This is a genomic window from Thauera sp. WB-2, from assembly GCF_027594845.1.
Lineage (GTDB): Bacteria > Pseudomonadota > Gammaproteobacteria > Burkholderiales > Rhodocyclaceae > Thauera > Thauera mechernichensis.
In genome coordinates this window covers 3528241-3585076 of the sequence record NZ_CP088935.1, presented here as the reverse complement: position 1 = coordinate 3585076, position 56836 = coordinate 3528241, and the positions used below count along the sequence as shown (strand labels likewise).

General features: G+C 67.2%; 48 protein-coding genes and 1 riboswitch (2 of these 49 running past the window's edge). Of the genes, 35 read left to right on the top strand and 13 right to left on the bottom strand.

The window, feature by feature from the left end; genetic code table 11:
- The 4 genes from LQF09_RS16390 to LQF09_RS16375 all read left to right on the top strand — a co-directional run.
- On the top strand, nt 1-259 hold the 3' portion of the coding sequence (locus LQF09_RS16390; RefSeq protein ID WP_270068462.1) for a hypothetical protein. It extends 152 nt beyond the left edge of the window; the window shows 259 of its 411 coding nt (coding positions 153-411); the start codon falls outside the window, past its left edge; its stop codon occupies nt 257-259.
- A gap of 63 nt (nt 260-322) precedes the next feature.
- Nucleotides 323-1057, top strand: a complete 735-nt coding sequence (locus LQF09_RS16385; RefSeq protein ID WP_270068461.1) for a HupE/UreJ family protein — start codon at nt 323-325, stop codon at nt 1055-1057.
- A 20-nt stretch (nt 1058-1077) separates the two neighbouring features.
- Nucleotides 1078-1776: a transmembrane anchor protein gene (locus tag LQF09_RS16380; RefSeq protein ID WP_270068460.1), complete on the top strand. Its 699-nt coding sequence runs from the start codon at nt 1078-1080 to the stop codon at nt 1774-1776.
- Between the two features lie 86 nt (nt 1777-1862).
- A complete protein-coding gene (locus LQF09_RS16375; RefSeq protein WP_270068459.1) occupies nt 1863-2906 on the top strand; it encodes a DMT family transporter in 1044 nt (347 codons plus the stop codon).
- A gap of 164 nt (nt 2907-3070) precedes the next feature.
- On the opposite strand, the gene LQF09_RS16370 is transcribed toward LQF09_RS16375, so the two are convergent.
- Nucleotides 3071-4108, bottom strand: a complete 1038-nt coding sequence (locus tag LQF09_RS16370; RefSeq protein WP_041105710.1) for an IS5 family transposase — start codon at nt 4106-4108, stop codon at nt 3071-3073.
- A gap of 276 nt (nt 4109-4384) precedes the next feature.
- On the opposite strand from LQF09_RS16370, the gene LQF09_RS16365 reads away from it, so the two are divergent.
- From LQF09_RS16365 to LQF09_RS16345, 5 genes are all read left to right on the top strand, one after another.
- The gene (locus tag LQF09_RS16365; RefSeq protein WP_270068458.1) at nt 4385-5014 is read left to right on the top strand and encodes a tyrosine-type recombinase/integrase; all 630 of its coding nucleotides are present in this window, start codon (nt 4385-4387) and stop codon (nt 5012-5014) included.
- Between the two features lie 1091 nt (nt 5015-6105).
- Nucleotides 6106-11253 carry a RecQ family ATP-dependent DNA helicase gene (locus LQF09_RS16360; RefSeq protein WP_270068457.1) on the top strand — a complete coding sequence of 1716 codons (5148 nt, stop codon included), beginning with the start codon at nt 6106-6108 and terminating at the stop codon, nt 11251-11253.
- A gap of 241 nt (nt 11254-11494) precedes the next feature.
- Nucleotides 11495-11920 (top strand): disulfide bond formation protein B, encoded by a 426-nt coding sequence (locus tag LQF09_RS16355; RefSeq protein WP_037984184.1) that lies wholly within the window; start codon nt 11495-11497, stop codon nt 11918-11920.
- The gene (locus LQF09_RS16350; RefSeq protein WP_270068456.1) at nt 11917-12573 is read left to right on the top strand and encodes a DsbA family protein; all 657 of its coding nucleotides are present in this window, start codon (nt 11917-11919) and stop codon (nt 12571-12573) included. Before LQF09_RS16355 ends, LQF09_RS16350 begins: the two co-directional genes overlap by 4 nt.
- A gap of 146 nt (nt 12574-12719) precedes the next feature.
- A complete protein-coding gene (locus tag LQF09_RS16345; protein WP_270068455.1) occupies nt 12720-14000 on the top strand; it encodes a GGDEF domain-containing protein in 1281 nt (426 codons plus the stop codon).
- Nucleotides 14001-14030: 30 nt separating this feature from the next.
- Here the strand turns inward: LQF09_RS16345 and cadR are convergent, their stop codons facing one another.
- Nucleotides 14031-14465 (bottom strand): Cd(II)/Pb(II)-responsive transcriptional regulator, encoded by a 435-nt coding sequence (cadR, locus tag LQF09_RS16340; protein ID WP_002936377.1) that lies wholly within the window; start codon nt 14463-14465, stop codon nt 14031-14033.
- A gap of 99 nt (nt 14466-14564) precedes the next feature.
- Here cadR and LQF09_RS16335 point away from each other — a divergent pair, with 99 nt between their 5' ends.
- The gene (locus tag LQF09_RS16335; RefSeq protein WP_037984186.1) at nt 14565-15200 is read left to right on the top strand and encodes a cation transporter; all 636 of its coding nucleotides are present in this window, start codon (nt 14565-14567) and stop codon (nt 15198-15200) included.
- 13 nt (nt 15201-15213) lie between these two features.
- On the opposite strand, the gene chrA is transcribed toward LQF09_RS16335, so the two are convergent.
- Nucleotides 15214-16419, bottom strand: coding sequence for a chromate efflux transporter (gene chrA, locus LQF09_RS16330; RefSeq protein WP_270068454.1), 1206 nt, complete (start codon nt 16417-16419; stop codon nt 15214-15216).
- A gap of 172 nt (nt 16420-16591) precedes the next feature.
- On the opposite strand from chrA, the gene LQF09_RS16325 reads away from it, so the two are divergent.
- Together LQF09_RS16325 and petA are read left to right on the top strand one after the other, a co-directional pair.
- Complete coding sequence (locus tag LQF09_RS16325) at nt 16592-17764, top strand: NnrS family protein (protein ID WP_270068453.1); 1173 nt, start codon at nt 16592-16594, stop codon at nt 17762-17764.
- Between the two features lie 315 nt (nt 17765-18079).
- Nucleotides 18080-18667, top strand: coding sequence for a ubiquinol-cytochrome c reductase iron-sulfur subunit (gene petA, locus LQF09_RS16320; protein ID WP_270068452.1), 588 nt, complete (start codon nt 18080-18082; stop codon nt 18665-18667).
- 106 nt (nt 18668-18773) lie between these two features.
- Here the strand turns inward: petA and LQF09_RS16315 are convergent, their stop codons facing one another.
- From LQF09_RS16315 to LQF09_RS16305, 3 genes are all read right to left on the bottom strand, one after another.
- Nucleotides 18774-19190: a hypothetical protein gene (locus LQF09_RS16315; protein WP_270068451.1), complete on the bottom strand. Its 417-nt coding sequence runs from the start codon at nt 19188-19190 to the stop codon at nt 18774-18776.
- A gap of 214 nt (nt 19191-19404) precedes the next feature.
- Nucleotides 19405-20817 carry a PepSY domain-containing protein gene (locus tag LQF09_RS16310; RefSeq protein ID WP_270068450.1) on the bottom strand — a complete coding sequence of 471 codons (1413 nt, stop codon included), beginning with the start codon at nt 20815-20817 and terminating at the stop codon, nt 19405-19407.
- 1 nt (nt 20818) lies between these two features.
- The gene (locus LQF09_RS16305; protein WP_270068449.1) at nt 20819-22915 is read right to left on the bottom strand and encodes a TonB-dependent receptor; all 2097 of its coding nucleotides are present in this window, start codon (nt 22913-22915) and stop codon (nt 20819-20821) included.
- A gap of 157 nt (nt 22916-23072) precedes the next feature.
- A riboswitch (cobalamin riboswitch) is annotated at nt 23073-23280 on the bottom strand.
- 203 nt (nt 23281-23483) lie between these two features.
- Here LQF09_RS16305 and LQF09_RS16300 point away from each other — a divergent pair.
- The 6 genes from LQF09_RS16300 to LQF09_RS16275 all read left to right on the top strand — a co-directional run bounded on the left by LQF09_RS16300 (nt 23484) and on the right by LQF09_RS16275 (nt 30099).
- A complete protein-coding gene (locus LQF09_RS16300) occupies nt 23484-24752 on the top strand; it encodes a TonB-dependent receptor (RefSeq protein WP_270068448.1) in 1269 nt (422 codons plus the stop codon).
- Nucleotides 24753-24769: 17 nt separating this feature from the next.
- Nucleotides 24770-25663 (top strand): metal ABC transporter substrate-binding protein, encoded by an 894-nt coding sequence (locus tag LQF09_RS16295; protein WP_270068447.1) that lies wholly within the window; start codon nt 24770-24772, stop codon nt 25661-25663.
- Nucleotides 25660-26241, top strand: a complete 582-nt coding sequence (locus LQF09_RS16290) for an ABC transporter ATP-binding protein (protein WP_270068446.1) — start codon at nt 25660-25662, stop codon at nt 26239-26241. Before LQF09_RS16295 ends, LQF09_RS16290 begins: the two co-directional genes overlap by 4 nt.
- Nucleotides 26234-27025: an ABC transporter gene (locus tag LQF09_RS16285; protein WP_270068445.1), complete on the top strand. Its 792-nt coding sequence runs from the start codon at nt 26234-26236 to the stop codon at nt 27023-27025. The genes LQF09_RS16290 and LQF09_RS16285 overlap by 8 nt, the downstream gene beginning before the upstream one ends.
- Before the next feature lie 190 nt (nt 27026-27215).
- Nucleotides 27216-27890 carry a histidine phosphatase family protein gene (locus LQF09_RS16280; protein ID WP_232433222.1) on the top strand — a complete coding sequence of 225 codons (675 nt, stop codon included), beginning with the start codon at nt 27216-27218 and terminating at the stop codon, nt 27888-27890.
- A gap of 73 nt (nt 27891-27963) precedes the next feature.
- The gene (locus tag LQF09_RS16275) at nt 27964-30099 is read left to right on the top strand and encodes a putative bifunctional diguanylate cyclase/phosphodiesterase (protein WP_270068444.1); all 2136 of its coding nucleotides are present in this window, start codon (nt 27964-27966) and stop codon (nt 30097-30099) included.
- A 64-nt stretch (nt 30100-30163) separates the two neighbouring features.
- Here the strand turns inward: LQF09_RS16275 and prpF are convergent, their stop codons facing one another.
- From prpF to LQF09_RS16260, 3 genes are read right to left on the bottom strand one after another with little or no spacing between them, the layout of a single operon-like run.
- A complete protein-coding gene (prpF, locus tag LQF09_RS16270) occupies nt 30164-31360 on the bottom strand; it encodes a 2-methylaconitate cis-trans isomerase PrpF (RefSeq protein WP_270068443.1) in 1197 nt (398 codons plus the stop codon).
- 41 nt (nt 31361-31401) lie between these two features.
- Nucleotides 31402-32619 (bottom strand): MFS transporter, encoded by a 1218-nt coding sequence (locus LQF09_RS16265; protein ID WP_002925926.1) that lies wholly within the window; start codon nt 32617-32619, stop codon nt 31402-31404.
- Between the two features lie 30 nt (nt 32620-32649).
- Nucleotides 32650-33483: a class I SAM-dependent methyltransferase gene (locus LQF09_RS16260; protein ID WP_270068442.1), complete on the bottom strand. Its 834-nt coding sequence runs from the start codon at nt 33481-33483 to the stop codon at nt 32650-32652.
- A 442-nt stretch (nt 33484-33925) separates the two neighbouring features.
- Here LQF09_RS16260 and LQF09_RS16255 point away from each other — a divergent pair, with 442 nt between their 5' ends.
- Both LQF09_RS16255 and LQF09_RS16250 read left to right on the top strand, forming a co-directional pair.
- Nucleotides 33926-34603 (top strand): hypothetical protein, encoded by a 678-nt coding sequence (locus LQF09_RS16255; protein ID WP_232433223.1) that lies wholly within the window; start codon nt 33926-33928, stop codon nt 34601-34603.
- A gap of 16 nt (nt 34604-34619) precedes the next feature.
- Nucleotides 34620-35546 carry a toll/interleukin-1 receptor domain-containing protein gene (locus LQF09_RS16250; RefSeq protein ID WP_002925930.1) on the top strand — a complete coding sequence of 309 codons (927 nt, stop codon included), beginning with the start codon at nt 34620-34622 and terminating at the stop codon, nt 35544-35546.
- Here LQF09_RS16250 and LQF09_RS16245 read toward each other — a convergent pair.
- The gene (locus tag LQF09_RS16245; protein ID WP_002925931.1) at nt 35489-36544 is read right to left on the bottom strand and encodes an AraC family transcriptional regulator; all 1056 of its coding nucleotides are present in this window, start codon (nt 36542-36544) and stop codon (nt 35489-35491) included. The two genes, LQF09_RS16250 and LQF09_RS16245, sit on opposite strands and share 58 nt — an antisense overlap.
- 222 nt (nt 36545-36766) lie before the next feature.
- Here LQF09_RS16245 and LQF09_RS16240 point away from each other — a divergent pair, with 222 nt between their 5' ends.
- The 14 genes from LQF09_RS16240 to LQF09_RS16175 all read left to right on the top strand — a co-directional run bounded on the left by LQF09_RS16240 (nt 36767) and on the right by LQF09_RS16175 (nt 51727).
- Nucleotides 36767-37600, top strand: coding sequence for an ABC transporter ATP-binding protein (locus LQF09_RS16240; protein WP_002925932.1), 834 nt, complete (start codon nt 36767-36769; stop codon nt 37598-37600).
- 1 nt (nt 37601) lies between these two features.
- A complete protein-coding gene (locus LQF09_RS16235) occupies nt 37602-38486 on the top strand; it encodes a branched-chain amino acid ABC transporter permease (RefSeq protein ID WP_002936443.1) in 885 nt (294 codons plus the stop codon).
- On the top strand, nt 38486-39526 hold the full coding sequence (locus LQF09_RS16230) for a branched-chain amino acid ABC transporter permease (protein WP_002925934.1): 1041 nt from the start codon (nt 38486-38488) through the stop codon (nt 39524-39526). Before LQF09_RS16235 ends, LQF09_RS16230 begins: the two co-directional genes overlap by 1 nt.
- Before the next feature lie 49 nt (nt 39527-39575).
- Nucleotides 39576-40745 (top strand): ABC transporter substrate-binding protein, encoded by a 1170-nt coding sequence (locus LQF09_RS16225; RefSeq protein WP_270068441.1) that lies wholly within the window; start codon nt 39576-39578, stop codon nt 40743-40745.
- 3 nt (nt 40746-40748) lie between these two features.
- Nucleotides 40749-41561, top strand: a complete 813-nt coding sequence (locus LQF09_RS16220; RefSeq protein WP_002925937.1) for an ABC transporter ATP-binding protein — start codon at nt 40749-40751, stop codon at nt 41559-41561.
- Nucleotides 41562-41575: 14 nt separating this feature from the next.
- Nucleotides 41576-43405 carry an AMP-dependent synthetase/ligase gene (locus tag LQF09_RS16215; RefSeq protein ID WP_270068440.1) on the top strand — a complete coding sequence of 610 codons (1830 nt, stop codon included), beginning with the start codon at nt 41576-41578 and terminating at the stop codon, nt 43403-43405.
- A complete protein-coding gene (locus tag LQF09_RS16210; protein WP_270068439.1) occupies nt 43398-44264 on the top strand; it encodes an enoyl-CoA hydratase/isomerase family protein in 867 nt (288 codons plus the stop codon). Before LQF09_RS16215 ends, LQF09_RS16210 begins: the two co-directional genes overlap by 8 nt.
- Nucleotides 44265-44423: 159 nt before the next feature.
- Entirely contained in the window at nt 44424-45560 is a 1137-nt protein-coding gene (locus LQF09_RS16205) for an acyl-CoA dehydrogenase family protein (RefSeq protein WP_270068438.1), read from the top strand.
- Nucleotides 45561-45576: 16 nt separating this feature from the next.
- Complete coding sequence (locus LQF09_RS16200) at nt 45577-46776, top strand: thiolase family protein (protein WP_270068437.1); 1200 nt, start codon at nt 45577-45579, stop codon at nt 46774-46776.
- 19 nt (nt 46777-46795) lie between these two features.
- Nucleotides 46796-47563, top strand: a complete 768-nt coding sequence (locus LQF09_RS16195; RefSeq protein ID WP_270068436.1) for a 3-hydroxyacyl-CoA dehydrogenase — start codon at nt 46796-46798, stop codon at nt 47561-47563.
- 61 nt (nt 47564-47624) lie between these two features.
- Nucleotides 47625-49223, top strand: coding sequence for an acyl-CoA synthetase (locus LQF09_RS16190; RefSeq protein ID WP_270068435.1), 1599 nt, complete (start codon nt 47625-47627; stop codon nt 49221-49223).
- Nucleotides 49220-49918, top strand: a complete 699-nt coding sequence (locus LQF09_RS16185; RefSeq protein ID WP_270068434.1) for an SDR family NAD(P)-dependent oxidoreductase — start codon at nt 49220-49222, stop codon at nt 49916-49918. Before LQF09_RS16190 ends, LQF09_RS16185 begins: the two co-directional genes overlap by 4 nt.
- Nucleotides 49919-49943: 25 nt before the next feature.
- Nucleotides 49944-50684 carry an SDR family oxidoreductase gene (locus LQF09_RS16180; protein WP_270068433.1) on the top strand — a complete coding sequence of 247 codons (741 nt, stop codon included), beginning with the start codon at nt 49944-49946 and terminating at the stop codon, nt 50682-50684.
- Between the two features lie 29 nt (nt 50685-50713).
- Nucleotides 50714-51727: a DUF5924 family protein gene (locus tag LQF09_RS16175; protein WP_270068432.1), complete on the top strand. Its 1014-nt coding sequence runs from the start codon at nt 50714-50716 to the stop codon at nt 51725-51727.
- A gap of 9 nt (nt 51728-51736) precedes the next feature.
- Here LQF09_RS16175 and LQF09_RS16170 read toward each other — a convergent pair whose 3' ends face one another.
- On the bottom strand, nt 51737-52159 hold the full coding sequence (locus tag LQF09_RS16170; RefSeq protein ID WP_270068431.1) for a CBS domain-containing protein: 423 nt from the start codon (nt 52157-52159) through the stop codon (nt 51737-51739).
- Between the two features lie 165 nt (nt 52160-52324).
- Here LQF09_RS16170 and LQF09_RS16165 point away from each other — a divergent pair, with 165 nt between their 5' ends.
- The gene (locus LQF09_RS16165; RefSeq protein ID WP_002925959.1) at nt 52325-53920 is read left to right on the top strand and encodes a thymidine phosphorylase family protein; all 1596 of its coding nucleotides are present in this window, start codon (nt 52325-52327) and stop codon (nt 53918-53920) included.
- Nucleotides 53921-53964: 44 nt separating this feature from the next.
- On the opposite strand, the gene LQF09_RS16160 is transcribed toward LQF09_RS16165, so the two are convergent.
- Together LQF09_RS16160 and LQF09_RS16155 are read right to left on the bottom strand one after the other, a co-directional pair.
- Nucleotides 53965-55749 (bottom strand): hypothetical protein, encoded by a 1785-nt coding sequence (locus tag LQF09_RS16160; RefSeq protein WP_270068430.1) that lies wholly within the window; start codon nt 55747-55749, stop codon nt 53965-53967.
- Nucleotide 55750: 1 nt separating this feature from the next.
- On the bottom strand, nt 55751-56836 hold the 3' portion of the coding sequence (locus LQF09_RS16155) for a hypothetical protein (protein ID WP_270068429.1). 540 nt of this gene lie beyond the right edge of the window; 1086 of the gene's 1626 nt are visible here — the last part of the coding sequence; its start codon lies beyond the right edge, outside the window — the gene reads right to left on this strand; its stop codon occupies nt 55751-55753.

Sequence of the window (56836 nt, the reverse complement as noted above, 5' to 3'; positions counted from 1 at the left end):
CGCGCATGCGTTTGCCAATGCGGGCACGGATCAGGACGATCATGGCCATAGCCATGATGACGTCGAGGACGAGGGCGGGCCCCACCAACACGGTCACAACCCGGCCGACCACAGCCACGACAAGCCGAACGTGCCACCCACGCACGCGACAGGTGTTCCACCGCTGTCGAATCAGTGGATCGCCGACGAGCGTCGCCTCGGCTATCCCGCACCCTGCGCCACGCTCGAGCGCCCGCCAAAACGTCTCCTGATCGTTTGACCTGTCGAGTCCCGCGCGCGTGCAGCGCCGGGCTCACCCAGCAAACCTCATCGGAAGACTTCCATGACCCATACCTTCCCCAGCCGGGGGCGGGCAGCCGTGCTGCCGCGCTCCCGGTCGCTGCTGCATGCCATGGCCGGCGTGCTGCTCTACCTGCTCCTGACCGCTTTCGCGCACGCCCATGGCGTGGCCGAGGGCGACAAGGGCTACATCCAGGAGATCTCAGGCACGCACCTGCTGCCCTTCACCTACCTTGGCGCCAAGCACATGGTCACCGGTTACGACCATCTGCTGTTCCTCGCCGGGGTGATCTTCTTCCTCTACAAGCTCAAGGACATCGCGCTTTACGTCAGCCTGTTCGCGATCGGGCACTCGGTCACCATGCTGTACGGCGTCTATGCCGGGGTGAACGTCAACGCCTACCTGATCGACGCCATCATCGGCCTGTCGGTGGTCTACAAGGCGCTCGACAACCTGGGCGCCTTCCAGCGCTGGTTCGGCGTGCAGCCCAACACCAAGGCGGCGACGCTGATCTTCGGCCTGTTCCACGGCTTCGGCCTGGCGGCCAAGATCCAGGAGTTCGAGATTGCCCGCGATGGCCTGCTGCCCAACCTGCTGGCGTTCAACGTCGGCGTGGAGATCGGCCAGTTGCTCGCGCTCGGCGCGATCCTGATCGCGATGGGCTTCTGGCGCCGTACCGCCGGCTTCTTCCAGCACGCCTATACCGCCAACGTCGCCATGATGTGCGCCGGGTTCATGCTGATCGGTTATCAGCTCACCGGCCTCTTCGTTTCCTGAGATTTCTGGAGTCATCCACCATGTACAACACCGACCTTCCCAAACGCGCCGACCTGCCGACCACCGGCAGGCTGCTGCGCTCGACCGCCCTCGCTGCCCTGATCGCCGGCGGGCTCCTCGTCACCACCGTACTGCCCGCCGAGTACGGCATCGACCCCACCGGCATCGGCCGCGCCCTGGGACTCACGCCGATGGGCGAGATCAAGATCTCGCTCGCGGCCGAGGCCCGCGCAGAAGAGCGCGTTGCCACAGAAACGGCGCCCGCACAGCCCGTAGCCGTCGCGCCTGCGGTTCCTGCCCAACCGGCGTCTGTCCCGGCACCGGCACCGGCACCTGCGCCGGTCGCGGTCGCCGCACAGCCGCCCGCAGCGCTCGCGCGCGGGTCCGCCGCCGCACGACAGGATACGGTGACCGTGACGCTCAAGCCCGGTCAGGGCGCCGAAGTCAAACTGACGATGAACAAGGACCACCGCGTTCGTTATGAGTGGGCGAGCGCCGGTGGCCCGGTGAACTTCGACACCCATGGCGACCCCTACGACGCGCCGAAGGACTTCTATCACGGCTACGGCAAGGGGCGTAACGAGCTCGGCAGCAAGGGCGAACTGGTCGCCGCGTTCGATGGCAAGCACGGCTGGTTCTGGCGCAACCGCTCCGGCTACGACGTCACCGTCACGCTCAAGACCCAGGGCGAGTACGCCAGGATCGAGCGCGTGCTGTAAACGTAACGCCCTCGCCCCGTCCCGGGTGGGGGCGTTTCCGGCTATCGTTTCCACCGGATGGCTGCCACGCCGTCCGGGCAAGGGCAATGAACAACATCCACGTTATCCACGCACTGCTCGCAGCCGCCCTGTTCGGCGCGAGCACCCCGTTCGCCAAGCTGCTGGTCGGCGAGATGTCGCCCTGGCTGCTGGCTGGCCTGCTCTACCTTGGCAGCGGGCTCGGGCTGGCTGCCGCGCGCCTGATCCGCGATCGTGGCTGGACGCCGTCCGGCCTGGCCAGGGGTGAATGGCCGTGGCTGCTGGGGGCGATCTTCTTCGGCGGCGTGCTCGGCCCGCTCGCGCTGATGTTCGGCCTCACGCGCACCAGCGGCGCGACTGCGTCGCTGCTGCTCAACCTCGAAGCGGTGCTGACCGCCGTGATCGCCTGGGTCGTGTTCAGGGAGAACGCCGACCGCCGCATCGTGCTCGGCATGTTCGCGATCGTCGCCGGGGGTGTCGTGCTGTCCTGGTCGGGTGGCGAAGGGGGGGCGAACGATTGGATCGGCCCGCTCGCCATCGCCGCCGGCTGTCTGTGCTGGGCAATCGACAACAACCTGACGCGCCGCGTGTCGGCCTCGGATGCGCTCTTCATCGCCGCCGCGAAAGGTGCGGTGGCGGGCACGGTCAACGTCGGACTGGCGTTTGCGCTCGGCGCGAGCCTGCCGGACGGTTCGGTCCTGCTCGGGACCCTGGTCGTCGGCCTGCTCGGCTATGGCATCAGCCTGGTGCTCTTCGTGCTTGCGCTACGCGGACTGGGGACGGCGCGCACCGGCGCCTACTTCTCGACTGCGCCGTTCATCGGCGCGGCGGTGTCGCTGGTCCTGCTGGGGGAGTCGACCTCGATCTCATTCTGGATTGCGGCCGCCCTGATGGGCTGGGGGGTGTGGTTACACCTCACCGAGCATCACGAGCACGAGCACGTACACGAGCTGATGGAGCATGGCCATCGGCACACGCACGACGAGCATCACCAGCACGAACATGATTTCGAGTGGGATGGCGACCAGCCGCATGAGCACTGGCACCGCCACGAGGCGCTGCTCCACAAGCACCCGCACTTTCCGGACATCCACCACCGGCATTCACATTAGGGCACCTCGAATAACCCGAGGGTTTCAGTGAATCCCACGACGCAATGATGACGGCGACCAATTTCGGCCCAATTCCTCTGGCAAACCACCGCGTTTCTCGGCGGAGTTGCCCCGTTTTTGCATCGAATCGCCCCAGGCATCGGCGATTCGGCCCATTTCGGGCGTCAGAAGGCCTCGATTCCGGCCTTCCGGAAGTAGACCAGCCGCTTCAAGTTGTAGCAGGCAGCCATCATCGTCATCGCAAAGTTCGCCCGCGCCCGACCGATGGTACGCAGCAACTTGCCGCCCATCTGTTCGATGGCGGCAAAGACATGCTCGACCCGGGCGCGCGTTTTGGCGATGCGCTGGTTACGCCGCTGCTGGCACTCGGTCAGCGGCTTGTTGCGTTTGCCCTTCCTCTGGATCTGGTTACGAAAGCCGTTCTCCTTCAGCCAGGCTTCACGCGCCTCGGACGGGTAGCCCCGGTCGGCATAGACGTCCCGACTCGTGTTGCCCGCATCGAAGACGTTGTCGAAGTGCTGGCTATCGTGCGTACTCGCGGTGTCGGTCTCGATTCGGCGAATGATCTTGTATTTCTTGTCGACGTTGATCGAGAGCTTGTAGCCGAAGTGGTTCTTGCCGTGCTTCTTCGTCCAGGTCGCATCGATGTCCTTCTGGCGGCGCTTGGCCGGCTTCCAGTCGGCGGGCATCGCACCGTGCTCGATCAGCGCCTTCTCGCCCCGGCTGTTGTGCTGCTTGGGGGCGGGGACCAAAGTGGCGTCGATGATCTGACCGCCGCGCGCGATGAAACCCTTCTTCAGCAACTGCGCCGAGACACCGTCAAAGAGCGCCTTGGCGCCCGCTTCACCAATCCGGTTCTCGAAGGTCCACACCGTGGTGCGGTCCGGGACGTGGGTCGCGTTCGCCAGTCCGCAGAAGCGCTTGTAGCTCATGCGGTCGAGCAACTGGTACTCCATCTGCTCGTCGGACAGGTTGTACAGGCGCTTGAGCACCAGGATCCGTACCATCGTCTCGGTCGGGTACGGCGGACGCCCGCCCTGCGCGCTCACCGGGCGCGGCGCAACCTCATCCACCTCGGCCGCCAACGACGCAAAGTCGATGTGCGACTCGATGTCGGTCAGCGGGTCGCCCAGCGCGTCGATCTTCTTGCGGTGATGCTCGTCAGCGAACAGGTCAGTCTTGATAGCGCTACGCGGTTTCATCGGTGCAGGCTGCAGGGTTCAGGACGTCGTGATTTTACCAAAGGCGGGCGGAGCAGAGGTTTTTCGAGGCACCCATTAATCGCCCAAGACACCAACTTCACGTCCGAAATATGACATTCGAGGTGCGCCTGCTTCACTTTGCAGCGGCCCTTGAACCTCGGATGACTCGACCGACAGCATTGGTTCAGCGACAGTTCGACCAATACCGGACGAATCTCCTGGAGAAGCTCTACGTTCCACACTGGAACTCCCTTCAACCGAGAAGAGGAGTTCATCATGAACACGACGACGAACATACCGGCTACGACGCATGTGCCCTGGAACAGGGGCAAGCTCGTTGGCCAGAAGGCACCCTTGAAGCTCAAGGAGATCTGGGCGATTCGCGTCCGCCTGCAACTGTCAAAAAACCTGCGCGACCTCGCGCTCTTCGATCTGGCAATCGACAGCAAGCTGCGGGGCTGCGATCTGGTCAAACTACGGGTACGTGATGTCGCTCATGGCGATCAGGTTGCCTCGCGGGCGATGGTGATGCAGCAGAAAACCCAGCGTCCTGTTCAGTTCGAGATCACCGAGCAGACGCGCGATGCGCTGAAGAACTGGATCGGCGCTGCGAAGCTGCGTTCCGAGAGCTTCCTGTTTCCGAGCCGGTTGCATAAGTCCGAACATCTGTCGACGCGGCAGTACGGAAGAATCGTCGATGGCTGGGTCACGTCAATCGGTCTGGACCCGAGCGCCTACGGGACCCACTCGATGCGGCGGACGAAGGCTTCGTTGATTTACCGTCGCACGGGGAACCTGCGTGCGGTCCAGTTGCTACTCGGTCACACGAAGATTGAGAGTACCGTGCGATACCTCGGGATCGAGGTCGATGACGCGCTGGAAATGGCGGAGCGTACCGAGGTGTGAACCGGTGATGGGTGAGCGACAGCCGCGATGCCGGCGGTCGCTTACCGGCCAGACGCGGCAGACTGAATTTCGCAAACGACGGACCGGTCAACTCAGAAACCAGCCGCAGGCCCACCTAGAGTATGAATGTCGCTTGTGGGTCGGTAGTTCCAGTTGGCAGGACGGAGAAGCCGCCGTTCGCCGTCGCCCGACGCTCGAAAGGCAGGTGACCAACACATTGCGGCCTGATTACGCCATCAAGCCACCGGTAGCTGAGGTCGAAGACAGGTCGTCGGTCGAAGTTGCAACTCGCGGGGGGCTTTCATGCGCCTTCCGTGCGCTCACCTTTTGTACGGCCTTGTCTTGGTAGAAGCGTCGCGCCTCGGCATCGACCGGTGCCACCCACCTGAAAATCGAGTGCCCATGCCCCTGATCCAACCCTTGAGCGAGCGCCGGTGCATCAGCTGTGATCGCTGGCATGGTCGGCGGCGGCCCGGCGACGCACCGGACACGGTCGAGGTCGCCTCCCCGACGGTACGCGGCGTCTGCATCGAGGGGCCGTGGCACCGCAGCCTGCGTGGCGTGCGTTCTGCCTGTGGGCAGTGGTTGCGCTGGCGTGAACTGCCGGCGCCCGTGGAAACACCCTCATCCGATTCCTGACTGCGCCGGGCCTTGCGCTGGATGACAACGCCCTGGCCGCATTCAGCGCAAACCGCAACCGCTCCGCCAGCGCGATCTCCCCGAGCTCGGCCCGCAAGGCAAAGCTCAGCAGGCCGGTACCGCAGCCATACTCGAGGGCGCGCATCGCCGAGCTGAGCGGAACCTCGCTGCGGATGCCGTGTGCAACAGCCTCTGCCCGTGCGACCTTCATCGGGTCGGCATCCCAGGTCGCGGCGCATTGATCGAAGTACGTGGTCGAGTTCATGGGGTATGGGGAGAAGGTATCAGTGTGAGGGGGCCATGATGGCAGACCTCGGCCTGCCCGCCAGTTCAGTCTCGATCTTGAGCCTGCTCTTGAGGCGTCACATGTCAAGCACCCGAGTGTCTGCCGGGAGTAACGGCATTCGAATGTCAATTACAATCCTGGTGGTTACCCCTATAAACCCATAGTCATGGCAGACCTGCCCCGTGCCCGATGTCTGTGCCTCGACATCGAAACGACGCGCCAGGACCGCATGGTCCTTCGTGAAGTCGGGGCCTATCGACCTGATCTGGATGCGCGTATCAAGCTCAATGGCCGCGCACCAGATCTTGCGACCAGGCTCGACGCGATCACCGCAGGCGCGGCCTTCGTGCTCGGGCACAACGTCGTCGCGTTTGATCAGCCGGCCTTGGCAGCTCTGCATCCCGGGCTGGCCTTGCATCGCTTGCCCTTGATCGACACGCTCGAGCTTTCCCCCGTCGCGTTTCCGCAGAACCCTTATCACCGCTTGGTGAAGGACTACAAGCTGTGCACGACGACGCGTAACGATCCGGTACGCGATGCAGAGCTGGCCTACGCGCTATTTCTCGACCAGAGCGAGGCGCTGCGCTTGCGCGTCGCCGACCACCCTGATGAGGCCTTGTGCCTGCATTTCCTGCTCGCCACGGAGGACGGGAAAGGGGTGGCCAACCTGTTTGCCTCCCTGCGCCGCGCACTCAGGCCTTCACTAGCAGACACCCGCGCCGCTTGGGAGCGTATGACGCGTGGCAAGGTGTGTATCACCGGGCAACGGCTGGTGGTCGACCAATTCCTGTCCAACCCGGATTGGCACAAGCCATTGGCGTACGTGCTGGCATGGCTGGGTGTGGCAGGTGGCAATTCGGTTTTGCCACCTTGGGTGAACCTGAGTTTTCCTCGGGTGCGCGAGGCGATCGCCATCCTGCGTGACACCCCGTGTGCTGACCCCGCGTGCTCCTGGTGTCAGGAACAGCACGATCTAGAAGCGCTCCTGTCGCGCTACTTTCCCGGAATTACCCGCTTCCGTTCCGCGCCCGCTACAGCGGACGGCCGCTCCCTGCAGCGTGCGATCGTTGAGAACGGCTTTGCCGGACGTCCCACCCTGGCCATCTTGCCGACTGGGGGCGGAAAGTCACTGTGCTTCCAGTTGCCAGCGCTTGCGCGCTACTACCGAAACGGCAGCTTGACGGTCGTGATCTCGCCCTTGCAGTCCTTGATGAAGGATCAGGTCGACAACTTGGAGGCTCGGGGGGCCACCTGCGCAGGCTATCTCAACAACATGCTCAACCCCTTGGAGCGCCGGGCGATGCTCGACAAATTGCGCCTGGGCGACCTAGGGCTGATTTTTGTCGCGCCAGAGCAGTTTCGCAGTTCGACATTTGCCAACGCACTCAAGCATCGCGAGGTGGGTGCATGGGTGTTTGACGAGGCCCACTGTCTGTCCAAGTGGGGGCACGACTTCCGTCCAGACTACCTTTACGTTTCACGCTTCATCAAGGCGCGACAGAAGGACAAGCCCTCGCCAGTATTCTGCTTCACGGCCACGGCCAAGCCGGACGTCGTGGACGATATCTGCGCACATTTCGAGAAGCGGCTCGGTTTCACACTTGATCGTCTGGAAGGCGGAGTCAGCCGAGAAAACCTGAACTATGAGGTCCGCCCCGTCCCGGTGCAGGCCAAATACGGCGAGGTGTTGCGACTATTGCAGGACGCCCTGCGCGAAGACGGTGGCGCCATCGTGTTCTGCGCGCGTCAGAAGACGGTCGAGGAGCTCGCTCAATTCCTGAAAGAGGCTGGACTGGCCTGCGGCCATTTCCATGGCGGTATGCTGCCCACTGACAAGCGCACGGTACAGGAGGCGTTTCTCGCGGGTACCCTACGCGTGATCGCTGCGACCAACGCGTTTGGCATGGGGGTGGACAAGCCGGACGTTCGCCTGGTGATCCACCTTGATACGCCAGGTTCGCTGGAGAACTATCTGCAGGAAGCGGGTCGTGCAGGACGTGACCAGGCACCGGCGCGCTGCATCCTGCTCTATGACGAAGCGGATCTGGACGTCCAGTTTCGCCTTCTGAAAAACTCCCGACTCACTCAGCATGACATCGGGGCCATCCTGAAGGCGCTGCGCACCATCCAGCGCAAAGACCGCAGCGATGGCGAGGTGGTAGTGACCAGCGGCGAGATCCTGCTTGAGATCCCTGAAGCACACCGTATCGACCCGGACGCGAGCGACGCCGACACGAAGGTGCGAATCGCCGTTGCCTGGCTCGAGGAAGCGCGGCTGCTTGAGCGTCACGAGAATCGCACCAATGTGTTCCCCGGGAGCTTGCTGGTGGCGAGCGAGGATGAGGCGCGGGCGATTCTGGAAAAGAAGCTTGGCCCCAACACCGACATCCAGCCTTATCTGCGGATCCTTGGCATTCTCATCCAGGGCGAGGATGACGAGGGGGTGTCCACCGACGAGCTGATGTTGGCAACGGGCCAGGACTCCAGAACGCTCCAGCACATGCTGCGCGAACTCGATCGTTGGAAGCTGCTGTCGAACGATACCGAGATCGGTGTGACCTTCTACCGCGATCCGGATACGGCTCAGCGGCTGGATGAACTGGCGCGACTGGAGAACGCCCTTGTCGCAAACCTGCGAGAAGCAGCGCCCGATGCTGCTGACGAGGGCTGGCAGGTTCTGAATGTACGCCACTTGTGCGACACCCTGAGACGTGACGCTCAGGTCGACTTCGACCCGGAACGGCTCACGCGTTTGTTGAAGTCCTTTACAGAGCCGTTCGGCGAAGGGCCGGGTAACCGAGGGTTTTTTGCATTACGTCCGCACACGGCGGAGACCCGCTACATCAAGCTGCTCCGCGACTGGCGAACAATCGACACCATCCGGGGGCGCCGCATGCGGCTGGCCGGTGCACTCGTCGCCGATTTCCAACGTCGTCGACAAGGCAACACGCTGCTCGTCACCTGTAAGCAGGGCGAGCTCGAAATCGCGCTGCAGAGCGACACTACGCTAGCTGATCTCGACGTATCGAAGTGGGACGCAGCGCTGGCTGCTGCCTTGCTGTACCTCGACGCCAACGAGGTGCTGCACCTGGCGCGCGGCAAAGCGGTGTTCCGGTCTGCGATGCGCATCGAGCTTGATGCCGAGGCACGCCGTCGCCAGTTCAAGAAGTCTGACTATGCGGAGCTCGCCTTGCACTACAAGGACAAGATTGTCCAAGTACATGTCATGGCTGAATACGCCAAGCTCGCAGCGCGCAAGATCCAAGCGGCGATGAACTTCATCGTCGATTACTTCAGCCTGGACCGCGCCGAGTTCGTGCGACGCTACTTCGCCGGGCGCAAGGACGTGCTTGAGATGGCGACGACTGAAGCTGCCCATCGTCGCATCCTCACCGAACTTGCCAATCCTGAGCAGCAGGCCATCGTCGCCGCACCACTCGAAGGCAACCACCTTGTGCTTGCCGGCCCCGGTTCGGGCAAGACGCGGGTGATCGTTCATCGCGTGGCCTGGCTACTGCGCGAAAGCATGGTGCTTCCTGCTGCGATCATGGTACTCGCCTACAGCCGCTCGGCCGCGAATGAGATCCGCCGTCGCCTTTGGGCGCTCGTAGGCGCCGATGCGGCTGGCGTTACGGTACAGACTTTGCACGGTTTGGCGATGAGACTGACAGGGACAAGCTATGCCGTCGCGCTCGAACATGGCGAAGCGGTAGATTTTGGCGAGGTGATTCGCAAGGCCACGCGCTATCTAAGCGCAACCGAAAAAGGCGATGACGCCGACCTCGGCCCGTCCATCCTTCGCGACCGGGTGCTTGCTGGGCTGCGTTTCCTCCTGGTCGATGAGTACCAGGACATCAATGGCGATCACTACGATCTCATCAGCGCGGTTGCAGGGCGAAGCTTGAAGACCGAGGAAGATCGCGTTTCGCTGATGGTGGTCGGCGACGACGACCAGAACATCTATGCCTTCGATGGTGCCAGCGTGCGCTACATCCGACAGTTCGAGACCGACTACGCGGCACGTCGCTACACGCTGGTCGAGAACTACCGCTCGTCACGCCACATCATCGATTCTGCAAACCGGGTGATCGAGCGCGCACGCGATCGGATGAAGTCGGGACAGGCTATCCGTGTGAACCATGCGCGTCGCGACCATGCAGATGGCGGGGAGCTGGCCGAGCGCGATTCGCTTGCAGCCGGTCGCGTTCATGTGCTCGAAGTGCCGAATGATCCGGGCCAGGAAGCCCAAGTCGCATTGCAAGAACTTCAGCGCCTGCATGACCTGATGGCACATGGCGAAGCCGGGCAATGGGGCCGCTTCGCAGTGATCGCTCGCCGCTGGGAGGATCTCGAGCACTTGGCCGCCCAATGTCGTATTCGCGGCGTTCCCGTTCAGATGCTGAGTGACACCGGCCAGCTCAGCCTGCACACCCTGCGAGAAGGGAATGCGCTCCTTGCGTTGCTTCGCGGGCAAGATCGCCGTGCACGGCGGCGGCGTGTGCTGGTCCGTGCGGGGGCGCTTGGGCGTTGGTTTCGCTTACGCTTCAAGATCTCGACGGACAGTCGGATTGCTCACCCACAGCGTGCTGTGCTTGCGCAGTTCATCGAGGACATCGACTCATCAGCCCCCGATGCCGAATTGGTCGCGGACGATCTCGTCGAAGCGCTCTATGATTTTGGCGCTGGCGGAAAGGCAATCGGGGGGTTTCGACCCAACGCACCAATGGTGCTCATGACCGCACACCGGGCCAAGGGCCTGGAGTTCGACCATGTCCTGATCCTCGATAGCGGCGGCTGGCTGGGTAGAGGGGACGACGAGAGACGGCTCTACTATGTCGGGATGACGCGGGCGCGCAAGTCGCTCACCTTGTGCGAGCGTCTTGGGGGGGAGCACCCCTTCGTGCACGATGCTGATGGGCTGACCTTGCGGTCACGGCCAGCCGTGATGGCATCTAAGTGCCGCATGGCCAATCGCATATGGCGCGCGGACCCCGAGAAGATCGTGCTCTCATGGCCTGGTTACTTTGCTCCTGAAGCGCCTATTCACCGGGCACTGGCGGCACTCGACATCGGCGATCCGCTCACTATGCGGCCACGCGACGAGGGAGGCTGGGAGCTTGCCAACGCGGCCGGGGTGGCAGTTGGGCGGATGTCATCCAAGTTCCAACCGCCCTCGGGCAGGATTGTCGCGGTCCGCGTGGCTGCCATACTCGTGCGCCACGCGAAAGAGGGCGCTCAGGGGCAGGCCCAGTTGAGGTCCCGAACTTGGGAGCTTGTGCTGCCGGAGATCGAGTATGCGGGGGATGAGCGATGATCGTGCTCCATGCTTGGCTGCCCGACATGCTTCTGCCGCATTGAGGCGGCCGTATTGAGGTTGCACGCGGTAGCCGCTGGCAAATGGCAGCTCGGACCGCTGTCCAGACCCCCGGTAAACCGTGCGGGATTCGCCGGGGAAACGGCCCCGTGGGACCTGATGTTCCATGAGAACTCTTGAGCGAGTGTGCAGGTCCATCGCGCTTCCCTCTATCCTCACCGCAATCCTCTAGGCTGATCCGATGCACAACAAACGAACGCAATGGTGGTGGCTGATGGCCGCCTGGGCTGTCGCCCTGAGCGCCACACTGGGTGCGCTCTTCATTGGCGAGGTGATGGGCATGACGCCCTGCGTGCTGTGCTGGTACCAGCGCATCGCCATGTTTCCGCTTGCCGTTATCCTGGGCATGGCCGTGTTTGCCGACGACAGGCGCGGCGCGCTGTATGCGATGCCGTTCGCGATTGTCGGCCTCGCCCTGGCGGTCTATCACAGCGCCTTGGTTGCCGGCTGGGTGCCGCAGTGGTGGGTGCCCTGTGGCACCGGGCCGTCGTGCAGCCAGCAGGCCCTGGTCATTTTCGGCGACATCCAGATACCCTGGCTGTCGCTGGCGGCGTTCTTCGCCATCGCCGCCGCCCTGACGATCTATCTGAAAAGGACCCGTGCATGAAAACAAGACAACTGCTGACGCTCGCCGTGTTGCTGATTCTCGGCCTGGCGTTCTACTTTGGCATGAATGCCTACCGAGATCGCACGCAAGCCGAGCAGGATGCGCGCGTTGCCGTTGAAGGAAGCCGCCTCGTGCGGATGCATACTCCGATCATCGGACCGCAGAGCGCACCGGTGACCATTGTCGAGTTCTTCGACCCGGCCTGCGAGACGTGCCGCGCCTTCTATCCGATCGTCAAGCAGATCATGGCCCAGCATCCGGACAAGGTCCGGCTGGCACTGCGCTACGCGCCCTTCCATCATGGCTCGGACCAGGTGGTGACGCTGATGGAAGCAGCTCGCAAGCAGGGACGCTATGTCGAGGTGCTGGAGGCCCTGCTGGCCGCGCAGCCGGAATGGGCCGACCATTCCGCGCCCGACGTCGGCATCGCCTTCGAGGCGGCGGCACGCGTCGGTCTGGACATGGTGCGCGCCCGGCAGGACATGGCGTCTGCAGAGATCCGGGCCGTGCTGGCGCAGGACATCGAGGATCTGACTGCGCTACAGGTCAGCAAGACGCCTACCTTCTTCGTCAACGGACGCAGTCTGCCCAGCTTCGGTCCCGAGCAGCTTGCGCGCCTGGTGGCGGAGGAAGTGGGGAAGGTTCAGCCCTGACCCCGCGCGTCTGCACCCCGCGCCTTGCCTGTCACACCGAGATGGCCCGTCCTGCGTGCGTTTGACATGCGGCGAAGCGCGCAGCCATACTTTCGACTCCGTTGCGGCGGGGCTCCCCGCCGCCGTGATCGCCTTCCAAGGACCCCATGCTCAAGGCCTTGCTCATTGATCCGTCGCGCTTCCAGCGCTCGGTGATCGAGTCGATTTTTCGTCGCCGGGATGTCGAGGTCGACATGGCCGACGGTGCGGTTGCCGGCCTGCAGGCGCTGGCCCAAGGGGACTACAACATCCTGTGCTTCTCGCTCGAACTGGGTGACATGCGCGGCCCCGAGTTCTACCGCGAAGTCCGCAGACGTCGGCTGGCAGAAGGGGTGCCCGCGCTGATGCTGGCGGCAACGCCGGACAAGCGGGTGTTTGACGATGCGATTGCTGCCGGGGTGACGGAGTGTTTTCCCAAGGCACGGCTCGATGAACTCGAGCAGTACATCGGGCAGTGGGAGCGCCGTTCGAACCGGCGCCTGTCCGGCCGCGTGCTGCTGGTCGAGGACAGCGACACCGCCGCCCAGTTCTGCAGCGAAGTCATGGAGAGGCTCGGGCTGGAAGTGTCGCGCTATCGCACCGCAGAGGAGGCGATTGCGACCTTGCCCCACGAGGACTACAGGATCGTTGTCACCGACTTCGTGCTTGAGGGGCTGCAGACCGGGCTCTCGGTGATCCGCGCCGTACGTGCGCTCCCGGGGCGCAAGGCCGAGTTGCCGATCCTGGCCTTGTCCGCGCTGGACAATGTCGCGCGCCGTGTGGAGATCCTGCGCGCGGGCGCCAACGATTTCGTGACCAAGCCAGTGGTGGCGGAGGAGCTGGCGGCCCGCCTGGGCAACCTGCTGATGTTGCGCATGCTGTTCGAGCAGCTGGCGGCGCAGCATGAACTGGTCAAGGAGATGGCGGTGCGCGATGCCTTGACCTCGCTGCACAACCGCCATCACCTCATGGCCGAGATGCCGCGCCTGCTGCAGGCGGCGCGCGAGAACGAGCAGCCGCTCACGCTGGTGGTCATCGATGTCGATCATTTCAAGCGCATCAATGACCACCATGGTCATACCCGCGGCGATGAGGTGCTTGTGGCCGTGGCCCGACTCCTGGCCGAGGCCGCGTCCGACGAGCAGTTGCTCGTGCGCTATGGCGGGGAAGAGTTCGTGTGTGCGCTGCTGGGCGCTACGCCCGCGCAGGTCGAAGACGATGCCGATCGCTTGCGCGAGCGCATTGCCTCTGCCTACCCGGCTGGCATCGAGGTGACGGCCAGCTTTGGCCTCGCCACGCTGCGTCCTGGCGAGACCTTCGATCAGTTGTTCTCCCGTGCCGATGAGGCGCTCTACGAGGCCAAGCGCAGTGGCCGAAACTGCGTCGTCAGCGCCGACAGCCTTTTCTGAGGCAGGTGGCGGGCGCCCTGGCTGCGTGTTTCAGTCCGTATGCCCGCCGTGGCATACGCACGCATCACCGAGTGCGGGGGCTTCCAGTTCGTGCAGGATGCCGCAGTGCGCTGCGCGGTTGGGTGTGCCGCATTGGCTGCGCAGGGTGGTGAGCTGGCGTTCGAGCGTGCGCAGGCTGTCGAGGCGGGCGCGGACACGGGCGAGCTGGGTGTCGATCAGCGTATTGACCTCGGCGCATTCCGCTGCCGGGTCATCGACGAAGCGCAGCAGGCGTGCGACGTCGGCCAGCGTGATGTCCAGCGCCCTGCAGTGGCGGATGAAGGCCAGGCGCTCGAGGTGTGTGCCCGCATACACCCGATAGCCGTTGTCGCTGCGAGCCGGTGCTGGCAACAGCCCGATGCGCTCGTAGTAGCGGACGGTCTCGACCTCGACATGGGCCGCCTTGGCCAGTTCGCCGATCTTCATCGCTTGCCTCTCCTCGTCGCGACATCGCATCCGATCGCTTGACCCTGTAGCGGCTACAGGGTGTTTGATGCGCCTATCGTATACAAACAGGAGCGCGCCGTGGCTGGTTGTTGTTCTCATTCCACCTGCGATGCGGGTGCGGCAAGCCCGCGTTTCCGCCAGGCATTGTGGATTGCGCTGGGCGTCAATGCGGCGATGTTCGTGGTCGAATTCGTCGCCGGTCTTGCTGTGGGGTCGGTTGCCCTGTGGGCCGACGCCCTCGACTTTGCCGGCGATGCAGCAAACTACGCGCTGTCGCTGATGGTGCTGTCGTGGGGGTTGCTGTGGCGGGCGCGCGCGGCCCTGCTCAAGGGGGTGGTGATGACCCTGTTCGGCGCAGCGGTCGTCGTGCGCGCCCTGTGGGCGTTCCAGCACGGCCTGGTGCCCGAGCCGCTGACCATGGGGGCTGTGGGTGTGCTCGCGTTGCTCGCGAATGCAGGTGTGGCGCTGCTGCTGTACCGCTTTCGCGGCGGCGATGCGAACATGCGCTCGGTGTGGCTGTGCAGTCGCAACGACGCGATCGGCAACCTGGCGGTCATCCTTGCCGCCGCCGGGGTGTTCGGCACCGGCAGCGGCCTTCCGGATCTGGTTGTGGCGCTGGTGATGTCCAGCCTCGCGCTGTGGTCGGGACTGGATATCATCAGGCATGCGAGGCGCGACATGGCTCATGCGCGCCAGGGGCAACCGGCGGGTTGAGGTCGAGGCGGTATCAGAGCAGTGCGCTCGTCGCCCAGCCGGCAAGGCCGCTGACGGTCACGACCAGCCAGGGCGGCAGCTTCCAGAACAGCAGCGCCACCAGGGCCAGCAGCGCCAGCCCGAAGTCGGCCGGGCCGTGGATCGCGCTCGTCCACACCGGGTCGTAGAGCGCGGCAAGGAGCAGCCCGACCACGGCCGCGTTGATGCCCGCGAGGGCCGTCTGGGTGCGGGTGTTCCGGCGCAGGCGCTCCCAGAACGGCAGGGCGCCGACCACGAGCAGGAAGGACGGCGCGAAGATTGCGAGCAGGCAGATGAACGCCCCCAGCCAGCCGCTCGGGGCGTCGTTCATCGAGGCGCCCAGGAAGGCCGCGAAGGTGAACAAGGGGCCGGGGACGGCTTGCGCCGCGCCGTAGCCGGCCAGGAAGCTGTCGCTCGCAACCCAGCCGCTGGGCACCACCGCGCTCTGCAGCAGGGGCAGGACGACATGGCCACCACCGAACACGAGCGCGCCCGCGCGGTAGAAGGCGTCGACCATCGCCATCGTCTGCGTCGGAAACAGTGCGCTCAGCATCGGCAGGCCGATGAGCAAGGCGGCGAAGAGGCCGAGCGCAAGCACGCCCGCCCGGCGCCCCACCGTGATCGGCAAGGCGTCCTGGGGCGCAGCCTCGCGCGCCGGCAGCGCGGCTAGGCCGATGGCAGCGGCCGCAGCGATCACGCCGACCTGCACCCACGCCGAGGGTAGCAGCAGCACGCAACAAGTGGCCGCCGCCATCATGGAGACGCGCGCCGTGTCGGGGCACAGGCTGCGCGCCATGCCCCACACCGCCTGCGCCACCACCGCCACTGCGGCAATCTTGAGCCCCTGCAGTACACCAGGCGGGATGGCCTCGGCATGTGTGGCGATGCCTATTGCGAACAGTGTCAGCGCGACCGCCGACGGCAGGGTGAAGCCCGCCCAGGCTGCCAGTGCCCCGCCATAGCCTGCGCGGCTGAGACCGAGCGCGATGCCGACCTGGCTGCTGGCCGGGCCGGGCAGGAACTGGCAGAGCGCGACCAGATCCGCATAGCTGCGCTCGCTCAGCCACTGGCGCCGGGTCACGAACTCGTCGCGGAAGTAGCCGATGTGTGCCACCGGGCCACCGAACGAGGTCAGGCCCAGGCGCAGGAACACCAGGAATACCGCCCAGGGGCCGCGATCGGGCCCTGCCATCTCGCGCATCGTTACGCCTCTTGGTACATGCCGGGAACGCGCAATCATAAGCGCGATGCTGCCGCGTGAATGTGACACTCGACGTCGCCAGCCGTGCGGCGCCATCGGCGGCGCGGGCGAAAGTCCGGCTATGCTTGCCGCCTGCCGGCCTTGAGGCCGGAACGAGCAGCGGGAATCATCCATGTTCAATGATCTGAGCCAGGCAGCGTTTCGTCCGTTCTTCCTGCTGGCCGGCGTCGCCGCCGTGGCCGGTGGGTTGTCGTGGCTGGCGCCTGGCGAGGATGCCGTGTTCGTCCACGTTCACCTCCTGCTCTTCGGCATGGGCGGTGCGGCGATGGCGGGCTACCTGCTGACGGCGCTGCCGAGCTGGACCGGCCGGCACCACCTGCCGGCGGCCGTGCTGTGGGTCTTGGTGGGTCTGTGGGGGCTGGGGCGCGCCGTCGTGCCCCTGGCGGGGCATCTGCCGGTGGTGGCGCAGGTGCTGCCGGGCGCTGCGTTCCACGTCCTGCTCGCGGCCTGGCTGGTGCATGGTGTAGCCGGTGCCGGCATGTGGCGGCGTGTGCCGCTTGCGCTCGCGCCGCTTGGCCCTGGCATGGCTGAACAGTATCTGCTTGCGAGCCAGCGGGCGGGTGGCTGGGTGGGCGATGCCGGCCTGCTCGGGGTACTCGTCTTCGCCCTCCTGATGGTCGCGATCGGAGGGCGCGCGGTGCCCGCGTTCACCCAGGCAGGGCTGCGCCATCTCGGCCGTGCCGATAGCGTGCGTGCGCCGGACTGGCCGCAATGGGTATCGCTCGGCCTGCTGTCGGCGAGTCTTGCCATGGCGCTTGGCAAGGGTGCGGCTGGATGGACGGGGGCGCTGCTGCTTTGTACCGGCGTCCTGCAGTTCATGCGCTGGCTGGGCTGGTGGCCGTGGCGGCTCGGCGGCCTGCCTGCCGTGTGGATGTTGCATGGCGCCTGGGTCTGGCTGGCGCTTGGGCTGGTGCTGCAGGGGGCGGCACTGCTTGGCTGGGCTTGGCCCGGGGGCCTGGGGCCGGGTACGGCCCTGCATGCCTTGACCATGGGGGCGATGGGCGGGATGTGCCTCGGCATCATGCTGCGCGCAGCAATGCTGCGCACGAGCAGCGGGCTGCAGCCGACCGGCATGCAGATGCTGGCTGCGGCCCTGGTGCTGGTCTCGCCCGTGCTGCGTCTTCAGCCCCTGTCCATGCTGGGCGATGCCTTGCGCCAGCCCGCGGTGTGCTGGTGCTTGGGCTGGGGGCTCTTCGTGCTCGCCATGTGGCCCGCCATGCGCGGCCCGGTCGTGCATCCGGTGCTGAGTGGCCTGCGCCCTCCGGCCGAGGTCGCTCACAGCTGAGGTTTTACAGACTGCCATGAGGGACGAAATGGCAGCATGGGTGGCGTAGATCTGCCATCGGTGACGGGGTGCATGACGCCATGGAGCCCGGAGATGCACCCGCATGCGGCCAACGCCCGCCTTTATGGGGACGATGCGGCCAGGCACAGTGTTTGCTTATATAGTGATAGAGGCGGGGTCGAGTCGTGCTCACCAAAAGGATCGTTCCCCTCTGCGATCACCCCCCGTGGTGACGGCCGGCGCTGTTCTCCGGCCCCGCTTCCTTTTCAAGCGCGCAAGCCTGCGCCACTACACCGACCCCAGGAGACGCAGACCATGTCCGATACCCTCAAGGAGCGCCGTCGACTCCTCATTGCCACCTCCAGCGCCGGTGCGGTGGCCGCTGCTGCCACCGCCGTGCCCTTCATCGCCAGCCTGACCCCATCCGAGCGCGCACGCGCGGCCGGCGCGCCCGTCGAGGCCGACGTCGGCAAGCTCGCACCCGGCGAGATGATGACCGTGGAGTGGCGCGGCAAGCCGGTGTGGATCGTGCGACGTACGCCCGAGATGGTTGCGGGCCTCGAGGCCCACGAGGACCGTCTCGCAGATCCCGCGTCAGGTGAGGCGCAGCAGCCCGACTATGCCGCCAACCGCCATCGCTCGATCAACCCGGAATACCTGGTGGTGATCGGCATCTGCACCCATCTCGGCTGCTCGCCGTCGGAAAAGTTCACGACGGGCGCGGCGAGCGGCATCGCCGCCGACTGGCCGGGGGGGTTCTTCTGCCCTTGCCACGGCTCGATCTTCGACCTCGCCGGGCGGGTCTTCCGCAGCCAGCCGGCGCCGACCAACCTCGAGATCCCGCCGCACAAATGGTTGTCGGCCAGCCTGGTGCTGATCGGCGAGGATGACGCGACAGCCTGAGCAGTGCGACCACGCCACTCGACAGCGCCGGCAACAGCCAGGCCGTGGTGGCGTGGAAGGCCGGGCCAGCTGCGCGCTGGCACGGCCGCCTGGTACGAAAGGGCCTTTAGAAACCGATTACCTTGCGGTTCGGTTCCAGCAGGGCCGCGCCCATCTCTGCAGGCTTGGCCGCCTTGATACCGTCCTTGAGGTCTTCCGCGGTCTTGCCGCTGTTGGGCAGGTAGAGCGCGCACACCGATGCGGTGGCGCCTTTCTTGAGCGCGGCGTCGAGCAGTTGCGCCGGCGTCACGTTGTTGGGCTTCAGTGCTTCGCCGCCCGCGTCCTTGAGCGCCAGGTCGCCGGCATGGTCGCAGAGCAGCACATGGACCTGCGCACCCTGCTCCTGCATCTGGTTGGTGAGCACCAAGGCCATGCCCTGGGTCATGGTGCTTTGGGCGGTGAGTACCACGGTGACCGGCTGCTTGTCGGCGAGGGCAGCACTGGAAGCAAGCGCAATGGTGAGAGCGACGAGGGTCTTCTTCATGGTGAAACTCCTTTGCTGGGTGGTTAAGCGCTCATTAATATAAGCTAATACTAATCAATGGACCAGGTTTTTGTATGACGGATGCGATGGCTCGAACGCCATGAAAGGCGCGCGCAACAGGCGCGCGGATGACATGCAGCAGCGCAGGAGAGGGGTGAGGAGAGCCGCTCCGGCGCCCCCAGGGGGGCGGCCGGTGTCACGGCTGGCCGCTGTGTCAGCGAACGAGCCGGCTCCAGGCGAGACGGCAGCCGGTGAGACAGAAACCGATGCCCAGCAGTGAGAGCACGATGATCAGTGCATCCCGGAGCAGGGGACGGGCGGCGAGGTAGGGGAAGTCAAGGCGGTGCAGGCCCTGGTACAGCCAGCGCTGGGCGAAGTCGTGGCGGTTGCTGGTGTGTGCAACGTGGCCGCTGCGTGGCGAGATGTAGAGCACCGTGGCGGCTTCGTCCCCGAGTTCGACGCGTACCACGGGGAAGGTGCGCGGGTGGTGGCGCAGGGCGTAGTAGCGGCTATCCGCCTCCGCTTGCCATGCGATGCGGGCGATGGTGATGCCCGGAATGGCTTGTAGCGCCTGGTCGATGTCGGCCAGCGTGAGGCTGTCCTGCGCGGACTGCCCGTCGATGACGATGCGCGAACCCTGCGCCTGGCGGTCGACACGCAGCGCATGGCCTCCCAGACCGCTCCATTCCAGTTCGCGGCTGTCGGGTGCCGGCTGCGGCAGTGCGCCCAGCGTGGCGATGGCCGGTAGCGTGTTGCCGACGATCCGCTGTGGGCCGGATGCCAGGCCGAACGGTGCCATCGACAGCCAGCCACTGAGCAGCCAGCCGAGCAGGATGAGCGTGCTTGCCATGCCCGCCAGGAGGTGCCAACGCTTCCAGGGATCGCGGTACGGTGTCATCCGGCCGCCGCTGTAACGGCGCTTGATGCGCAGGCGCTGCCAGCCAAGCCAGAAGCCGGTGGCCGTCAGCGCCAGGGCCAGGAAGCTCGCCCACAGCACCACGTTGCGCCACAGCGGGGTGTTCTGCCGCAAAGGCGTGACATAGATCCAGTGCGTCACGCTGCCGAGCCAGTTCCAAGCGCGTTCGGCGGTGCTGGTGTCGAGTGCGATCTCGCCCGAGCGGATGGACACATAGAAGTGGCGTCCGTCGCCAAGCTCGACGCGCCAGAACGGACGCAGGGCGTCGAAGCGGCGGTAGACGGTCCACTGATCGACCTCCACCGCGGCGACGCGGGCGACTTCGTGCCCGTCCGCCAAAGCCTGCACCAGGCGGCGTGCGGCCTCGGCGTCGGGCGCCGGCAGCACCGCCCCCGTGGCAGCATCGACCGCATGCCAGTGCTGCCCGGCGAGGATGCGGTAGGCCGGGCGGCCGTCGGCTGCGTTCAGCCGGATCGCCTGTGGCTGGCCTGGCAGGCCCAGGGCCTGCCAGGCGGCGGCAGGGGTGACGCGCACGCCTGCTGGGTCGAGCACAGGCAGCGCGGCCAGGCGCTCTGTCTGGTCAAGCTGCGGCCGGGCCACGAACAGCATGACCAGGCCGGAGACGAACCAGAGCAGCGCCATCAGGCCGAGCCCGACGCCCAGCCAGCGGTGGGCCAGATGCAGCCAGCGCGCAAGTCTGCCTTGGGTCATGTCAGAACTTCAGCTCGGCGACCAGCTCGAAGCGCCGCGGTTCGCCGAGGATGAACTGGTTGTTGTAGGTGCGTGTCGCGTACACCTTGTCGGCGAGGTTGCGGCCGAGCAGGCGCAGCGTGGTGCGCGCATCCATCTGCCAGGCGATGCTCGCGTCCGCGACCGTATAGGCTCCAATTGCCAGCGAGTTGGCATTGTTAGCGTAGCTCTTGCCGACGTGGCGCAGCCCGACAGAGGTCTGTACCGCGCCGATGCGATAGTGGCCCCAAAGGTTGGCGACCAGGGTGGGTACGTTGGCGGGCACCTTGCCGGCCCGCGAGACCGCAACGCCGCCGACGCGTTCGTTGAACTCGGTGAACTCGGCCTGCAAGCGGGTGATGTTGCCCTCCAGGCGCAGGCTCTTCCACGGAGTGATCGCAGCAGCCAGCTCAACGCCTTGCGAGTACTGGCTGCCGCCCTGGATCGAAAGGGCCGAGTTGTCGGGGTCGCGGGTGATGATGTCGTCCTTGTCGATGCGGTAGAACGCGGCCGTCCACTCGCCGCGCCCGTCGGCCAGCCTTTGCTTGACGCCAACTTCGACCTGCTTGCCGCGGGTCAGCTTGAAGTCGGCGTTGGCCAGGTTGAGCGAGATCATCGATGTGACCGGGTCATGGCCGGTCGCGTAGTTCGCATACAGGCTGGTGTCGTGGCTCAGGAAGTGGGTGAGGCCGACACGCCAGGCGTTGCCCTTGAGCGTGCGGCTGAAGTCGGTGCCTGCCACCAGTTCGTCGCGGTCCACGCGGGCGCGGTCGTGGCGGAAGCCGGCGAGCACGAGCCAGCGCTCGCCGAGCTGCCAGGCGTCCTCGGCATAGAAGCCGTGCAGGGTCGATGCGGTATCGAACTTGGCCAGCGTCGGGTCGGGGCTGAGCCAGTTGCCATGTTGCGGATCGCGGATGCTGACGTTCGACGACCCGCTGTAGGGTGAGTTGTTGATGTGGCGGAAGTCCACGCGGGCAGCCTCCCAGCCGACCACCGCGCGGTGTGCGCCGTGCTTCAGTGCTGCCTCGAGCCGGTTGCCGGTCTGTACCAGTTCGTGCTGGATATGCAGGTAGTCGCTGCGCTCCACCCGGTCGGCGGCGAGGTTGAGCCTGTAGTTCTCGATGTTCATCCAGCGCCGCTGCGACTCCAGGCGGTAGATCTCGTTGCTCAGCGCGATCCGCTCGTCGAGCTGCCAGTCGGCACGCGCGCGCAGGCGGGTGTCCTCATAGCGGATCACGGCATCTGCGGCGTTGTAGTTCTCGCGCCTGAGCTCGGGCAGGATGCGGCCGTTGTCATGCGGCGTGCCCCAGTAGCGCTCGGGGTACTGCACGCTGTGGTCTGCGGTCAGGTCGATGCGCAGGTCGCTGCGGGGCTGCAGGCGCAGGCGGTTCATGATCTTGCCGCCGTGCGAGTTGCCGAGGTCGCGGTAGCCGTCGATGTGGGTCCCGTAGGCATCGACGCGGTAGGAGGCGATTTCGCCGAGTGCGCCGGTGGCACCAAGGCCGAGCCGTTTCACGCCATCGCTGCCGGCGGCGACCATGAGCTCCTGCGCAGCAACGCGGCTGGGCTCCTTGCGTACGGCGTTGATGGTCGCCCCCACGGTGCCGCTGCCGAACACCACCGATGCCGGGCCGTGCAGCACTTCGACGCGTTCATAGCCCCAGGCGCTGCCAGGATAGTTCTGGGTGCCTGCCCCGGTCTGAATGCGTATGCCGTCTTCGGCGATGCCGACCGAGTTGGTGCCGGTGTAGCCGCGTGCCGAGAACGACAGGCCGCCGGTGCCGCCTGAGCCGATGTCCGTGATGCCGGTGGCGCGCGTGATGGCCTCGCGCACCTGGAAGTCGCCGCGCTCCTGCATCTGTGTGCTGTCCACGCTGCTTGTCGTGGCCGGCAGTTCGCGCGCGGCGACGCCCGCGCGGCTACCGGTGGTGCTCGGTTCGTCCAAGTACAGGCTGGGGGCGTCGCGGTTGGCGCTGACCTCGACCGGTGACAGCGTCACCTGCGCGAAGACCGGCGCATGAACGACAAGCGCAATGGCTGCCGCAAGACGGGTGGGGGGAAAGCGGAATCGTTTTGCCATGTTGGAGGTCCGGTGCGGGCAGGGCGGATCTCCGACGGACAGGCGTGCGGCGCCATGCGCACGGACGCGCCGTGCACTGCACTCGAGCCGTCAGGAAAACGAGCAAGTGAAATGGTGTGAGCCATGCCTCTTGTCAGGGACACCCCGCCCCAAACTGTTGAAGGTGATGTGCATGGCAGGTCTCCTGGCTCACGGGTCATCGCCTTGCGCCAGCCTTCCCGGAAAGATTCCAGTGGCAGAGAGGGCGCAGGACTCGCCGATTACAGTTGCGGGGGCAGCTCCGGGTTGAGCGCGCGGGGCGCGGCACCGGATTCCCTTTTCATGTCTGCTGGTTAGGGCAGACAACCATGAACGGCGCGCAGGTTAGCGTGCCGGTCGACGGGCTGTCAAACCTGCGCGCTCGTGCAGCCTGCAGGGTGTTGCCATGCTTGTGCATCCCGATGGTGTCGCCCGGGTGGCACGCCATCGATGCTATCAGTTTATTGCAACATACTTGCAAAAACGAAGACAGGCCCCTACCATCGCGGCCTCATCGGCTCACGGCCCTGACTTCCATCCGAGGTTGAACATGCACAACATCCTTCGTCCTGCTGCGCTGGCACCCCTTGCCCTGGCGCTTTTCGCCGCCGCACCCTTGCCTGTGCAGGCACAGTCCTCGCTCAAGCTCGGCGAGGTCGAGCTCGACGCATCGCTCACGCTCGACGGGATCTTCGCCCGCCGTTACTCCGGCAAGGAGGGTACGCCGGCAGGGTTCGGCCATGCCCACGGCGACGAGGACCATGGCCACCACCACGGCCATTCGCACGCACTCGAGAACGGCTTCAACGCCGGACATTCCGAGATCGGTCTGCGTGCGCGCACCGACCTGTTCGACGGCGTGCTCACCATCGGTTTCGACGACGAGGATGTGAAGGTCGAGGAGGCCTACCTCGTCACCCGCGCACTGCCGGCCGGCCTGCGCGTCAAGGCAGGCAAGTTCCTGTCCGACATCGGCTACGTCAACAGCCGCCATCCGCACGACTGGTCCTTCGTCGAGCGTCCTTTGGTAAACCAGTACCTGTTTGGTGACCACGGGCTGCTCGAGCGCGGCGTACAGCTCAGCTACACGCTGCCCACGCGCAGCTTCGCGATGCTCGGGGTCGAAGTGCTGCAGGGCAACGGCGAAGGCCTGGACCGCTACGACGACGGCGCCCTGTCCGCGCGCAAGAGCGGCCCGCGGCTGCTGACCGCATTCGCCAAGTTCGGTCCAGATCTTGGCGACCGCTATGCGCTGCAGGCGGGGGTGTCTGGCGGTACGTCACGCCAGAACGTGCGCGTCGATGCCCACGGCGACCACACCCACTACATCGACGGCGATGCCTGGTTCGCCGGCGCCGACCTGATGTACCGCTACGACGCCGGCCGCTCGCATGGCGAAGGCAACTGGCGTATCGGCGGCGAGTACTACTACGTCGAGCGCGATGTCGGTGCTGGCGGCGGCAACCGTGCGCGCTGGCTGAACTACACCGAGAAGCAGGACGGCGCCTACATCGAGGCTGTGTATGGCTTTGCGCCGCGCTGGGAGGCAGGCGTGCGCGCCGAAGCGCTTGGCCTGAACAACAAGGTCGTCAAGTTCCATCCGCGCGCACTCGGCGAAGAGGACAGCTCCTATCGTTACAGCGCACAAGTCACCTGGCGCGCGCGCGAAACGGTCTTCGTGCGTGCTCAGCTCACCCGCGAGGACTTCGCCGGTCAGCGTGCCCACGGCAGCGAGGCGGCGGTGGCGCAGGACGGCAGCTGGATGTTCATGCTCCAGCTCAACGCGTTGTTCGGTAGCCATCCGGCGCACCGCTTCTGAGCTGGCGAGGCGTCCTGATGAAAGCCTTCCTCGCTGCCGTGGCCGTGGCCTTCGGTATCGCGCTGGCGCCTTCGGCCGCGCTGGCTGAGGCGCCACGCCTGATCGTGGTTGCCACCACGCCGTCGATGGGCGTCATCGCGCGCACGGTCGGCGGCGATCGTGTCGATGTGCAGGTGCTGGTCGCGCCCGACCGCGATGCGCACACGCTCAATGCGCGTCCGAGCATGATCGCGCACTTGCGGCGGGCCGACCTCGTGCTGGCGGTCGGCGCCCAACTCGAGGAGGGCTGGTTGCCGGCGGCGCTCGACGCAGCCGCCAACCCCCGCCTGCGCAAGGGGCAGCCCGGGTATTTCGCTGCCGCCGAGCCGCTTCACCTGCGCCCGACCCGCTTCGACCCGGCGCTGGGCGGCCATGTGCATGGCGAGGGGAACCCGCACCTGAACCTGTCGCCGCCGCGCATGATCACTGTTGCTCATGCCTTCGCCGACCGCCTCGCGGCGCTGGCGCCCGAGTCTGCGCCCGCTTTCGAGGCCGCTGCGGCCGCTTTCGAGGATGCGTTGCGCAGCCGCCTGCCCGCGCTGCGGGCGCGGTTCGGTGCGCCGCTGCGCCTGGTTGCGCATCACGAGGAGTTCGACTATTTCGCCGAATGGCTGCCGGTCGAGCTGGTCGGCTTCGTCGAGGAGAAGCCCGGCGTGCCGCCCGGCCCCGCGCATCTGGCGCGTCTGATCGAGCAGCAGCGCGGCCAGGTCGGCACGATCGTGCTCGCCAACTACCAGCCGCAGGCGCCGGCACGACGGGTTGCCGATGAACTCGGCTGGCCGCTGCATGCGCTTGCACTCGAGCCCGCGACGGCCGACGCCGAGAGCTACTTCGCTCTCATCGAGCACTGGGTGGACAGCCTCGCGCAATGAGTGCGGCGGCGCTGCTCCAGGCGCGCGGCCTGCAAGCGGGGCTCGCTGCGCCCCTGTTCGCAGCGCTCGACCTTGCGCTGCAGGCGGGTTCCGTCACCCTCGTGAGCGGGGACAACGGGGTTGGCAAGAGCAGCCTGATGCGCACCTTGGCCGGGGAGCAGGCGCCCTTCGCCGGCACGGTGCAGCGTGCGCACGCCCTGCGCGTCTGCCATTTCAGCCAGCACGCTGCGCAGCTGCCGGCGGGGCCGTTCAGCGTCGCCGACCTGCTTGCCCTGGCGGGCATGCCCGAACTCGCGCACGCGTGGGTGCCGGACGACCGTGGCCAGCGTGTTGACCGGCTCAGCGGCGGCCAGCGCCAGCGTCTGCTGCTCGCAATGGCGCTCGCCACGCCCTGCGATCTGCTGCTCCTCGATGAGCCGACCCAGTATCTCGATGCAGCGAGCCGCCATGTCTTCGTGGCTTGGCTGACGACCGCCTCGGCGCGTGCCGGCGGCCCTGCGATCGTGGTCGTCACGCACGACGCCGAGACCGTCGAGTCCGCACATCACGTCCGCCTCCAGGCCATCACCGATGCTTGAACAGCTACTGCTCTTTGCGCCCGGCTTCGTGCTCGGCCTGTTCATGTCTGCCGTGCTCGCGGCGCTCGGCGTAATCCTGCGCCTGCGCGACGAGGCGCTGTCGGCTTTCAGCCACGCACAGGTCGCAGTGCTCGGCGCAATGCTCGCCGCCATCGCTGGCTGGCCGCTACTCATCGGTGCCTGGGGGCTGGCGATGCTGGTGGCCGTTGCGGGCCTGTGGCTCATCAAGCCAGTCGCGGCCGTGGCGAGTTCGCGTCATCTCCTCGTCCTGCTGCTGGCATGGAGTGCTTGTCTGCTGCTCGCTGACAACCACGCCCAGGCACGGCTGTTGTCGGCCTCCGCGGTCGAGGGGCAGTTGCTGCTCGTGCAATGGCGGGACGCCGTCGCCCATGGTGTCGTCGGTGCGCTTGGTGCCGCCGTGCTCGGCGGCGTGTCCAAGGCCTTGCTGGCTCATCAGCTGCTGCCCTGGCTGCCCGGCGCTCCCGGACGTGCGCATGCGCTCGCGCGCGAGCTCGCCGTGGTAGCGATCCTCGCCACCGGCGCCCTGGCCAGCGGCATCTTCGTCACCTTGGCGCTCGTGCTCATCCCGGCCTGGTCGGTGTGGGCAAGTGCCAGAGGTTTGCGCGCCGCAGTGCTGCAGGCCGCCATATTGGGCGCGAGCGCTCATGTGCTGGCCTTCGGCCTCGCGCTCGTGCTCGACCAGGTCTATCCGGCGGTGATGATCGTGGTGCTTGCACTCATGGCGGCAGCCGCGTCGCTGCGCAGAAAAGCCCTCGGCCGCTAGTCTGGATCCGCCTGCGTGAGGCGGTGTGCGACCTCGCAGCGTGATGCAGCCCAAAAACCATGAGCGGCTTGTGACTATTTTTGCCTGCAACCCATCTTGAGGCGGCATAATCGGCAGGCCTGCGGGCAAACGAGTGGCTCTGCGCCGGATGCGGCCTGCAGCCGATCCATGACCCAAGATGCATGCTGACATGTCGTTCGTCCGTTCCTACTTTGTGCTTGTATTCGGGTGCCTGGCGGCGCTCGGTTTGCCGGCCGTCGCTGCCGACGCGCCTCCTGCACGCTCGTCCTTCGAGGTCGTACCGGCGTCTCCCGCCCATATCGAGGCCCTGCGCGGCGGTGGGTTCGTGATCTACATGCGCCATGGCGCGACCGATGCCCGCTTCCCCGACCGCATTCCGGTGCAGATAGACGATTGCGCCAGCCAGCGACCGCTCTCCGACGCCGGGCGTGCCGCTCTGGACCGTATCGGCACCAACTTCGCGCGGCTCGGAGTGCCGTACTCGAAGGTGATCAGCAGCCCGTTCTGCCGCGCCAGGGAGAGTGCCCGTCGGGTTTTCCAGGCACCCGTCGAGGTAGACCCGCGTCTGATGTATACCGCGACCATGTCCGAGGCGGAGAAGGCGCCTGCCGTCGCGCGGACGCGGGAGTGGCTGTCTACGCCGGTCGATGTGAGCGGCGACAACCGTGTCGTGGTCGCACATGGACCCAATATCGCCGAGATCATGGATTACCTGCCGCGCGAGGCGACCATGGTGATCTTCAGGCCACTGGGCGCTGCCGACGGAGGTGCTTTCGAGTACGTGGCAAGCATCGAGCCTGGGCACTGGGTGGGCCTGCTGCAGGCGCTTGGGCTGGAGCCGTGACGATGAGGTGGCATGGCGGTGTCCGCATTGGCCGATCGTCCGTGGGCATGCCCTGCGTGCACCGGAGGCGGTCATGAAAGCCGGCCGCAGCGTGCTGCTACTGCTGCTTTTGCCCCTTGGAATCGTCGTGCTGGTGGCGCTGATGGTGAACTACGGCGCGCTCTCCAGTGTGCGCGAGCAGTTTGACTTGTCCTCGGCGGCCCAGGACGAAGATCTGGTCGTGATCGAGGAGGCTGCGAGCTTCTCGCGCGACATGGGTCTTATCCAGCGCCAGATGGCGGTTGCGCTCGATGGCGCGAAGTCCGGGCAACTCGACGAGCTGCAGCTCTACCGCATGCACACCCGGATCGTCGAAGAGCTGGCGGCGCTGGGTGAGCGTGTTCGGCGCCTGGCCGAGTCTGAGCTGGTCATCGACGCCAACCACAACAGCGCGCGGCAGCTCATCCACTCGTTCGGCGAGTACAGGCGATTCATCGTCATGACCACGGATGTGATTGCCGTCGATCCACGGGTGGCCGCAGACTTTCTCGACCAGGCGCAGATCGAGCACCGCGAGTTCTCGATCTTCTCGAGCAGGATCGTGTCCCTGCTCGCCGAGCGGGCGCGCGACCGCAATGCCGCCCAGGTAGCACGCTTCGACGACGCTTTCCGCGGTGTTCTGCTGACCGGCTTGATCATCCTGATCGGCCTGTTCGTGACCGCGAGCCTGCTTGGTCGCCGTGCCGGCTCGCACATGGTGGATATCGCCGATGCCTTGAGCACACTTGCACGCAGTGCCGAAGCAAAGATCCCGCTGCCACGCATCGAGGCAATGTACGAGGGCGGGCGAGGCGAATTCGCCCGCATCGCGGGTACCTTGCTCAATTTTCGCAATGCCATCGAACGCCAGCGCAGTGCCGAGGAGCAGGCCTTTCAGCTCGCCTTCTACGACCCGCTGACGCGTCTGCCCAATCGGCGGCTGTTGAGCGAACGCATGCGCAGCGTGTTGCGTGCTTGCGAGCAGCACCTTGGCCACGCGGGCGTCATCGTTCTCGACCTGGACGACTTCAAGCGCGTCAACGACGCCTACGGACATGGTGTCGGTGACAGGTTGCTGGTCGAAGTGGCCGCCCGTCTCGAGTCGGTCGTTGGCGAAGGGAATACCCTCGCGCATCTGGGGGGGGATGAGTTCGCCATTCTGCTGGGGCCGATCGGTGCGGACGCTGGCAGCGCGGTGGGCGAGGTCGAAGCCTGCGCAGAGCGGGTCCTGGCGGCGTTCGCGGGGGCATTCCAGATCGATGGCGAGTCCTTGTATGCGACCGCCAGTCTGGGTGCGAGCCTTTTCGGCACGCCACTCGCCAATCTGGATGACCCCCTCAGGCATGCCGAGAACGCCATGTACCAGGCCAAGAGCGAAGGCCGGGGCAACCTGCGCTTCTTCGATCCGGTCATCCAGGCGCGACTCGAGGAGCGCATCGCGCTCGAGTCCGAGCTTCGGCTCGCGATCGAGCGTGACCAGCTTGAGCTGTTCTACCAGGTACAGGTTGACGAGAACGACAACCTGCGGGGCGTCGAGGCCTTGCTGCGGTGGCGGCATCCGGTGCGCGGCCTGGTACCGCCCGCGGCCTTCATCGGCCTCGCGGAGGAGTCCGGGCTGATCCTTCCCATCGGCCATTGGGTGCTCGAGACCGCCTGCGCGCAACTGCTTGCCTGGGCTGGCGATGCGCGGACGGCGCAGCTGAGCATCGCGGTCAACGTGAGCGCCCGGCAGTTCCGCCAGGATGACTTCGTGCAGCAGGTCGGCGGCGTCCTCGAGCGTACTGGTGCCCCGCCGCGCAGGCTCAAGCTGGAGCTGACCGAAAGCACCGTGCTCGAGGATATCGAGTCGACCATCGTCAAGATGAAGGCGCTGCGTGCGTTCGGTGTGCGCTTCTCGATGGATGACTTCGGCACCGGCTACTCCTCGCTGCAGTATCTCAAGCGCCTCCCGCTCGATCAGTTGAAGATCGACCAGGCCTTTGTACGCGACATCATCGATGACGCCGACGATGCCGTCATCGTGCAGGCGATCATCGCAATGAGCCACGCGCTCGGGCTCGAGGTGATCGCCGAAGGCGTGGAGACGCGCGAACAGCAGCAACTGCTTGGCCAGCAAGGCTGCAGGTTCTTCCAGGGCTATCTGTTCGGCAAGCCGGTCCCGCTCGACGAACTGGCACAGCGGCTGCGTTGACGCGCGCAGCGCGGTGCGAGCTCGTGCGCCAACCATTGGCCGGCAGCGTGGCCTTGCTGCAGCGTCAGAAAGCGTCGCCGGGCACGCGCACCGCGCCTTCCATCAGCACGCGGGCCGTGCGGCTCATGACGGCCCTGGAGACCTGCCACTCGCCATCGACCAGCCGCGCCTGGGCGCCTACGCGCAGGGTGCCGGAGGGGTGGCCGAAGCGGACCGAGTTGCGCTCACCGCCACCGGCGGCGAGATTGACCAGCGTGCCGGGAATGGCCGCAGCGGTGCTGATGGCCACTGCGGCGGTACCCATCATGGCGTGGTGCAGCTTGCCCATCGACAGCGCGCGTACGAGCAGGTCGACGTCCCCGGCCCGTATCGCCTTGCCGCTTGCGGCTAGGTAGTCCCTGGGTGGGGCAACAAACGCGATCTTTGGCGTGTGCTGGCGGGTGGCGGCCTCTTCAGGGGTCTTGATCAGGCCCATGCGCAGCGCGCCGGCCACCCGGATCTTCTCGAGGCGTGCGAGCGCTTCCGGATTGCCGTTGATGTCTTCGCGTAGCTCGGTGCCCCGGTAGCCGATGTCCTCGGCGTTGACGAACACCGTGGGGATGCCGGCGCTGATCAGCGTCGCCTTCAGGCTGCCGACGTCGGGCACCTCGAGCTCGTCGACCAGGTTGCCGGTGGGGAACATCGACCCGCCGCCGTTCTCGCCAGCGCCGTCCTCGGACGGGTCAAGGAACTCCAGCACGATTTCGGCGGCCGGGAAGGTCACGCCGTCCAGTTCGAAGTCACCGGTCTCCTGCACCTGACCGTCGGTGACCGGGACATGGGCGATGATGGTCTTGCCAATGTTGGCCTGCCAGATGCGTACCGCGCACACGCCGTTCCGCGGCACGCGTGCCGGGTCGACCAGGCCGGCGTGGAGGGCGAAGGCGCCGGCGGCGGTGGACAGGTTGCCGCAGTTGCCCGACCAGTCTACGAGCGCCTTGTCGATCGCGACCTGGCCGTAGAGGTAATCCACGTCGTGGTCGGGGCGGCTGCTCTTCGCCAGGATCACGCACTTGCTGGTGCTGGAGGTGGCGCCCCCCATGCCGTCGATGTGAGCGGCATAGGGGTCGGGGCTGCCGATGATGCGCAGGAACAGGCGGTCGCGCGCCTCGCCTGGCTCCTGACAGCGCTCGGGCAGGTCCTGCAGGCGGAAGAACACGCCCTTGCTGGTGCCGCCGCGCATGTAGGTGGCGGGGATCCTGATCTGCGCTGCTTGGGGCATATCGAACGCTCCTGTTCGGCCGTCGTAGCCGGGCCGCCGCGTCAGCCCGCAGCACCCGCCGCCGGCTGCGCGATACGGGCTTCGCGGATCGGCAGGTTGATGACCGCGGCGAGCGCGGCGAGCGCCATGTCGGCGTACCACATCCAGCGGTAGTCGCCGAACTCCACCAGGGCCAGCCCGCCCAGCCAGGCGCCGAAGAAGGCACCCACCTGGTGCGACAGCAGGGTGAGGCCGAACAGGGTGCCGAGGTAGCGCACGCCGAACAGCTTGCCCACCAGCGTGGCCGTGGGTGGCACAGTGGCCAGCCAGGTGAAGCCGAGGCCGGCGGCGAATACGTAGAACACCCAGGGCGCGGACGGCATCGCCAGGTACCACGCGATCAGCAGCACGCGCGAGCCGTACATGGCCGCCAGCACGTACTTGCTGCGGTAGCGCGATACGCAGGCGCCGGCGTAGAGGCTGCCGAAGATGTTGGCCAGGCCGATGATGGCCAGAGACCAGCTCGCTACCGCAGGCGGCAGGCCGCACAGGTCCACCTCGCCCGGCAGGTGGGTAACGAGGAAGGCGATGTGGAAGCCGCAGGTGAAGAAGCCCAGGTGCAGCAGCAGGTAGCTGCGGTCGCGCATCGCGTCTCCGATCGCACGCCCGATACCATGGTCGTCGGCGTGCTGTTCCGCGCGCGGCGCCGCGCGGGTGAGCTTGCCGACCAGCGGCAGCGCGGCCAGGCTCATGAGTGCCATTGCCCACAGGGCGTTGATCCAGCCGAAGGTCTGGATCAGCTTTTGCAGCAGCGGTGCGAACACGAACTGGCCGAAGGAGCCGCCTGCGTTGATGACCCCGGAGGCCGAGCCGCGCGCCTCGGCCGGCAGGCGCTGGGCTGCGGCGCCGATCAGCACCGAAAAGCTCGCCGCACCCGCGCCGAGTTGCATCACCAGACCCATCGCGATGGTGAGGCCGAAGGCCGAGTCCATCAAGGGAATCGCCGCCGTGCCCAAGGCAAGCAGCACGATTGCGGCGAGCAGCACCGGGCGCGGCCCATGGCGGTCGGCCACTGCCCCCGCCAGGGGCTGGATGGCGCCCCAGGTGAGCTGGCCGATGGCCATCGCCAGGCTGATGGCGGCGATCCCCAGGCCGGTGGCGCTGTTGATCGGGCTCACGAACAGGCCGAGCGACTGGCGCGTGCCCATGGTGATCATGAGGATACCGGCCGCGGCCAGCGTGGTGATCAGGACGTCGGGCGAGCGCAGGGAGCGGAACATGGCGGGTCGGACGGAGAGGAGGGGCGGGGCTTAGGCGCCCGTGAAGAATCGTGGCGCGAGCGCTTGCAGGCCAAGCGTTTCGAGCAGCACCCGCAGCCGCTCGGCGGCCTGGCGGCGCGGTGCGCCCTTCTGGCTGGCGATGATCAGCTCGTTCTTCATCGAGTGTTCCCAGCCGACGAGTTCGGTCACGTTCACCTGATAGCCATGCGACTCCAGCTGCAGGCAGCGCAGCACGTTGGTGACATGGCTGCCGAATTCGCGGGTGTGGATCGGGTGGCGCCACAGCTCGGCGATCGGCTGCGCCAATGCCTGTTGCTTGTTGCGGCGCAGGGCGGCGGCGACTTCGGCCTGGCAGCAGGGCACCAGCACGATGAAGCGGGCCTGGCGGGCGAGTGCGAAGTGGATGGCGTCGTCGGTCGCGGTGTTGCAGGCGTGCAGAGCGGTCACCACATCGATGTGCGCGGGCAGTCGCTCGGAGCTGATCGAGTCGGCCACGCTCAGGTGCTGGAAGCGCATGCCGGCGGAGAAGCCGAGCTTGTCGGCGAGCCGGCGCGAGCTCATCACCAGTTCCTCGCGCGTTTCGATGCCATGGATGCGGCCTGCGGGCGCCTGGTGGCGGAAGAACAGGTCGTACAGGATGAAGCCGAGGTAGGACTTGCCTGCACCGTGGTCGACGAGCTGGATGTCAGCGCGTGCAGCGAGCGCCTCGGCCAGCAGTGGCTCGATGAACTGGTAGAGGTGGTAGACCTGCTTGAGCTTGCGCCGGCTGTCCTGGTTGAGCTTGCCGTCGCGGGTCAGGATGTGGAGCTGCTTGAGCAGCTCGATCGACTGCCCGGGGCGGATTTCGGGGTGTTCTGATGTCATGGGGCAGGCGTGCGGCTCGGCATGGGCTTGGGTTCGCAAGTGTACGGCGAACCGTGCCCGGCTGCAGCAACTGCCGGCGTCGGGGTCGATGGCCTCGCGCAGGGCGGCATCCTGGCCTAGATTGAAACAGGAGCCACGAGAGGATTGATCCATGTCGACATGGCAAGCGAAGGAGCCGTTGTCCATAGTGCCCGGCAAGCGTCCGGACGGTCGACAGGCTCGCCCGGCAGTGGCACTCCTTTGGCGGGCCTGGGCGCAGGTGATCTGTATGCTGTGCGCAGCCTTGCTGCTCGCCGCCTGTTCTGCCGGCGAATTGCCGCAAACCAGCGCGCCGCCTGATGAAGCACCTGCAGGGAGCGAGCCGCGGGATGAGGCACCGGCCATCGACGAGCCGGCACCACCGCCCCCGCCTCCGCCCGCAGCTGAGCCTGAACCGCCCAGCGTGATCGACCGCCCGGCCGTTGTCCGGCCACCGGCCGCGGCCAACGGCTCGCCGCCCACCGCCAGCCGGCCTGAGCCGACGGTCTTGCCTGCCTTTCCCTGGCCGCCGCCGCGCTACTCGGCATTCGCCCTGCTCGAACGTGCCTGGCTTGCGCCACAGGAGCCCGCCACACTGGGTGGCGCGGCGCAGCATCTGGAGGACGCCTTCGATCTTGCAGGCTACGTCGAACGCAGCTATTACCGCGTACCCGGTGGATTCGCGCTTGCCTCGCGCGCCGAGAAGATCCACCCGGATGCCAGCCCCTTCGCACCGCCAGCGCGCTGGAGTGCGGATTCAGCAGGCGCCGGACGCAGCTTTCTGGAGCGCATAACGGCGCTGTTCAACGCGCCACCCGGGCGCTACCGCGTCATCGTCTTCGTCGTCACCGACCAGGACTTCGCCGCCACGCCGCAGCCGCCGTCCGAAGCCGTGGCGCGTGAGTGGGTGGGCGGCGGCGGCTTGCGCCTGCCGCCATCGATCGCCGCCCAAGCCTACTCGGCCGAGCATTACGCCAGCGCGCTGATCTATGAGTTCGCGCGCCGCGACGAGCGCGAGGCTGGGCAAGTGCGGGCGCCGAGCGATGTACCCGGGCGTGTGCATCTGGAGAAGGGGGGCTTGTGGCAGGCGCTGGCGCAGTAGCAAAGGGGGCGCAGGCATGACGGTGACGCGTGGCGACGGCCGGTTCCTGCTGCGGCGGTTGGGCATCGTGTCGATGCTGACGGCGCTGGTCAGTCTGCTGGCTACGGCGGGCGGCCTGAGCCTGCTGCCCTACGCCGGTGCGGCGGGGCAGTGGGTGCTTGGCGCCGCCGGTGGGGCGGTGGCCGTGGCGGCGTTCGCCTTTGGCCGGCTGGTGATCCTGCGCCGACCCGGTGCCCGTCGGGTCGGCTTCGTCGTGGCCGGCATGGCTCTGGCTGCGGCGGTGCTGTTCGGCCTGCTTGCGCTCGCACGCCCCGAGGCCGGCGGCTACTTCGTCGCCTGTATGGCGGTGCTGGCGGCCTACGCTGCCTTCGTCAGTCACCGCCTGGCATTCTGGCCAAGCGGCGAGATTGCCGACGAGCCGCGGGTCTCGCTTGGCATCTTCCTGTCCTATCGCCGCGACGACAGCCGCGAGAGCGTCGGGCGCATACACGACCATTTGTGCCAGGCCTTCGTGCCTGAGCGCATCTTCCTGGACGTCGAGCGTCAGTCAGCGGGTGCCGACTACCGCGAGGTGATCGGTACTGCGCTGGACCAGTCCGAGGTCGTGCTCGTCGTCATCGGCCCGGCCTGGCTGACGCTGGCCGGCGCCGATGGCCGGCCGCGCATCGACGATACCGAGGACATGGTCAGGCTGGAGGTGGAGATGGCACTTGCGCGCGGCCAGAACGTGGTGCCACTGCTGGTGCAGGGGGCGCGCATGCCGAGCGCCGCACAACTGCCTGCACCACTGGCCTCATTGGCCTACCGCAACGCTCTGCCGGTGAGACCGGACCCGGACTTTCGCGGTGACGTGCTGCGCCTGGTCGAGGCATTGAGAGCGCTGGCTCAGGTCGCCGCGCGTGAGCGCACGCGTGCGGCGGGCACGGCGACGAGCCTCCGGTAGCTGCCGGGCGGGGTTCCGGTCCATTGCTTGAAGGCGCGATTGAAGGCTGCCGGGTCGTCGAAGCCGAGCTCGGCGCCGATGCTTGCGATGGCTTGATCCGTGCGTGAGATGCGGGCGATCGCCACGTCGCGGCGCAGGGCGTCCTTCACGGCCTGGAAGTGCGTGCCCTCGGCGTCGAGCCGGCGTGCCAGCGTGCGTGGCGAGACGTGCAGGGCGCGCGCGACGTCCTCCACGCTCTGGGGCTGGCCGAGGTTGGCCTCCAGCAGGTCGCGTACGCGGTGGGTGAACAGGCGCTCGCTGACCGAGACGTGGATCCAGTCCATTGGCGCCTTGCGCAGGAAACCCGATAGCGAGGCCTTGTCCTGGCGGATCGGCGCGTCCATGAAGACCGGTTCGATGAAGAGCGCGGTCCGCGCCTGGTCGAAGCGCGCCGGGCCGGCATACATGTTGATGTACTCGCCTGCATGCGCCGGGGCGGGGTAGTTGAGGTCCACACGCGCGAACAGCAGCTTGCGCTCGATCATCCAGGACGCGATGCCCTGCACCAGCATCAGCATCAACTCGAGGATCAGGATGCGGTGGTGACCGAGGTCGGTGCGCTCCACCAGCGCGATGCGGGTCAGTCCGTCCTCTTCCCCCATCTCGAAGTGCAGGTCGTCCAGCACCAGACGAAAGAACCAGCAGAAGCGGTGTAGCGCAACACGCAGGTTCGCGGCGTCGAGCATGCCGAGGCACAGGAACTTGAGCGTGCCGGCGCGCAGCGGCCTGGAGAACATGCCCGGTGTCTCGTCGTCGAGCTCGATTGCCAGCGTGCGATAGAACAACGCGAACTGCTCGACGGTCACGCGCGCCGACTCCTGGTCCAGCAGCGGCGGGGCAATGCCTGCGCGGGCGATGCAGTCGAGCGCGCGCGTGTGGTGTGCACCGAGCCGGTCGAGAAGCTGGCTGACCATGCGGATCGAGACCGTGACGGAGGGGGCACTCAGGCGTTCGCTCATGGCAAAGGTGTGTCGAGGGGTTGGCAGGAAATGTCAATCAATAGGCCGGTTCTGTCATCCACAACCTGGCCCGTACTGCCTAGTATGGACTGCAAATCGAGGCAGTAAAAAAATTAATGCCCCGCCAATGCTGAGCTGCGCCGTGTGTGGCGCTGCCAGCGGGCAGATCAAGCACAGCACGCGCAGGACGTCTCTGTCGAGGCGCCTGGCAGGAGGAGACAAGTGCATCCAGGCAAGGCCAATCCGATCCTCGAGGTCGAGGGGCTCACATTGTCGTTCGGCGGCATCAAGGCGCTGACCGACGTGGGCTTCGAAGTTGCTCCAGGGTCCATCACCACCGTCATCGGTCCGAACGGCGCAGGCAAGACCTCGCTGTTCAACACGATCTCCGGTTTCTACAAGCCCGCTACGGGACGCATCCGCTTCCAGGGCGAGGACATCACCGCCACCCGGCCGCCCGAGCGCGCCAAGCTGGGCCTGGCGCGCAGCTTCCAGAACATCGCGCTGTTCCGCGGCATGACCGTGCTCGACAACATCAAGCTCGGCCGCCACGCCCACCTGCGCACCAATGTGCTCGATGCGCTGTTCTACTTCGGCCGCGCCCGGCATGAGGAGATGAAGCTGCGCCAGGAGGTCGAGGAACGCATCATCGACTTCCTCGAGATCGACCACATCCGCCACATGCCGGTGTCGGTGCTGTCCTACGGCCTGCAGAAGCGGGTCGAGATGGCGCGCGCGCTGGCGATGCGGCCCAAGGTACTGATGCTCGATGAACCCGTCGCCGGCATGAACCGCGAAGAGACCGAGGATATGGCGCGCTTCATCCTCGACGTGCGCGAGGAGTGGGGCGTGACGGTGCTGATGGTGGAGCACGACATGGGCATGGTGATGGACCTGTCCGACCACGTCGTGGTGCTCAACTTCGGCCAGGTCATCGCCGACGGTACGCCGGCCGAGGTGCAAGCCAACCCCGAGGTGATCAAGGCCTACCTGGGCTCGGGTGACGTCTCGGAATTGCGCCAGCGCCTTCATCAACCTCTTGCAGTGGGGGCCTGAGATGGACTTCGACTGGCTTTTCCTGACCGAGATCGTCTTTGCCGGCCTTGGCGCCGGTGGCCTGTACGCGCTGACCGGTCTCGCTTTCGTGATGATCTACAAGGCCACGCGGGTGGTGAACCTGGCCATCGGCGAGATGCTGATGATCGGCGCCTACCTGTGCTTCGGCCTCGCCACGGCGATGAACCTGCCAATGTGGCTGGCGATCCTGGTCGCGGTGATCGGCAGCGGCATGGCAGGCGCATTGCTCGAACGCGTAGCGATCCGGCCGATGCTCGGCGAGTCGCCGATCTCGGTGTTCATGGTCACCGTGGGGCTGGCTTCCATCCTGGTCGGCGTGGTCGAGCTGATCTGGACCTCCGAGCCGCGCCGCCTGCCCGAATTCATGCCCAGCGCGCCGGTGATGATCGGCGAGGCCTTCGTGCCGCCCAAGGTGTTCTACGGCTTCCTCGTCGCAGCCGCGCTGATTGCGGTTGCTCTGGCGGTGTTCCGCTTCTGGCGCGGCGGCGTGGCGCTGCGGGCGACGGCCTCGGACCAGCAGGCTGCCTATTCGATGGGCATCAACGTGCCCAGGGTCTTCTCGCTGTCCTGGACGGTGGCGGCGATGATCGCGGCTATTGCCGGTGTCATCGTCGGCGCGGTGGGCGGCATCTCCTCGACGATGGGCGTGTTCGGCCTGTCGGTGCTGGTAGTGGTGATCGTCGGCGGCCTGGACAGCGTGCTCGGCGCGCTGGTCGCGGGGCTCCTCATCGGCGTCGTCGAGTCGCTCGCCGGTGGTTTTCTCGGCGGCGAATACAAGCTGCTCGCCACCTTCATGATCCTGATCGTCGTGCTGCTGGTCCGTCCCTACGGCCTGTTCGGCACCCACGAAATCGAGAGGTTGTAATGCGCATCGGAACCGCACGCTCCAGCTATCGTCACGACGAGTCGCTGTTCGACAGCCGCACCCAGCACGCCTGGCTGGCCGTCCTCGCCGTCGCGCTGCTCGGCTTCCCCTTCTTCGCCGACGAATACTGGCTGTACCTCGCCTGCCTGGTCGCGATCAACATCGCCAGCACCACCGGGCTCAACATCCTCACCGGCTATACCGGACTGGTGAGCCTGGGACAGGCTGCCTTCATGGGCATCGGCGCCTACACGGTGGCGGCGCTCGAGCAGAAGCTCGGCACGCCGGTGCTGCTCAACCTGCTTGCCGGTGGCTTCGTCGCCATGCTCGGCGGGTTGGTGGTGGGCCTGCCCTCGCTGCGGGTGAAGGGCCTGTACCTGGCGATCGCCACCATCGCCGCCTCGGTGGTGCTGCACTTCGTGTTCGCCAACTGGCACTCGGTTACCGGCGGCCACGCCGGCATCACGGTGGCGCCGGCGGAGATCCTTGGCGTCAGCTTCGACACTTCGTTCCGGCTGTACTGGCTGTTCGTGCCGATCACCGCCCTGATGGTGCTGGGCGCGGCCAACCTGTTCCGCACCCGTATCGGCCGCGCCTTCATCGCGATCCGCGACCGCGACATCTCGGCCGAGGTGCTGGGCATCCCGCTGCTGCGCTACAAGCTGCTGTCCTTCGGCCTGTCGTCCTTTTATGCCGGGGTGGCGGGCGGCATGTGGGCCTACTTCTTCCGCGTGGTCACGCCGGAGAGCTTCCCGCTGATCATGTCGATCTTCTTCCTCGCCGCCGTCATCGTCGGCGGCATGGGTACCATCCTCGGCGCCATCCTCGGTGCGGTCTTCATGACCATGGTGCCCGAGGCGCTCAAGCTCATCGTTGGCTGGCTACCGCTTTCGGCCGACGCCACGCTGATCCTGTCGCCGGTGCGCACCATCGTGTTTGGCGCGCTGATCGTCGGCTTCCTGGTGTTCGAGCCGCTCGGCCTGCAGGAGATCTGGCGCCGCATCCGTCGCTTCTTCCACCTCTGGCCGTTCCGCGCCTGAGTTTTCCTCGCCTCACCGCATCACCACACACAAAGAGAAGGAGACAAGCATGAGAAGAACCGTACTCAAGAGCCTGCTCGCCAGCGCCGTGCTGGCTGCCACCGTCGGCCTGCCGGCTGCGCAGGCGGCCGACAAGGAAATCGTCATCGGCGGCTCGATCCCGATGAGCGGTGTGTTCGCCTTCGCCGGCATTGGCATCCATGCCGGCATCCAGGACTACGTCAAGATGACCAACGATGCGGGTGGCATCGAGGGCCACATGCTGCGCTATGTGCCCGAGGACAGCGCCTACAAGGTCGACCAGTCGGTGGCCGCGTTCAAGAAGATCACCAGCCAGAACAAGGTGAACTTCTACTACGGCGATTCCACCGCCTTCAGCAAGACCATCAACCCCGAACTCGACCGCGCCGGCAGCATGATCATGTCGGGGGCCTCCTTCGCCACCGAGCTCAACGACCCGCAGAAATTCCCCTATCAGTTCATCGCCGGCCCGGACTACACCCAGCAGTTCGGCATCCTGCTGCGCTACATCGCCCAGCAGAAGCCGGGCGCCAAAGTGGCTTTCGTGTACTCCGACACCGAGTTCGGCCGCGATCCGATCGAGAGCAGCCGCGGCGTGGCCAAGGAACTGGGGCTCAACGTCGCCATCGAGATCATGACCCCGCCGGGTGCGGTCGACGTGTCGACCGAAATGGCCAAGCTGCGTCGCGCGCGCGCCGACTACACCATCTTCCATGGCTACATCCTGGGGCCGATCCCCGAGTTCATCAGCCAGTCGCGCCAGCTGGGTCTGCAGACCCAGTTCATGGGCACCTTCTGGACCATGGACAACAGCACCGTGATGCAGATGGGCGAAGCCGCCGAGGGCTTCATGGGCGTGATGCCGTACAACTACTACTACGACGACTCCGCACCGGCGCCGATGCTGGAGAAGATCCGCTCGATGCGCACGGAGTACCAGAACGTGCCCTACATCCAGGGCTTCCTGTCGGCCATGCTGTATGCCGAGTCCGCTCGCCGCACGCTGGCCGCCGGTCAGGAGATGAGCGCGGCCAACCTCAAGGCGGCGTTGAACTCGATCGAGAACTTCGACACCGGCGGCCTGATCGGCGTGCCGATCTCCATCCGCGGCAACACCATTCCGGTCGGGCGCATCTACCGTGCCGACGTTCAGGCCAAGCGCATGGTGCCGGCCTCCGACTGGATCGTGCTGGAGTAAGCGATGAGTGCGGCCGAATCCGTCCTTGAGGTGAACAACATCGAGGTGATCTACAACAAGGCGGTCCAGGTGCTGCGCGGCCTGTCGCTGTCGGTGCCGCGCGGGCAGATCGTCGCGCTGCTCGGCTCCAACGGCGCGGGCAAGAGCACTACGCTCAAGACCGTGTCCGGCCTGCTGGGGCTGGAGAACGGTGAGCTGACGCGTGGCGAGATCCGCTTCGAAGGCAAGCCGCTGGCGGCTTCGAAGCCGCACGAACTGGTGCGCGCGGGGCTCTTCCACGTCATGGAAGGGCGCCGCGTGTTCGAGGACCTGACCGTGGAGGAGAACCTCGTCTCCGCCACCTATGCGCTCACCGGGCGCAGCGGCGCGAAGGCCGACTACGAGCTGGTCTACGAGTACTTCCCGCGCCTGTACGAGCGCCGCAATGGCCTGGCCGGCTACCTGTCGGGCGGCGAGCAGCAGATGCTGGCGATCGGCCGCGCGCTGATCGCGCGGCCCAGGCTGATCCTGCTCGACGAGCCCTCGCTGGGCCTGGCGCCGCTGCTGGTCGAGAACATCTTCCAGATCATTGCCCGCATCAATGCCGAGCAGAAGGTGTCGATGCTGCTGGTCGAGCAGAACGCCTCGGTGGCGCTGGCGGTGGCGCACTACGGCTACATCATGGAGAACGGCAAGGTCGTCACCGACGGCCCGGCCGAGCGCCTGGCCGCCGACCAGGATGTGCGCGAGTTCTATCTCGGCATGGGCGGGCACGGCGAGATGAAGAGTTTCCGCGACATCAAGCACTACAAGCGCCGCAAGCGCTGGTTGTCGTGATCGGGAGGATGGCCATGAACAACACCCTACCCATGCTGACCCTGGCGCAGATGCTGCGCGAGCAGGCTCGGCAACATCCGGCGCGCATCGCCATCCGCCAGAAGGATTTCGGCATCTGGCAGGGCATCACCTGGGACGACTACTACCGCCGTTCGAGTCACGTCGGCCTGGGGCTGCGTGCGCTTGGCCTGTCCGCCGGCGGCCACGTCGGCGTCATCGCCGAGAACCGTATCGAATGGGTGCTGACGCAGATGGGCTGCGGCCTGGTCGGCGGCATCGCGGTCGGCGTCTATCCGACCAGCCCGTCGCCCGAGGTGGCCTACGTGCTCAACCACGCCGACGTCGAGGTGGTGGTGTGCGAGGACCAGGAGCAGACCGACAAGGTCGTCGAGGCGCTCGACCAGCTGCCGCACCTGCGCGCCATCGTAGTGATGGAGACCAAGGGCCTGCGCAGTGCCGACGAGCGCGTGCGCGACCGCATCCTGTCCTTCGCCGACCTGGAGACGCTCGGCGTCGAGTACGAGGCCACCCACCGCCACCTGGTCGAGCAGACGCTGGCCGCGCAGCGGCTCGAGGACATCGCGCTGATGATCTACACCTCGGGTTCCACCGGCAAACCCAAGGGCGCGATGATCAGCTACGCCAACATCCGCGGCGTGGCGCCCGGCATCGCCGATCGCCTGGGGCTGTCGGCGGATACCAGCCACCTGTCCTACCTGCCGCTGTGCCACGTCGCCGAGCAGATGCTCACCACCTTCTGCCCGATCTACCTCGGCTCCACGGTCGCCTTCGGCGAGTCGATCCGCACCGTGCAGGAAGACCTGCGCGAGATCGCGCCGACGATGTTCCTGGGCGTGCCGCGCATCTGGGAGAAGCTGCACTCGGCGATCAGCATCAAGATGCAGGAGAGTGGTGCGCTGCAGCGCTGGCTGTTCGCCCGTGCAATGGCCGCCTGCGCGCCCTTCGCGCACAAGGCGGCCGCGCAGCGCACGGCGGGCGAGCGTCTCACCCATGCCTTCTGGTACTGGATCATCCTGCGTGCCTTGCAGAATTTCATCGGCCTGCGCAAGGCGAAGGTGGCGCTGACCGGCGCGGCGCCGATCCCGCCCGCGGTGGTGCAGTTCTTCCGTACGCTGGGCGTGCCGCTGGTGGAGGTCTACGGCCTCACGGAGTCGACCGGCATGATCACCGGCCAACCGCTGGATGCTGCCCGCTTCGGCTCGGTCGGTACGCCCATCCTCGGCGTCGAGCACAGGATCGGCGAGCGTGGCGAGCTGCTTGTCCGTGGCGAGATGGTGTTCGCCGGCTACTACAAGAACCCGGAGGCGACCGACGACAGCATTCGCGACGGCTGGCTGCACACCGGTGACGTGGTCGAGGAGCGCGACGGCCAGCTCTACATCGTCGATCGCCTCAAGGACATCATGATCACCGCCGGCGGCAAGAACCTGACGCCGTCCGAGATCGAGAAGACGATGAAGGCCAGCCCCTACATCAAGGAGTGCATCGTCGTCGCCGACGGGCGCAAGTTCGTCTCCGCGTTGATCCAGATCGACTACGAGACGGTGGCGAAGTGGGCCGAGGGCCGCCAGATCCTCTTCACCCACTTCCGCTCGCTGGTCGAGCACCCGGAGGTACGCGCGCTGATCGACGCCGAGATCGCGCGCGGCAATGCCCAGCTTGCGCAGGTTTCGCACATCCGCCGCTTCCACCTGCTGACCAAGGAGCTGGACCACGACGACGGCGAGGTGACGGCGACGATGAAGGTGCGCCGTTCCAGCATCTATAAGACCTACGCCGACGTGATCGAGGCCATGTACCGGGGCGAGGCTGCCCATGCCTGAACACGATCAAGCCGCCTGCGTTCGTCTGGAGCGCGAGGATGGCATTGCCTGCATCAGCCTGGACCGCCCGGCCGCGCGCAACAGTCTGGACCTGCCCATGGGGCTCGCGCTGCGCGATGCGGTCAGGTCGCTGGCGGCCGAACCACCGCGGGTGGTCGTGCTGCGCAGCAGCGGCGCGCACTTCATGGTCGGCGGCGACGTGCGCCGTTTCGACATCCTGCTCGGCCAGTCGCTGGCGGTGTGCGCCGAGGAGATCGGCCAGCTCATCGACGCGGTGCACGAGGCCGTTGCCGGCCTGACGCGGCTGCCCTGCCCGGTGGTGGGCCTGGTGGGTGGCTCCGCGGCGGGCTTCGGCATGTCGCTGGCGATGGCCTGCGACCTGCTGGTGGCGGCCGACGATGCGCGCTTCGTGCTTGCCTACGGCGCCATCGGCACCACGCCCGACGGCGGTGCGAGCTGGCACCTGCCGCGCCGCGTCGGTCTGCAGCGTGCCCTGGCGATCGCGCTGCTCAACCCGCAGATCGACGCCGCGCAGGCCAAGGACATCGGCCTGGTGGCCGAGGTGGTGCCAGCGGCGCAGCTCGCTGAGGCTGGACGGGCGCTGGCGCGCCGGCTGGCCGACGGGCCGGCGGCGGCCCAGGCCGGCGTCAAGCGCCTGTTGCGCGAGGGCCTGGCCACCGACCTGGCGAGCGCGCTTGCCGCCGAGAAGGCGAGCTTTCTCGCCATGTCGGCGACGGCGGACTTCGCCGAGGGCGTACGTGCCTTCTGTGAGCGGCGGCCGGCACGTTTCGGCCAGCCGGAAAAGCTCGCGGCTGGCGCCGCTCCTACGGTGCCGCAAGGCGTCCATCACCCCCTGTAGGAGCGGCGCAAGCCGCGAGGGGTTGAAGACGACGGGGCTTGGGTGGGATGACAAAAAGCTCGCGGCTTGCGCCGCTCCTGCGGTACCGCGCTGCGCCCGGGCAGGCCGGACATTGGATTACGCCGTCGCTATCGGACGACGGTTTTGCAAGGAGACATCATGGACTTCCAGTTGAACGCAGAGCAGCGCGAGATTAGCGATCTGGCGCGCCGCTTTGCCGAACGCGAGATCGCCCCGCGCGCCGCCGAGGCCGACCTCGGCAAGACTTTCCCCTTCGAGGTGCACCAGCGTGCGCAGGAGCTCGGCCTGCTGGGCATCAACCTGCCCGAAGCGGTGGGTGGCGGCGGCCTCGGTTGCCTCGAGCTGGTGCTCGTCACCGAAGCCTTCTGCCGTGGCTGCCTGGGCATCGGCACCGCGCTGTGCGTGAATGCACTGGCCACCGAGCCGATCGTGATCGCCGGCAGCGAGATGCAGCGCGAGCGCTACCTGGGTGCAGCGGCCAAGGGGGCGCTGGCGAGCTTCGCCATGACCGAGCCTGGCGCTGGCTCCGACGTTGCCGGCATCCGCACCCGTGCCGAGCGCGTGGACGGCGGCTACCGCCTGAGCGGCAGCAAGATCTGGATCTCCAACGCCAACCTCGCCGAATTCCTCGTCGTCTTCGCCAAGACCGCGCCGGATGCCGGCCACCGCGGCATGACCGCCTTCATCGTGCCGCGTGGCAGCCAGGGCATGGCCATCGGCGAACCCCTGGGCAAGCTTGGCCAGCGCTGCGCGCCCACCTGCGAGGTCTTTCTCGACCAGGTGTTCGTGCCTGATGACCACCGCCTGGGCGAGGAGGGCAGCGGCTTCGCGCTGGCGATGACGGTGTTCGACCACTCGCGGCCGATGGTTGCGGCCTTTGGCGTTGGCCTCATCGAACGCGGCCTCGACGAATCGCTCGCCTACGCCACCCAGCGCAACAGCATGGGCAAGCGCCTGGTCGACCACCAGGCGGTGGCGCACAAGCTGGCCGAGATGCGCATGAAGCTCGAGGCTGCGCGCCTGCTCACCTACCAGTCGGCCTGGCTGCTCGACCAGGGCAGGCCGAACACCATCGAGGCTTCCATCGCCAAGGCCTTCGCTGCCGATGCGGCGATGTGGGCGGCGACCGAGGCCGTGCAGATTTTCGGCGGCATGGGCTACTCGACCGAATACCCGGTGGAAAAGCTCTTCCGCGACGCCAAGGTGCTGCAGATCTACGAAGGCACCAGCGAGATCCAGCGCAACATCATTGCCCGCGAACTGCAGCGGGCCTGAACCTGAGGACCCAGCAATGACCCCAAGCACCCCCTCCAATCCGAACGAAGCGCTCATCCTGGGCGCCGTCCGCACCCCCTTCGGCCGCCGCGGCGGTGCGTTGCGCGAGACCCGCCCGGACGCACTTCTTGCCACCGCCATCGGCGGCGTGCTGGCGCGCATCGGACTTCCAGCCGAAAAGGTTGGCGACGTGCTGGCCGGCTGCGTCAGCCAGGCCGGCGAGCAGGGCGCCAACATCGCCCGCCAGGCGCTGTTGATCGCCGGCCTGCCGGCCGAGGTGCCGGGCGTGTCGATGAACCGCATGTGCGGCTCCAGCCAGTTCGCCACCCATGCCGCTTCGCAGGCGGTGGCCGCGGGCGACCTCGCGTTCGCCATCGGCTGCGGTGTCGAGAGCATGAGCCGCGTGCCGATGTTCCTCGACCTGACCCTGGGGCAGGGCGACTTCCGCGGCTTCGACAATCTGCATCCGAAGATCCTCGCGCGCTTCGCCATCCCGCACCAGGTCGAGAGCGCCGAACGCATCGCCGACCAGTGGCAGATCTCGCGCGCCGAGATGGACGATTACGCGATCGAAAGCCACCGCCGCGCCGAGGCTGCGCGTGCGGCCGGCGTACACGCCGAGATCCTGCCGGTGGCGGGTGTGGACAAGGAGGGCGGCGCGATCACGCTGGCGCACGACGAAGGCATCCGCGCGGTGATCGACGTCGAGCGCATGCGCGCGATGCAGCCTGTGTTCCGCCAGCCGGGCGAGGGCGGCGTGACCGCGGCCAACGCCAGCCAGATGTCCGACGGCGCGGCCGCGGTGCTGGTCGGCCGGCGCGAGGCGGCCGAGGCGCTGGGCATCCGGCCGCGCGCGCGCTTCCGCGCCCGCGTCGCGGTCGGCTCCGACCCGGTGATGCAGCTCACCGGGGTGGTCCCGGCGGCGCGCCGCGCGCTGGAGATGGCCGGGCTGTCGATCCACGACATGGACTGGATCGAGGTCAACGAGGCCTTCGCCAGCGTGGCGCTGTGCTTCGTGCGCGAGTTCGCGCCCGACATGGACCGCTTCAACCCCTGGGGCGGCGCCATCGCCCACGGCCACCCGCTGGGCGGAACGGGCGCCGGCCTGATGGCCAAGATGCTCGCCGGCCTCGAACAGCGCGACGGCCGCTTCGGCCTGCAGGTCATGTGCATCGGCCACGGCATGGCCACCGCCACCGTCATCGAACGCATCTGAGACACAAGGAGCACACGCAATGAAGATCGCAGACTCGGTATTCCTGATTACCGGCGGCGCCTCGGGCCTGGGTGCGGCCACCGCGCGCATGGTGGTCGAAGGTGGCGGCAAGGTGGTACTTGCCGACCTCAACGACGAGGCGGGCAGGGTGCTGGCGGCCGAACTCGGCGCGGCGGCCTGCTTCGTGCGTACCGACGTCACCGACGAGGCGTCGACGCAGGCAGCGGTCGATGCCGCGGTGAAGGGCTTCGGCGGCCTGCACGGTCTGGTGTGCTGCGCCGGGGTGGCACCGGGCGAGAAGGTGGTGGGCAAGGAAGGCCCGCACCGCCTGGACAGCTTCGTGCGCGGGGTGACGATCAACCTCGTCGGCACCTTCAACCCGATCCGCCTCGCCGCCGACGCCATGAGCAAGGCCGCGCCGAACGCGGAGGGCGAGCGCGGCGTGATCGTCACCACCGCCTCGGTCGCCGCCTTCGACGGCCAGATCGGCCAGGCGACCTACTCGGCCTCCAAGGCCGGCGTGGTCGGCATGACCTTGCCGATCGCGCGCGAGCTGGCACGCTATGGCATCCGCGTCATGAGCATCGCCCCCGGCATCTTCGAGACGCCGATGCTGCGCGGCCTGCCGCAGCAGGTGCAGGATTCGCTCGGCCAGATGGTGCCTTTCCCCTCGCGCCTGGGCCGCTCCAGCGAGTATGCGCAGCTGGTGAAGTCGATCTGCGAGAACCCGATGCTCAACGGCGAGGTCATCCGCCTGGACGGCGCGATCCGCATGGCGGCCAAGTAAGCCCGCTTGCCCGCGTACGATGGGGGTGCCTGCGGGCACCCCGCAAGCACTGAATGAGGACATGAGCATGACCGCAGCACACCACACAGCCATTCCCGCCGATGTCCGCCGTGCCGGGCGCAATCTGATCGGCGACGCCTTCGCGCGCTCGGTACGCCGTAACCCCGAGCGCGAGGCGCTGCGCTTCGAGGGCCGCAGCTGGCGCTACGCCCAGCTCGAGCGCGCTGCCAACCGTGTCGCCAACCGCCTGCTGGCGCTGGGCCTCAAGGCTGGCGACCGCGTCGCCGCCTATGGCCGCAACTCGGACGCCTACGTGCTGCTGTGGCTGGGCTGCGCCAAGGCCGGCCTGATCCACGTGCCGATCAACTACGCCCTGCTCGATGCCGAACTGCACTACATCGTCGCGCAGTCCGGCGCGCGCGCGCTGTTCTGTGACGCCGACATGGCGACCCACGTCGAGGCGCTGGGCCCCACGCTGTCCTGCGAGTGGCGCGGCACGCTGCAGGGCGGGCAGGACCGCGACATCCTCTCCTGGGCCCAGGCCGGGGGCGACGACATTGCGCCGGAACTCGAGCTCGACGAGGAGAGCATCGCCCAGCTGCTCTATACCTCCGGCACCACCGCCGCGCCCAAGGGCGCGATGATGAGCCACCGTGCCCTGCTGGCCGAGTACACCAGCACGCTGCTGGCGACCGACATCCGCGGCGAGGACTGCTCGCTGGCCGCGCTGCCGCTGTATCACTCGGCGCAGATGCACGTGTTCCTGATGCCGCAGCTGCTGGTGGGCGCCACCACGCTGCTGATCCAGGCACCGCAGCCCGAGCGCTGCTTCGAGCTCATCGCGCAGGAAGGCGTCACCTCCTTCTTCGCGCCGCCGACGGTGTGGATCGCCTTCCTGCGCCACCCGGCCTTCGATCCGGCACACCTGGCCTCGCTGCAGAAGGGCTATTACGGCGCCTCGATCATGCCAGTGCCGGTCGTGCACGAACTGGCAGCCAAGCTGCCGGCGCTCAAGCTCTACAACTGCTACGGCCAGAGCGAGATCGCGCCGCTGGCCACGGTGCTGCGCCCCGAGGAGCATGCCGAGCGCCCGGCCTCTGCCGGACGGCCGATCTTCAACGTCGAGACGCGCATCGTCGACACCGACCTGAACGATGTGCCGGCCGGCGAGATGGGCGAGATCGTTCACCGCTCGCCGCAGCTCATGAGCGGCTACTGGGGCAAGCCGGACGAGACCGCGGCCAGCTTCAAGGACGGCTGGTTCCGTTCCGGTGATGTCGGCTACATGGACGAGGCGGGCTATCTCTACATCACCGACCGCATCAAGGACATCATCAAGACCGGTGGCGTGGTGGTGGCGAGCCGCGAGGTCGACGAGTGCCTCTACACCCATCCGGCCGTGGCCGAGGTGGCGGTGATCGGGCTGCCCGATGAGCGCTGGATCGAGGCAGTGACGGCGGTGGTGGCGCTGAAGCAGGGTGCGCGGGCGACCGCGGATGAGCTGGTTGCCCACGTCCATGCCCGTCTGGCAGCGTTCAAGGTGCCCAAGCGCGTGTTCTTCGTCGATGACATGCCGCGCAACGCATCGGGCAAGTTGCTCAAGCGCGAACTGCGCGTGCGCTACAGCGCTGACGAGGCGTCGCCGCAGGCTGCGCGATGACGGCGGCGGACGGTCCTGCGCTCGCCGTCGTCATCGGCAGCGGCGGCATCGGCGCTGCCGTGGCCGAGTGCCTGCGCGCCGACCCGGCCTACGCCGAGGTCGTGGTCCTCGGCCGCAGCAGCACGCCTGCGCTCGACCTGCTCGACGAAGCCAGCATCGCCGCCTGTGCCGGGCATGTGGCTGCGCGCGGCGTACCGAGGCTGGTGTTCGACGCCACCGGCTTCCTCCATGGCGAGGGTATGCGCCCGGAAAAGAGCCTGGCCCAGCTCGATCCTGTCCACCTGGCCCATGCCTTTGCGGTCAACGCCATCGGCCCGGCGCTGCTGATGAAGCACTTCCTGCCCTTGCTGCCGGCGACCGGGCGCGCAGTGTTCGCGACCCTCTCCGCCAAGGTCGGCAGCATCGGCGACAACCGGCTCGGCGGCTGGTACGGCTACCGTGCCTCCAAGGCGGCGCTCAACCAGTTCGTGCGCACGGCTGCCGTCGAGCTGCGCCGGCGCAATCCGGGTGCGCTGTGCGTGGCCTTGCATCCGGGTACGGTCGATACCCGGCTGTCGGCGCCCTTTGCCAAGGCCGGCCTGCAGGTGCAGCCGCCGCGGCTGGCGGCCGAGCGCCTGCTCGGCGTGCTGTCCGGCCTGGGGGCAGAGGACTCGGGGGCATTCTTCAGCTATCTTGGTGAGCGCCTGCCCTGGTGAGGGCGATTGTGGAAGGGATGCGAACATGAGGACCAAGGCCATCGTGACCGGCCACAGCCGCGGCCTGGGGGCTGCGCTGGCCGACGAACTGCTCGCGCGCGGCGTCGACGTACTGGGACTGTCGCGGCAGGGCAACCCCGAGCTGGCTGCGGCGCATCCGCTGCAGCTGCGTGAATGCAGCCTGGACCTTGGCGACAGCGCGGCGCTTGCTGCCTGGCTGGCCGGCGGCGCCTTGCACGACTGGCTCGCTGATGCAGCGTTGGTGCTGTTGATCAACAATGCCGGCACCCTGCAACCGATGGCGTTGTTGCCGGCGCAGGAGCCTGCAGCCGTGGGCCGGGCCATCGCGCTTTCTGTGGCTGCCCCCTTGATGCTGGCTGCGGCCCTGGTGCCGGCCAGTCCGGCGGCGCACGAGCGCAGGATCGTGCATGTCTCGAGCGGTGCGGCGCGCAAGCCGTATGCGGGCTGGAGCGTCTACTGCGCCGGCAAGGCCGCGCTCGACCACCACGCGCGGGCGGTGCAGGCCGAGGCGATACCGGGCCTGCGCATCTGCAGCCTGGCGCCGGGTGTGCTCGACACCGCCATGCAGGCGGAGATCCGCGCCGCCTCGGCTGAACGCTTTCCGCAGCGCGAGCGCTTCGTCGACCTGCAGCGCAGCGGCGCGCTGGTGGCGCCCGAGGTGTGCGCAATGCACCTGGTCGATTACCTGCTCGACGACGACTTCGGCCGCGAGGCGGTCGCCGACTTGCGCGACCTGATGCGCTGAGCGGCGGGCCCGCAGCGCGCAGCGATCAAGTGCCGGTGTTGAAGCGTCGAGTATTGCGTTGGGTGGTCTGGGTGCGCAGGCATCCTGGCCTGGTCGCAGCCTTCGGTTTCGTGTCGGGCGTGCTCAGCTTCACCCTGATCGAGCGCCATGAAGGTGTGGGCCGGGTGATGGCGATCGCCATGCTGGCGGGCTGGCTGTTGCTGGTGCTCGAGCGCGTGCTCAGCCAGGCCGTTGCAACGCGCTTCGGCCATGCCCCGCCGCCAGCGCTGTTGCGCTACCTGACCCAATTCACGCACCAGGAAAGCCTGTTCTTCGCGCTGCCCTTCTTTGCCGCCAGCACGTCCTGGAACAGTGGCCAGGCCCTGTTCTCGATTGCGGTGGCGGCGGCGGCGCTGGTCGCGATCATCGACCCCATCTACTACCGCAGGCTGGCGACACGACGCTGGCTGTTCCTCGGCTATCACACCTTTGCCCTGTTCGCCCTGCTGCTGGTCGCGCTGCCGCTGATCCTGCGCCTGCCGGCCATGGCCAGCTACCAACTGGCCCTCGGCATTGCGGTGCTGCTGTCCTTTCCGACCCTGGCCGGCCTGATCACGCTGCCGCGCTGGTGGCGGCCGCTGCTCGTGCTCGTACTGCTTGCGGGCCTGGGGGCGGCCGGCTGGTTTGCCCGCTTGTGGGTGCCGCCAGCGACGCTGAGGCTGACCGAGGTGGCGGTGACGACGGCATTCGACACCGTCGGGCGCAGCCCGGAGCTGGCATTGCAGCGCATCGGCGCGGCGCAGCTGCGCGAGCACGGCCTGTACGCCTACACCGCCATCCATGCGCCCCTCGGCCTGAGCGAGCGCGTACGCCACGTCTGGCTGCACGAGGGACGCGAGGTCGACAGCATCGAACTCGAGGTCAAGGGTGGGCGCGCCGAGGGCTACCGGGCGTGGACGCGCAAGCTCAACTTCCCGGAGCGCCCGGAAGGGCGCTGGCAGGTGCGTGTGCTGACTGCGGACGATCGCATGATCGGTACCCTGCGCTTCCAGGTCGATCCTTGAGCGTGCCGCTCAGCAGATGCGCTCCCACAGGCTGAGCTCGTCCTCGAACTGGTCGAGCTCGAGCCCCTTGAAATCACTGCGCGAGACGATGCCCACCACCTTGCCGTCCTTGACCACCGGCACATGGCGGTAGCCGCCGTCGCACATCATGCGCAGGGCCTCGATCGCGGTGCGCTCCGGTTCGATGGTGTCGGGCTTGGGCGTCATCACCTCGGACAGATGCACATGGGCGGCGTTGGCGTCCAGGGCCAGCACCTGCACCGCATCGCGACCGGTGAAGATGCCTTTCAGGTGGGCGCGGGCATCGGTCACCAGCACTGCGCCGACACGGCGTTCGCACATCTGCTGGCAAGCGGTCTGCACCGTGTCCGAAGGTCGCATCATCAAGGGCGCCTGGTCCTTGACGATGAAGGAGATGTTGCGGTTTGTCATGGCGGGCCTCCGTGCAAGCGCATGTGATTCAGGTCACAGCATAGGCTCCCAAGGCCTTGACCATATTGACCTTTGGCAAGCTTGTTCGCTTGCGGTGTGCGCTGTGTCTCGCGCCGACGACGGCAGGGCTGCGCTGCCCGCATGAGCAGGTGTAGTCTTGTCGTCATGAAGACGACTCCTGCACTGCCGCCCCCAGGGCCGGCCGCAAGCGGCGCAGAGGAAGCTTTCCCGCTCAGCCTGCGGCGCGTTGCCATCGACACCTATCGCGAGAACGTCGCCTACCTCAATCGCGACTGCGAGATCTATCGCGCCGAGGGCTTCCAGGCGTTGGCCAAGGTCGAGGTGCGCGCCAATGGCCGGCGCGTGCTGGCGACGCTGAACGTGGTGGACGACCCGCGCATCGTGCGCTGCAACGAGATCGGGCTGTCGATCGACGCCTTCGCCCAGCTCGGTGTGGATAACGGCCACCCGGCCATGGTGGCGCAGGCCGAGCCGCCGTCGTCCATTCCCGCGCTGCACCGCAAGATCGCGGGCGAGCGCCTGGGGCGCGACGACTTCCGCGCCATCGTGCGCGACATCGCCGAGCATCGCTACTCCAAGATCGAACTCACCGCCTTCGTCGTCGCCAGCAACCAGGGGGAACTCGACCGCGAGGAGGTGTACTTCCTCACCGAGGCGATGGCGGCGGTCGGCCAGCGCTTGGACTGGCGCGAGCGCCCGGTCGTGGACAAGCACTGCATCGGCGGCATCCCGGGCAATCGCACCTCGATGCTGGTGGTGCCCATCGTCGCCGCCCACGGCATGCTGTGCCCGAAGACTTCGTCGCGCGCGATCACCTCGCCGGCCGGCACCGCCGACACCATGGAGGTGCTCGCCAGGGTCGAGCTGCCGGTCGATGCGCTCGCCGACATCGTGCGCGAGCACCGCGGCTGCCTGGCCTGGGGCGGCACCGCCCACCTGTCGCCAGCCGACGACGTGCTGATCTCGGTCGAGCGCCCGCTGTCCATCGACTCGCCCGGGCAGATGGTGGCCTCCATCCTGTCCAAGAAGGTGGCGGCGGGCTCCACTCATCTCGTGCTCGACATTCCGGTGGGGCCGACCGCCAAGGTGCGCTCGATGCCCGAAGCGCAGAAGCTGCGCAAGCTGTTCGAGTTCGTCGCTGCGCGCATGAATCTGGTGATCGACGTCGTCATCACCGACGGCCGCCAGCCGGTCGGCAGCGGCATCGGGCCCGTGCTGGAGGCGCGCGACGTGATGCGGGTGCTTGAGAATGATCCGCGTGCGCCCAACGACCTGCGCCAGAAGGCGCTGCGCCTGGCCGGGCGCATGCTCGAGTTCGACCCCGACGTGCGCGGTGGCGACGGCTTCGCGATCGCGCGCGACATCCTCGATTCCGGCCGCGCGCTGGCCAAGATGGACGCGATCATCCGAGCCCAGGGCGGGCGCCCCTTCGACCACAACGCGCCGGCGCTCGCCCGCCTCAGCTTCGAGGTGGCGGCCGATGCCGACGGCGTGGTCACCGGCATCGACAACCTGCAGCTCGCCCGCATCGCCCGTCTGGCCGGTGCGCCCAAAGTGCAGGGCGCAGGGGTGGATCTGCTGAAGAAGCTGGGCGAGCCGGTTGCCTGCGGCGAACTGTTGTACCGCGTGCATGCCGACTACCCGGCCGACCTCGAGTTTGCGCGCCAGGCCAGCCTGCGCGCATCGGGCTTCTCGATCGGTGACGCTGCCGGGCTGTCGCATCTGTTCGTGGAGTTCTGAGCCTGCCTTGGGCGCTGCCGCGTCTGGCTGCAATGCTCGGGCTGTCAGCCCAGGCGCAGCTTGAGGACGGCGCTCTCGATCGCGACTTCGGCGGCGATACCCGATTCCACGCACAGCGGCTGTCCCGGCCAGGCGTCCAGTGCCGGTGGCGCGACCGACAGCGCGAAGCGCCCTTGTGCCATGTCCGTTGCCGTGAGCGACTGGCTGCCAAGGTGGAAGGACGGCGCGGGGGCGCCGCCGTCCGTGGTGCCGTCTCCGGCGGCGTCGTCCAGCCAGGCGGCATCCAGCGTCAGCGCGAGCGCCCTGCCATCGAGGTCGCCTGCGTCCCGGCGCATGTGCCAGTCCTCGCCGGCGCTGCCGCTCAGCCAGATGCCACGCCCTTCCTGCAGCCCCAGCTCGATGCGCAGCGCCTGCGCCTGCAGGTCCAGGGCCGGCCAGCGCACGGCGAGCATCAGCACGCCTGCCGTATCGGTGTCGAAGTCGAAAGCCTGTGCGAGCAGGGCGGGTGTGCCGCGTCGGGCGTCAGCGGGCAGTACGCGCAGGCTGCCACGCAGTCGGGCCGACAGTGGATGCCAGCCCAGCACCAGGCCGGCCACGCGGCTCGGGGCGAGCAGCGCCAGGCGGCCTTCGACGCGGTGGTCCTCCTCCAGCAGCAGGCCCTGGCGCGCAGCAGCCGTGGTTGCGTCGCGGCCCGGCCCCACGCCAGGCATGTCCGCGCAGCGCATGCGCCCGCCGAGCTGCAGGCTGCGCCGGTTGCCGGCAGGTGGGGCGGGCAGTTCGAGCGCCAGCCGGGTGCGGCGGCTGCCGTCGAAAACCAGCCTCGGCGCACCGGGGGCCATGGCCTGGCCGTCGGCCAGCAGGTCGTATTCGGCGTCGAGGGCGAGCGCCGCATGCAGCACGTTGACCGTGCAGGGGGCATCGGATTCGATGTCCAGACGCAGGCCGGGCAGTCCGGCGCCGGGCGCCAGCTTGCTGCAGGTGGCGATGATCTGTTCGAGGGCGGCCGCCCATTCCTGGGCGAGTTCGGCGGTGGGCAGGCTCACTGCAGTGGTGTGCTCGCCGGCGGCGATCGTCTGCCACAACAGACGCTCGCTACCGCCTTCCTCCAGCACCAGCCGCAGGCGCGGGCTCGTCGGGCGGGCGGCAATGCGTACGCTGGGGACAAGCTGCGAGCTGCGCCGCAACTGCTCGATGATCCCCGCCTGGGCCGCCACCAGACCATGGTCATGAGACTGGATGAGACCGCCAGCGGCGGGGACGCCGAGCGCACGCGCCTGCGGCAGCGTGCGGGGTCTGGCGGTGGCCGGTTTCTTGAGCGTTGCGCTGGCCTGCAAGGGCACCGGGGCATCGAAGCGCACCACCAGCGGCGAGCCCTGCCAGGCGGGGGCCAGTGTCTGCCCGGTCCTGCCGCGCTGGCTTGCCTCTGCGCTCACCGCTTCGCCGTCGGCACGGTGCAGGCCGAAGGCGTACTGAGTACCCGCATGCGGGCCGTCGATGCGGACGACCGTTGCCGGCCAGACGAAGCTCAGTCGTGCCTGGGTCCGTTCCGTGTCCTCGGTGCTCGAGAACCAGTGACTGTCGTCGGTGGCAAGCGTCATCTCGCCCGGTGTGAAGCGCAGTTCCAGCCGGCTGTCGGCGAACTGCAGTGCGCGGGCTTCGCGACAGGCCGGCGGTAGCGGTAGCCACAGCGAAAGGCGGAACACGAAGGCACCGCCACCGATCGCCTGCGGACGATCGAGTGTGAGCGAGTTACCGGCGCTCAGCCGTGTCGCTGCATTGAATGCCGCGCTACGGTAGAGGCCGAAGGGCGCCTGTGCGGGCGAGTTCATCTCAGCCCCCGCCCAGGCGCAGGTTGTTCAGGCTCACCACGGTGTTCAGGTTGCGGTCGACCGTGTTGATGCGCTCGGTGATGGTGGCGCGGCTCTGGTCGAAGCCGGCGAGATCGGCGCGGAAACGGCCGATATCGGTCGAGAACTGTCCGTATTGTGCGTCGAAGGCGTTGAGCCGGCTATCGAAAAGGGTGTAGCGGCTGTCGAAGTCGGCGTAGCGTGCATCGATGGCGAGGCGGTCCTGATGCACGCCTGCGGCAAGCGCCTGCATCTGCTGCATCTGCTGGTTCACCGTGGCCGCCTTGCCGTCGATCTCCACGGCCAGCGCGCTCAGGTGTTCGAACTGCGTGAGCGTGTCCTGCGCGACCGCATCGATGCGGGCGTCGAGGGCGTTGCGTGCCGTGTCGGCGAAGGTGAAGCTGCCAAGCGAGCGCGCCGTGACGCCGCTCGCGGCAACGCCGAGCTGGCGCACCACATCGTCGCGTACGGCCGGGGCCAGCGCGTCCACCCCGCTGCCGAGGAAGCGGTCGACCGTCTGCGTCAGCTGCTGACGACCCAGCCATTCCGCGGTACGCCCAGCCTTGCCCGCGAGGAAGGACTGGCCAAGGTTGAGCAGCCGCCCCAGTGCCTGGCCGTCAGCCTCGGGGGTGTTCGCGGTATCGGCGAGGGCACGTCCCAATGCGTCGCCGTCGGCCACCACTTCGGCCATGAAGCTCAGCCAGGGGCCGACCCAGTTGATCCAGGTCAGCGTGCGTACGCCGCGCGCCAGGCTGGTGCCGCTGTCCTCGTCGGCGAGCACATCGGCCTGCACCAAGGCGCTGTCTGCCGGCCAGGCCAGACGCCAGCGGCCGGGATTGACGCTGTCGAGCATGGCGTGGCGGTGGTCGCGCACGTAGAGGTCGATTGCGCTGCGCAAGCTGTAGCTGCGGTCGCGCAGGTATTCCTCGGCGATCGCACGCAGTGCCGGCGCCAGGGTGAGCGGGTGCGGCGCGTGCACATCGAGGCGCGCGAGTGCATGCTCGAGCGCCGCCTGCTGGTTCTCGGACAGGGGCTCGGTGGGCGGGGTGAGCAACTCGAGTTCGGCCGT

What these genes read in the sequence shown, in the direction of transcription:
- LQF09_RS16385 (WP_270068461.1), top strand. Translation starts at nt 323, where the DNA reads ATGACCCATACCTTCCCCAGCCGGGGGCGGGCAGCCGTGCTGCCGCGC.
- LQF09_RS16380 (WP_270068460.1), top strand. Translation starts at nt 1,078, where the DNA reads ATGTACAACACCGACCTTCCCAAACGCGCCGACCTGCCGACCACCGGC.
- LQF09_RS16375 (WP_270068459.1), top strand. Translation starts at nt 1,863, where the DNA reads ATGAACAACATCCACGTTATCCACGCACTGCTCGCAGCCGCCCTGTTC.
- LQF09_RS16370 (WP_041105710.1), bottom strand. Translation starts at nt 4,108, where the DNA reads ATGAAACCGCGTAGCGCTATCAAGACTGACCTGTTCGCTGACGAGCAT.
- LQF09_RS16365 (WP_270068458.1), top strand. Translation starts at nt 4,385, where the DNA reads ATGAACACGACGACGAACATACCGGCTACGACGCATGTGCCCTGGAAC.
- LQF09_RS16360 (WP_270068457.1), top strand. Translation starts at nt 6,106, where the DNA reads ATGGCAGACCTGCCCCGTGCCCGATGTCTGTGCCTCGACATCGAAACG.
- LQF09_RS16355 (WP_037984184.1), top strand. Translation starts at nt 11,495, where the DNA reads ATGCACAACAAACGAACGCAATGGTGGTGGCTGATGGCCGCCTGGGCT.
- LQF09_RS16350 (WP_270068456.1), top strand. Translation starts at nt 11,917, where the DNA reads ATGAAAACAAGACAACTGCTGACGCTCGCCGTGTTGCTGATTCTCGGC.
- LQF09_RS16345 (WP_270068455.1), top strand. Translation starts at nt 12,720, where the DNA reads ATGCTCAAGGCCTTGCTCATTGATCCGTCGCGCTTCCAGCGCTCGGTG.
- cadR (WP_002936377.1), bottom strand. Translation starts at nt 14,465, where the DNA reads ATGAAGATCGGCGAACTGGCCAAGGCGGCCCATGTCGAGGTCGAGACC.
- chrA (WP_270068454.1), bottom strand. Translation starts at nt 16,419, where the DNA reads ATGCGCGAGATGGCAGGGCCCGATCGCGGCCCCTGGGCGGTATTCCTG.
- LQF09_RS16325 (WP_270068453.1), top strand. Translation starts at nt 16,592, where the DNA reads ATGTTCAATGATCTGAGCCAGGCAGCGTTTCGTCCGTTCTTCCTGCTG.
- petA (WP_270068452.1), top strand. Translation starts at nt 18,080, where the DNA reads ATGTCCGATACCCTCAAGGAGCGCCGTCGACTCCTCATTGCCACCTCC.
- LQF09_RS16315 (WP_270068451.1), bottom strand. Translation starts at nt 19,190, where the DNA reads ATGAAGAAGACCCTCGTCGCTCTCACCATTGCGCTTGCTTCCAGTGCT.
- LQF09_RS16310 (WP_270068450.1), bottom strand. Translation starts at nt 20,817, where the DNA reads ATGACCCAAGGCAGACTTGCGCGCTGGCTGCATCTGGCCCACCGCTGG.
- LQF09_RS16305 (WP_270068449.1), bottom strand. Translation starts at nt 22,915, where the DNA reads ATGGCAAAACGATTCCGCTTTCCCCCCACCCGTCTTGCGGCAGCCATT.
- LQF09_RS16300 (WP_270068448.1), top strand. Translation starts at nt 23,484, where the DNA reads ATGCACAACATCCTTCGTCCTGCTGCGCTGGCACCCCTTGCCCTGGCG.
- LQF09_RS16295 (WP_270068447.1), top strand. Translation starts at nt 24,770, where the DNA reads ATGAAAGCCTTCCTCGCTGCCGTGGCCGTGGCCTTCGGTATCGCGCTG.
- LQF09_RS16290 (WP_270068446.1), top strand. Translation starts at nt 25,660, where the DNA reads ATGAGTGCGGCGGCGCTGCTCCAGGCGCGCGGCCTGCAAGCGGGGCTC.
- LQF09_RS16285 (WP_270068445.1), top strand. Translation starts at nt 26,234, where the DNA reads ATGCTTGAACAGCTACTGCTCTTTGCGCCCGGCTTCGTGCTCGGCCTG.
- LQF09_RS16280 (WP_232433222.1), top strand. Translation starts at nt 27,216, where the DNA reads ATGTCGTTCGTCCGTTCCTACTTTGTGCTTGTATTCGGGTGCCTGGCG.
- LQF09_RS16275 (WP_270068444.1), top strand. Translation starts at nt 27,964, where the DNA reads ATGAAAGCCGGCCGCAGCGTGCTGCTACTGCTGCTTTTGCCCCTTGGA.
- prpF (WP_270068443.1), bottom strand. Translation starts at nt 31,360, where the DNA reads ATGCCCCAAGCAGCGCAGATCAGGATCCCCGCCACCTACATGCGCGGC.
- LQF09_RS16265 (WP_002925926.1), bottom strand. Translation starts at nt 32,619, where the DNA reads ATGTTCCGCTCCCTGCGCTCGCCCGACGTCCTGATCACCACGCTGGCC.
- LQF09_RS16260 (WP_270068442.1), bottom strand. Translation starts at nt 33,483, where the DNA reads ATGACATCAGAACACCCCGAAATCCGCCCCGGGCAGTCGATCGAGCTG.
- LQF09_RS16250 (WP_002925930.1), top strand. Translation starts at nt 34,620, where the DNA reads ATGACGGTGACGCGTGGCGACGGCCGGTTCCTGCTGCGGCGGTTGGGC.
- LQF09_RS16245 (WP_002925931.1), bottom strand. Translation starts at nt 36,544, where the DNA reads ATGAGCGAACGCCTGAGTGCCCCCTCCGTCACGGTCTCGATCCGCATG.
- LQF09_RS16235 (WP_002936443.1), top strand. Translation starts at nt 37,602, where the DNA reads ATGGACTTCGACTGGCTTTTCCTGACCGAGATCGTCTTTGCCGGCCTT.
- LQF09_RS16230 (WP_002925934.1), top strand. Translation starts at nt 38,486, where the DNA reads ATGCGCATCGGAACCGCACGCTCCAGCTATCGTCACGACGAGTCGCTG.
- LQF09_RS16225 (WP_270068441.1), top strand. Translation starts at nt 39,576, where the DNA reads ATGAGAAGAACCGTACTCAAGAGCCTGCTCGCCAGCGCCGTGCTGGCT.
- LQF09_RS16220 (WP_002925937.1), top strand. Translation starts at nt 40,749, where the DNA reads ATGAGTGCGGCCGAATCCGTCCTTGAGGTGAACAACATCGAGGTGATC.
- LQF09_RS16215 (WP_270068440.1), top strand. Translation starts at nt 41,576, where the DNA reads ATGAACAACACCCTACCCATGCTGACCCTGGCGCAGATGCTGCGCGAG.
- LQF09_RS16210 (WP_270068439.1), top strand. Translation starts at nt 43,398, where the DNA reads ATGCCTGAACACGATCAAGCCGCCTGCGTTCGTCTGGAGCGCGAGGAT.
- LQF09_RS16205 (WP_270068438.1), top strand. Translation starts at nt 44,424, where the DNA reads ATGGACTTCCAGTTGAACGCAGAGCAGCGCGAGATTAGCGATCTGGCG.
- LQF09_RS16200 (WP_270068437.1), top strand. Translation starts at nt 45,577, where the DNA reads ATGACCCCAAGCACCCCCTCCAATCCGAACGAAGCGCTCATCCTGGGC.
- LQF09_RS16195 (WP_270068436.1), top strand. Translation starts at nt 46,796, where the DNA reads ATGAAGATCGCAGACTCGGTATTCCTGATTACCGGCGGCGCCTCGGGC.
- LQF09_RS16190 (WP_270068435.1), top strand. Translation starts at nt 47,625, where the DNA reads ATGAGCATGACCGCAGCACACCACACAGCCATTCCCGCCGATGTCCGC.
- LQF09_RS16185 (WP_270068434.1), top strand. Translation starts at nt 49,220, where the DNA reads ATGACGGCGGCGGACGGTCCTGCGCTCGCCGTCGTCATCGGCAGCGGC.
- LQF09_RS16180 (WP_270068433.1), top strand. Translation starts at nt 49,944, where the DNA reads ATGAGGACCAAGGCCATCGTGACCGGCCACAGCCGCGGCCTGGGGGCT.
- LQF09_RS16170 (WP_270068431.1), bottom strand. Translation starts at nt 52,159, where the DNA reads ATGACAAACCGCAACATCTCCTTCATCGTCAAGGACCAGGCGCCCTTG.
- LQF09_RS16165 (WP_002925959.1), top strand. Translation starts at nt 52,325, where the DNA reads ATGAAGACGACTCCTGCACTGCCGCCCCCAGGGCCGGCCGCAAGCGGC.
- LQF09_RS16160 (WP_270068430.1), bottom strand. Translation starts at nt 55,749, where the DNA reads ATGAACTCGCCCGCACAGGCGCCCTTCGGCCTCTACCGTAGCGCGGCA.